This is a genomic window from Dysgonomonas termitidis (assembly GCF_042654545.1).
Lineage (GTDB): Bacteria > Bacteroidota > Bacteroidia > Bacteroidales > Dysgonomonadaceae > Dysgonomonas > Dysgonomonas termitidis.
Genome location: NZ_JBHSGN010000012.1, coordinates 1 through 42,392 on the forward strand (window position 1 = coordinate 1; position 42,392 = coordinate 42,392).

Below are 42,392 nucleotides of genomic sequence, written 5' to 3' on the forward strand. Positions count from 1 at the left end.
CTTTCATTTGGGGATATACTTTTGATAAAATTTACAATCTATAAATAGCAACTTAAATTATATTAGTATAGTTCCCAATTTTACAGACTCCGCCATATCTGATCCATACCCTTTGACAAGCTAATTTAGTATGGTCACCAACAATTAAACTGCCATCATTAATAATATATTGGGGCCTTACTGAATTTCTATTTAATTCAAAAAAACTGTATTTATTAATTTCAACAATTGCCCCATTTGTAAGAAATAGTTCGACGCCTTCAAGCCTAACCTTTTCTTTAAGAATTAATTTTGAAGACGAGTCTACGAAAATATCAGAGTTTTTAACTATGGCAGTGTTGTCTATTTCAGCTACCCCTCCCCGAATTATGCGTACGTTTGATTTGTATCTTTTATACTTCCATCGAGTTTCACTGCATTTTTTTATTATTCGAGAAATAAATGATGACATATTGTATCCTTTTTTTGATGAATATCTGCAATGTTTATTACAATCTTTTCAAAAATCCAAGTATCAATGACTTACATATCCGAATCCCATCGTTTTTTACCAAGAAATTCAATGTAATATATAGAATGGCAAATAAACTACCATTTATTAAGAGATTTAATATATATATATTCGTGTCAAAACATAGATATTTCCAAAATATCAATATACTGGCAAACGGAAAAACATAACTAAGTATAGATTTTAATTGATCTTTAATGGGTAATCCGATAGTGGATCGAGTAGTAAACACCGAAGGAATAATCTTAATAATCCCTGCAATGGATATTGCCCATATATATCCTTTAAAGCCGAAATATAAACCAATCGGAATTGCACAAAGAACCAAGATATTCCGGAAAACACTTAGCCCAAGATACATTGTCATCCTATTTACTACTGTAAGTATGGTATCAAATACAATTGGTAGACATAATGAGATAGAAAATAATCCTAATATTTTAAATATTTCAATTGAGCCTTCCCATTGTTTACCGTAAAGGAAGAGAATTAAATCTTCAGCGCATACATACATCAAACCTGCAAATAGAAAAGTCAAAAAAGATATTACATGCAGTAGTTTCAAAACACTATATTTAAGGGCATTGAGATCATTTTGCAATTTACTTAAAGAAGGAAGTAGTACATTTCTTATTGAAGAGAATGAATATTCTATTACAAGATTATTTAATGATTGGGCTCTATTGAATAATCCTAATGTTGAAGCTGAATAAAGTTTTCCTATAATAAGGGTATCCAGTTGGCGTATAATTCTATTTAGCAATGTAGATAATGTCATTTTCCATCCAAAAGAGAACATATCAGACACTGATTTCGGGTTGAAAATAAATTTAGGACGCCATGAAGACATAAACCATATAGATGTGGTATAAATAATCCATCCAGCAAGATTTGAATAAACTAATGCCCAAACATTAAAATCAAATATCGCCAACACAATACCCAATATTCCTGAAGATACTCCAGAAATCAGTTTTGCAATAAACGGTTTACGGAAATTTAAGGAACGTTGGAATAATGCAGTCTGTAATGTTCCAAACGAACTGATAAGAAAGCACATTGATGTGACGGCAACGATACTACGTAACTGCGGTACATCATAAAACCATGCAAAAACAGGTGCACAAATGAAAACAAGCAGTGTACAACAGCCACCTATCAATATATTAATCCAAAATACAGTAGATGTTTCGGTATCAGTAACTTTATTTTTTCGTATTATAGCATTGCTAAATCCAAAATCAGCTAAAGTATCTAATATAGCATTTAATACCATTGCCATACTTACAAGACCAAAGTCCACCGGAGTAAGCAATCTCGCTAAGATCAATGTTACAATGAAGTTCCTCAATTGATTAATCATCATGCTAAGGAAGTTCCAGACACTGCCCTTAAGACCTTTGGTTTTCAGTTCTGATACATCAGGCATTTAAATGCTTTAATTATTTATAGTTGTACAACAAATTCCCACAATCTGTATGGCTGTAAATCTTTATTTTATCAATTTATAAACGTCCATCAACAATATCGCGAGGCAATAAACCCTTGACATCATAAATAACGCCATCCTTCTTAACGAGACTCTTGACATTGAGTTCAAGGAACTGTTTGTGAGCTACTCCAAGGATAATTGCATCGAACTTTCCAGTCGGTAATTCACTCACAATATCGATGTTGTACTCATGCTTGACTGCCGCAGTATTTGCCCAAGGGTCATAAATAGTTATATTATTGGTATATTCAGCAAGAGTACTATAAATGTCCACGATTTTAGTATTGCGAATATCCGGACAATTTTCCTTGAATGTTATGCCAAGTATGAGGATTTTTGCGGCCTTTACAATTACACCCTTCATATTCATATATTTGATCGTCTGATTTGCGACGTATGCTCCCATACCGTCGTTCAAACGACGGGCAGAAAACATGATGCGTGGCAGGACTCCATACACTTGCGCTTTCTGAATCAGATAGTATGGGTCCACACTGATACAATGTCCTCCTACCAAACCGGGATTCAGTTTGATGAAGTTCCATTTACTCGCAGCCGCATCGATGATATCTCGAGTATCAATGCCCATTGCATTGAAAATTTTTGCCAACTCATTCATAAATGCGATGTTTACGTCACGTTGTGAGTTTTCTATAATTTTGGAAGCTTCCGCTACTTTTATTGATGGGGCTTTATGGGTTCCATTGACGAGTACAGAGTTGTAAACACGATCTATTATGTCCGCAATCTCAGGAGTAGAGCCAGAGGTTACTTTCTTGATTTTCTCTACAGTATGTTCCTTGTCGCCAGGATTGATACGCTCAGGAGAATAACCGGCAAAGAAGTCTTCATTAAATTTCAAGCCACTCACTTTCTCTACTACCGGCAAACACTCCTCTTCGGTTACTCCGGGATAAACTGTAGATTCATAAACAACGATGTCTCCTTTGGCTATAACTTTGCCAACGGTTTCACTTGCCCTCCAAAGCGGCTTCAGATCCGGACGATTGCTTTCATCTACGGGCGTTGGGACAGCCACAGTATAGAAGTTACAATTTCGTATTTCTTCTATATCAGTGGTACACTTAAAACCATTAGTTATCGCTTCTTGCAACAATTTGTCTTCGACTTCGAGTGTAGCGTCATGTCCGTTCATCAAGGTATCCACACGAGTCTGGTTCATGTCGAATCCTATGGTTTCATACTTGGTTGAAAATAAACGAGCCAAAGGAAGTCCAACATAACCTAAGCCTATTACGGCAATCTTTATTTTGTCCATTGTTTTTATGAATTATTAGTAATTATGCAGCGAAGTCATCTTGACTTTTCGTTTTTGTTAATTTTGTTCAATAATATACTCATAAATGCCAGATAGTTGAAGGCTTTCCATGTTGATGCCTTGGGTTCAAATCTGTTAAGCAATGTTCTGCATGAATCCATCTAGGCATTTGCTTTTTCAATAGCATATCTTTGTTCATAAAGAAATTCATCAAATAATACATCTTCTTTCTTATCTTCATTTCTTTGGTTTAGAGCCGTGTTAGCTATTACATCATGTTCAAAGCGCTTATTTCTAAACCCTGCTGAATCGAATCCAGCATCAGCATTAATAAATAAACCATCAACAGCAATTCTGGCCTTGCTTAAAGTGCTAAAGAGTTCATCTAAACGATCTTCAATATCATTGAGGTCATGGTGGTTACCTGCTACAGGAAAGATAATGTCATAAGTGGGATGCCAATCTGTATCCATAACCATTCCATTTTTATATAAAGTCTGATTTTTGAATATCTCATATTACCAATTTTTTCAATATTTATTTTTATTAGAGAGTTATCCTACTCGGCTATACAGTTATAAATATCTTTCGTATGCAAAATTCCATCTATAGGAGATTTTTAACAGAAGAGCCTTTTTCTCAAGATGGACAGCATGCTGTCAGTGATTATTATAATTACCTCCATAGCCATAGTTATACCCATACCGCCCTTGCCTATATTGTGTTCCGTTCAGGAGCAGGGTCATATTATTGAATTGTTTCCTTTCATACATTATTCCTATCTCCGGAAGCATTCTCCGGTCCATAAGTCCTGACCGAACTACAAAAATTGTCAAATCAGTAATTTTACCGACAATAGAAGCGTCTGCGACTATCTCAGCAGGGGTGCAATCCAAAAACACATAATCATATTTCTCTTTCAAACTGTCCAATAGTTCTGAGAATTTATTGCTTAGCAGAAGCTCTGCCGGATTTGGAGGTATCGTCCCCACCGGCACTATATCCAGATTCGGATGAACAGATTCCTTTTTAATTATATATTCCACATTATCTATCATATTGCCCAGATAGTTGGATACCCCTATCGGAGGAGAACCTATATATGTGCTTAATGAAGCTTTTCGCATATCAAGATCTACAACGACAACCTTTTTCCCTTTTATAGCCATGCTTATGGCCAGATTCATTATTGTGAATGTTTTTCCGGAACCGATATTGAAAGATGTAAACATGATGACCTTTTGATGCTTCTCCCCGTTTGTGCTCAATATAAAGTCAAGATTAGTACGTATAACCCTGAACGCTTCATTCATGTAATCTTGTTTTCCTTCGCGAACAATAATGTCATCCCTATTCTTCGGCGGCTTGTTTTTCAACAACAACCGGTTCTTCCGGTTCATTATCAGAGGAATTTCCCCAATAAACGGAATGGACAGGAATGTCAAGTCTTTTCGTCCCCTAACTGTTGTATTCAGATTCTCCTTGATAAATATGATAATAACGGGTAGCAGAAATCCTATGATAACCGTGGCCAATAAGATCGGCATTTTTCGGGGAACTGTCGGGAACATGCTCCCCGCTGGGGGAACTATCAGTTTGGTATTGTAAGCAGTAAAAGCCTGGGATAATTCATTTTCTTCCCGCTTCTGTAATAAGAATAAGTAAAGGGCTTCTTTTACTTTCTGCTGCCTTTCTATAGAAAGAAGGTGTTTAGCTTGCTTTGGACTTGATGCGATACGACTGGTCGTTTCTTTGTCTGATTTTTGGATATCTTTTATTTGGGTATTAAGCGATACTGACAAATTTTCGACAGAATTTATTACTCCATTACGCAAGGTTTTTAAAGATTGGGCTAAGTCCTGCGCCAGAGGATTTTTGTCGCTGCTATTTGCCAATATAGTATTATACCGTAATAATATTGTATTATATTCATCGATCTGCTTTTCTATACCGGCGCTTTCAATTCCCATATTTGCAGGCAATAACTTATCCTTTGTATTAGAATCTTTGAGATAGGATAAAATATAGCCGGCAATAGTATATTGAGTACTCAATGCTAGCATCTTAGTACTATTCTCATTTGATTGGGCCATATACAAGTTAGAAGCAGCCTGAATATCCGGCATTAAATTCTCGCTTTTAAATTCCGATATATTGTCGTCAACATTGCCTAATTCATTTTCAATAACATTCAATCTCTCATTAATAAAAAGAGAAGTATTCACCGCTACCTGATTCTTGTCCTTAACCCAATTCTCGTTGTACACGGTAATTAATGTATTCAATATATCTTCTGCCCGCTGAATGGAAACATCATTTATCACAATGTCAACAATCGAAGCTTTTTCATCGGCTAAAAAAACATTCAGGGCCTTGGTATAGTAATTTACGACATTAGACAGCTTACCTTTTGAATATAATATTTGCTTACCTGAAAAATCTCCGGAACAATCCGAAGTTGCTGAAATAATAATTTTCCCCCATGGAGTATTAACCGGTTCGGACAAGGCGCCGTCTATTATTTCAGATACTTTGGAATCATCGCTGTTGAAAATCAACCTGGAAATTTTTATTTTATTTTGAGGCAGCAATTCTATTGAACAAGAAAAAGGCATTGCCTCTGATAATGAATCAACAGAAACACGAACCGGCGCATTTTTGTATAGTACTTTTTCTCTAAAGAAACCATCAATACTATAATTTTCATACAACTTCAGACGTTGTACAACTTCTTGCATCAACAATGGAGATTTTAATGTTTGTATTTCATTGTGGATGTTAGTATTAGATTTAAATAAGCCCATATCAGAAAATGTACTTATTTCATCCGACGACATCCCTCCTTTAGAATTGTCTTTAATTAACACTGACGCGGAACGGGTATATATCGGAGCTGTAATTGATACATATATAAATGCAACAAACAGGCTAATGGCAAGTGATATAGCAAACCAATGCCATTTTGCGACCGACATGTACCATAAATCTTGTATCCGGATGAATTCTTCTTCTGGACTCTTTTTCATTTTTAGTAATATTTTTTTAACAAGGATTCCTCTTTACTTGAATATCAACACACTTAATGTAGCTGCAAGGGATACAACCGACATCCATAATGATACAGACTTTGCATTGTTATCATTTACAGTAGACTGTCCAGCCCGCACATTATTGGGTTCTACATATACGATATCGTTTTGTTGAAGGTAATAGGCCGGGGAAGAAAATATCTCTGAAGAACGCAGATCCATCTTATATGTAATACGGCCTCCATCCTTCTCCCGCATGACAAAAATCCTGTCACGTTTGCCATAAATAGTGAGGTCGCCGGCCATACTTATGGCTTCCAGGATATTTATCTGATCGCGGTCTATACTATATTTTCCGGGAGATTTCACTTCTCCGAGCATAGATATTTTCAAATTCATGAAATCGACTGTTACAACCGGATCATTTATCAGATTCTCATTCAACAACCGTTCTTTTATCATAGATGACAATTGCTTCCTGTTTAACCCCGCCACATGAATACTCCCCAATACCGGGAAATCGATATTACCGTCTGAATCGACGGTATAACCCAAAATCTGATTGTTCGTATTTTCACTTGGGATCGTACTTCCCGCCTGGTAGGAAATTTTTGGCAAATTGAAAAGAGCGGCAAGCTCGGGATTCTTACTCGACACGACTATCGAAATCAAATCTCTCGGCATAACTTCTATATCAGAAGATTTAACAGTTGTAATATTTTGTCCGACAGGGATATCCTGAAAATATACAATATTTTTAGATGAATTACAGGATGAAAGGAATAAAATACAAATGGGCAAAAATCCAAATAAAGATCTCATAAAATTCTATACTTAATAAATGTTTGATTATTCTTATTAATAAATATCACTGGTATTGAAGTAGGTTATTCTGTATCAGCCAAGATTTATTCCAAAGAGCCTTAAGAAAAATTTTCACTGAAATTTGGACAGGCTCCTAATATCCCACGCTATATAATTTATACTAAAAATCCCTCGTTTCAGTTATTTCAGCTAATTGTCTCTTACGAATTTTCATTGTTATCAAGACATGCATGGCAGTCCACAACACAATATCGAGAATCAGCAAAATATTAATGTTCACATACGGCACTAACAAAACATTGCTTGCTCCAAAAAATACTGCGATTGACAATATTACTATCATTGTGGATTTATGGGACAGACCCAAATTCAGAAATTTGTGATGGATATGGTTCCTATCCGGTTTGAAAGGACTACGTCCGCAACGCACCCGGTGTATAACCACCCTTATTACATCAAACATAGGCACGATAAGCAAGGAAAATGCTATTACAATAGAATGAGGAATCTGTACCATTTCCGGCTCGAAGTAGCATAATTTTATCGTAAACACGGAAAGTAACATCGCTATAGTAAGAGAACCTCCGTCTCCCATAAAAATCTTATGTCCTTTTTTTACATTTCCAAAAACATTGTAATAATAGAACGGAACCAGCATCCCAAACGCAATAAAAGCCTGTATGCAATAAAACCATAAATGGAGATACATAAAAATACAACCATAAAAAAGAAAAGCGATCATGCTCAATCCGGAAGCCAGACCGTCAATGCCATCAATGAGATTTATGGCATTAAGGATAAAAATTATAATAAATATAGTAAGAGGTATCCCGCAATATAATGAAATATCATAAATACCGAAAATACCATATAAATTGTTTATCCATAAACCGGAAGCTACAAAAACAGAAGCTACAAAAGCCTGTATAAGAAGCTTATGCCGGTATCGCAGGCCTACCAGATCGTCTCCGATTCCGGTCAGATACAATATCATGGTGCAACATAATGTTAATATCCATTCTTTTATGGATTCAACACCAACAGAAATATCCAGTGTGTTCCTGAAAATAATATAAACATATAAGAATGATGACGATACAAGCATGAATGTCGGAAAAAAAGCGACACCGCCCAGTCGGGGGACAATACCTATGTGTACTTTCCTTTCATCTATAATATCAAATAGTTTTTTCTTAAACGCTATAAACCGGATTTGAGGTATAAGAAACCACGATGAAAGCAGACTAATGATAAATGGCAAAAAACAACAAATACATAATTCCATATTTTTCTACACTTTTTGATGATATCCAACTAAAAAACAAGTTATTATCCAGTTAAAGATTATCTATCTTTTCTAAAAGTGACGGATGAATGTGCGCGCTTACTACAGCAATCACCCCATCGATATTAACCATGATCCGCCTGTCTCGCTTTATTCTAATGATGGTGCCTTCTACCCCTTTAAAAATGCCGTTGGTAACTCTTACCCGCGTTCCATTTTTCAATACCGGAGCAATATGTGTTAAATAGAGTGTTTGTTCGTTCTGGGTACTGGATATAGCAATAAAATGTTTCATTTGCTCATCAGGAACAATGATTGGCATTTTCCTTGCTTTATCAATCATATACCGGATGGGGAGACTTCTCTCCAGCTCCTTTTTTAAAATATCCAGGGTCGAACGGTTGGTATGAATGAAAATCAGATTATGGATAGCAGGTAATAATTCTTTTTTGGTTTTTCCATTCTTAATGGTTTCGGTCAGTTTTAAAGGTATGAAACTCTCTGTTTTTATGGTATCCAAATATGCTTTTAGCTTAATTTCCCTACCATAAGTAACTCTAATGGCAAACCATTTGTATGAATCATTTTTTTTGACTGGCATACTTCACAAAATAATATACCTTGGGGACACCCCGATAACAACATTATCGGATTAATTTGATTATGAGTAAATTAAAAATTGAGTATATACCAAATTTGCACTATCCAGTAACAAATTCCCTCTATGAGTATTATTAAAAAGATTATTCCTTTGCTAATTCTTATTCCTTCACAAAATCAAGACTGTTTAGCAATTAAAAAATAATTATCTAGCTCATGACTTCATACTCTTATATAGATAAGAGACATTTTACTATACAAACAATTTTTTGTCAGGTAGAAAAGGTTCTTTTATTGAAAAGTATCAATAAATACCGCATTTAGTTTACAAAAATAATAGATAATTCTTTATTTATATACATATTTCATTTAAAAAATTTATTAAAAAGAATATGTCCGGACAACAGACTTTTTCTATTTGAATTCAGAATATAATTCATGCTAAAACATAGGTCAACTTTATAGATTTTTTGAAGTTTACTATAATTAATATGAAAGTGCTTCATCTCAGTTTCATTTGGGTATTTTATAGTAAACCTTAAACCTCCCGTTTTTTATAAAGCCGGCAAAAGGGCATGTTTTTATATACATTGGTCAAAGCACGTGGAAGTTCAGGAGCAGTTAATCGATAGTATTGAATTTCTGTAAGCCTGGGTATTATTTCCATAAGTATAATTTTATGCAGACAAAGTTAGATTCAATGTTCTACATATACAATTATCAAAGTATAATATACTATCAATCTGATTTTTAATCTCACAAAATGTAATTTAAAAAAAAATCGATAAACAATCATGTTTTCTTGATAGAATATGTTAATTTTGGACATTATCTATAACGAAAAAATTTATGAATGAAGTGGTTGAGAAAAAAAACTCCATACATCAGGGTAGGAATATCCGGTTTGCCAGAGAATTTAAAGGCCTATCCCAACAGGACCTGGGCGATAAAATAAATAAACAACAAAGTGAAATATCCAAAATAGAAAATCAAGAAGTAATTGAAAATGAAATATTAGACCGGATTGCGCTTGCTTTGGATGTAAGTGCAGATTTTTTGAGAAATTTTGATTTCCAGAGTGCAACGAAGAATTATTACAATGACACTACCATACATTCTGCTGAAAAATCACAAGATGTAGTGAATCAAGGTGACCAATCTCAAGTTTTTAATTACTATCCACTGGAACAAGTAATGGAAATGACAACCAAACTGCTTAATATGCAAAAAGAGCATTACGAGAAAGAAATGCGGTTGTTAGAAGAAAAGCATGAAATAGACAAGGAAAAAGCGTTGTTAAAACAGGAATTAGAATTCTTGAAGAATAGTAAATAAATAATCAGGATAGACATACTACCCGCTGATTTTTTTCAGCGGGTATTTTTATTTATAGTAAATCCCCATCATGAGTGGATATTACCATGAAATGATTGTTTGTTTTTTAGAAAATACTTTATCTATATATTAAGCCAATAGCCTTTAGCTGATAGCTCTTTGAAAGAATGAACGAGCCCCCTCAATCCCCCACCTTAGCTTTGAGGAGAGAAACCTTGGCTTTGAGGAGAGAAAATAATTGATAAAAGTGTAACTTTTGTGACTTTTTTGATATAGTTACGAGTTTGCCTCGCCTTCGCTTCGGCGAATGTTATTTCTGCGCCCTTTGGGCAGTTACAAGTTACAAGTTACAAGTTACGAGTAGACAAGATACAAGATACGGGTTGTTAACTGCTGACCGTTTACTGTTTACTGATATATCTGTTACCTTTGTTACCTTTTTTGAGTTGACAGTTACGGGTTTTGTCACTTCGCACCGCTAACGGCTAAAAGCTATCCGCTAATAGCTAATTCTGTTAACTGATGACTGCTAACTGTTCACTGATTTTGTGTTACTTTTGTTACCTTTTAACTATTAACTGTAAATATAGGTTAATTTAATAATGGCCACAGAAAGTATATTGTTAAAATAGGGATGATATCCGATAAGAGATTATATTAATTAATCAATAAATATTTCAAATGAAGCATGATCTTTTAAACAAAGCCAATTCGATCTTTTAAACAAAGTCAATACTACTAATACTATCTACTTTTGCTCTAACAAAACATATAAGAAATGAAACGGAATAATAATCAGGGAGCGTTACAAAAACCTATTGGTTCAGGATTTAACGCAAAATCGAATACAAGCGATGTAATTAAAGGCATTGACCTCACAGGAAAAATCGCCGTAGTAACGGGAGGAAACACCGGGATTGGTTTGGAAACAGCCAGAACACTTGCAACCGCAGGAGCCAGGGTTATTGTTCCTGTACGGGATATTGAAAAAGCTAAGAATAACTTACAAAGTGTTGCCAATATAGAAATAAGGCCTATGGATCTGATGAATCCCGTGTCTATTGACACCTTTGCTGAAACATTTCTTGCTTCAGGCAAACCTCTTCACATTCTCATCAATAATGCGGGGATCATGTGGGTACCGCTTCGCAGGGATAGCCGAGGCTTTGAATCTCAATTGGCCACCAATTATCTAGCCCAGTTTCACCTTACGGCAAGGTTATGGCCGGCCTTACAAAAAGCGGGCGGAGCGAGAATAGTCAATATCAGCTCATACGGGCACCAGTTCGCTCCTTTCAATTTTGAAGATCCTAATTTCCTAAACAGGGAATATGATACATTGCAAGGTTACGGACAATCAAAGACGGCTGTAAATCTGTTTTCCCTTGAACTGGACAACCGGGCCAAGCTATCAAAGGTTAGGGCTTATGCGGTACATCCCGGCTCAATCGGAGGGACAGAGCTGGGAAGAGAAGCACCGCGTGAGTTGTTTCAAAAAATGGGTTTCTGTGATGCGGAAGGGAACTTACTGCCGGAAATAACTTCATCATTGAAAACAATACCTCAAGGTGCCGCCACAACTGTTTGGTGTGCCACCAGTTCGAGACTGAATAATGTGGGTGGTGTATATTGCGAAGATGGTGACATAGCGGAACTGGCTTCCGATCCTTCGGTGCCAGGAGGAGTAAAACCCTATTCTCTGGACGAAGACAATGCCAAAAAGCTGTGGAAGTTAAGCGAAGATATGACAGGTATCGTATTTAATATCAGTTGATCCGGTCAATAAGAAAAGAATGATCTTTTAAACAAAGTAAATTGCATAATACTTTTTATCTTTGTAATCACACTTTACTTTGTTGATGAATTCTATAGGGTATGGAATATAAAGCCAGATATATAACGGAGGATATAAAATTATCCTGTTATGAAGACAATTTTTTTAAGTCAGACATCATGTTCGACCAACATATGCTGGTATGGTTCCTTTCAGGGGAAACAAAAATCGTGCAATCAGACACCACCTATCACTTCAGTAAGGGTGATATTTTCCTGATCCCCAGAAATCAATTAGCTACGATCATCAATTATCCCAAAGACGGGCAACCTCATAAAACAGTAGTGATGCATTTATCCGTGGAAAGGCTCAGAGATTACTACCTAAACCTGAATGTCAGGCCCAAGGTCTTTAAGTCTCAAAAGATCTACTGCTTTAAGGACCATCCGTTGCTCGAAAGCTGTCTTGCGTCCTTGTTACCTTACTTTGAGATGAAAGAAATTCCACCGGATATCGCTTCCCTCAAGATTACCGAAGCTATCAGTATTCTCAGAGTCATGGACGAGAGTATCGACAATGTGTTGGCAAATTTTGAAGAGCCCGGTAAAATCAACCTGGCAGACTATATGGAAAAGAATTTCATGTTTAATTTACCAATGGAAAAATTCAGTTACCTTACAGGCCGGAGTCTGGCAACTTTTAAGAGGGATTTCAAAAAAGTATTCAATACCACTCCACAGCGGTGGCTTACAAGGAAACGGCTGGAACTGGCTCACTACCAGCTTGCCGAGAAAAAGAAGAAACCTATCGATGTTTGCTATGAAGTAGGTTTTGAAAACCTGTCGCATTTCTCTTTTGCCTTCAAAAAACAATTCGGCTACCCTCCTACCGGGTTGCTCAAATAAAGAGTACGCTGTTTCACATTGCATGGCCGGGCGCGGCATTCAGCGATATATTATACAATGGCAGGATATGGAATAACATACAGCATTCTCAATACATCAGAAGATGGATAGAAAGGAGGTAACGAATTACCGGAAATTTATAGTGTTTAACCCCGATTTGCATCAGCTTAATTGATTTTTAACCATCTTGTCGTCATATGATAATATAAAATACCATCCTTTGTCTCAGACATTAGCAGAATTTGTCTCACGAATAAAAACAGATACAAATGGACAAGATAAAGGTTGTGTTTTTCGCAGATATCTTAATTGGGGATTTTGACGGGGCTTCGAGAACTATGTTCCAGTTAATAGACAGAATCCCTTCCGACCAGTTCGATTTTTTATTCATATGCGGACTTGGACCGGATAAGATAGGGAATTTCAAGTGTATCCATGTCCCTACAATGGGTGTCCCCGGTAATAAAAGTTACAGGTTTGCCACACCCTTATTGCAAAAAACGGGATTAGATAAAGAACTACAAGATTTTTCTCCGGATGTTATTCATATCTCCACTCCTTCCCTATTGGGTAATTATGCTTTGAAGACCGCCAGGAGATTAGATATACCGGTAGTTACGATCTATCATACTCATTTTATAAGTTATGTTGATTATTATATAAAGAAATTCCCCTTATTGGTAGATTTTACCAAGCAACGGGTCAGAGATATGCTTCGAACCTTCTATAACCAGTGTGAAACGGTTTATGTCCCATCAACTTCAATCATAGAGGAGCTTGCTCATGAGGGAATAAATCCTAACCTAATGAAACTATGGGAAAGAGGCATCGACCGAAACATATTCTCCCCGGGCAAGAGAAATCCTGAACTAATGAGAGAACTTACAGGGAATGACTATCCTTGTATCTTGTTCGTAAGCAGGCTCGTTTGGGAGAAGAATTTACAAACAATGATCGAACTCTATCAATCAATAGAACAGCAAGGCCTCAAATATAACTTCATCATTATAGGTGAAGGTGTTGCAAGAGATGAAATTGAAGAACAGATGCCTAAAGCTGTATTTCTCGGCCATATGGGGCATGACAGGCTATCGGAGGTTTATGCCTCCGCTGATGTGTTTTTCTTCCCTTCGGTAACGGAAACCTTCGGTAATGTTGTACTTGAAGCGATGGCTTCAGGGCTTCCCTGCGTTATCGCAAATAAAGGTGGCAGCAAGGACTTTATCAAGGATGGATACAATGGGTTTAAATGCGCCCCATATGATGCAGATTCTTACCTGGAGTATATTGTGAAGATATTGGAAAATAGCAGATTAGCAAAACAATTGTCAGAAAATGCAGTGGAGACAAGTAAAAAATACGTCTGGGAAAATCTGGTCTCGGCATATTTTAATGATTTAAAATCATTAGCCTTCGATCTATATATAGCATAAGGATGAGAAGATTATTACAAACCTTACTTATTATCAGTATATGCATTTGCTTTGTCTTTTTTCTAAAAGGAACCAATATAAAGGAGTCTATTCTCCTGATAAGGCAGTTAGGCATCTATTCGGCTTTTATAATTATCTCTACTTTTCTGGCATATATTTCGGGTACATTAGGTTGGAAGTATTGCATCGATTGTCCTGATAGGTTCCCGCTCGTTAAATTATTTATGGTAAGACACATCGGCAATACGATCACATTGTTTAATCCAACAAGCGCAATAGCCGGGGAAATGTTTAATGCCAAAGCCCTGATCAAGGAAGGAATGAAAGAAGAAGAAGCTTACAAGTCAGTCTTGCTAAGCCGTATTCTTATGATATTGAGCCAGCTTACATTGCTAATCATATTAGTCTCCTGGTTTCTCTTTTTTCTTTCCGGCAGGTTCCCTTCCGATATTATATACCCGGTTTATATCTGTTTTTTTATACTGTTAGCGATGTTTCCGGTATTAATATGTTTCTTGTTAAAAGAAGAGCGCCATGCCAGGACTTCTCTTCCTGACAGAAAATGGAAGACGGTAATACTCCGTATTATCAAAATGCGGTCTCTGTTAGCCAGCTATATCCGTATGCGGCCCCAAAAAACAATATTGGCATTTCTATTATTCTCTGCCCACTGGATACTGGGATCTCTGGAATTATTTTTCATACTGTATTTCTTACAGTACAATGTAGATATTTTGGACGGCCTGTTCTTGGATACTATAATTATTGTTTTGAAATCAACCGTATCATTTATTCCCGGGCAATTAGGCATAGAGGAACTGATAAATAAGTTTGTCTTACATCTGATAGGAATATCTTCTCCCCACTTATGGTTATCGGTTTCCATTCTTAGACGAGCCCGGCAATTGTTCTGGAGTGGAATAGCTCTCATATTCTATCTGTATATAAGAAACAGGAAAAAGATATCCGAAAATCATGGAAATATTATTCGTGAGTCATAAATTTCCGCCATCAACTGGGGGAATGGAAAAACAATGTTACGAACTGGTAACGGGCATGGAGAAAAAGAGTAAAACCCATCGCCTTGTTTTTGACAGGAAAGGATCAAAATTCACATTCTTTTTAACATTAGGACGAAAGATAAAAAGAGTATGTAAAGAGAATCCCGGTATAAATATCATTTACTTTAATGATGCTCTCATAGCCTGCTTTTGCTCATTTCTGAATCTTCCAAAAAATATTGCATATGTAGTTACATTGCATGGGCTTGATGTAGTTTTCCCAAGTCGCTTATATCATAAATACATCCTTACCCGGCTCAACTATTACCATTGCCTGATTGCCGTAAGCAATGCGACTGCCCGGAAAGCAATTGATTCTGGGCTAGATCGGGACAAGATAACTGTCATCCCTAATGGCGTGGATATTTCGATGTTTCAGGAAATTCCGGAAGAAATATTTACAACCTGGCTATCTGAAAAAGGTATCTGTCTATCAAACAGAAAAATTTTGATGCTGCTGGGCAGACCTGTCAAACGAAAAGGTTTTTCATGGTTTGCCGGACATGTATTTCCGTTATTGAGGCAAGACCAATTCTATCTGATAATCGCAGGACCGTTTCATAACAAAATAAGATTACAGGAGAGGCTTATTTACATGCTTCCTGCAATATTCAGAAATAAACTAATGTTATTTTCGGGTTATTTTTCTGACGAAAAGTTATTGAGGAAAATCATATATAAATCCGAAAACATTAAACATTTGGGAAGATTATCCTATTCCGAGATCCAAATGCTTTTCAGTAGAGCTGAAGCCTTTTTGATGCCCAATATTGCAACAGATGGAGACATGGAAGGTTTTGGATTGGTATGTCTTGAAGCATCTGTCAACAAAGCACTGGTGCTGGCATCTGATATAGATGGTATTCCGGATGCTATTATCGATGGTAAGAACGGCTTTCTTTTACCATCAAATGATGCCGGAGCCTGGGCTGAAAAATTAAATTATATGATTGGGGAAAGGGAACATGAATCTTTCAATCAGTACAGGTCAGAATTCAGCTCATTTACAAGAGCAAACTTTAATTGGGAAAGAATGGTAAATGATTATTATAAAGTTTTTACAGGTTTAAAATCTAATATGAAGTAAACATATCCTAATTTATGCAAGGACCGGAACCATACAAAATCAACATAAAAAATCTGCTTTCTGAAAGGCTGGAAAAAAAACTTCCTGAAATAGTTATCAAACTTTTAAAAAAGATAGCACGGATAGATGATATAAATATACTTTTTGTAAATGCCAGGGGGAAGAAAAATCTTGATTTTATAGACTCGTGCATGGAGCAGCTCCGCTTCTCCTGCAATGTCATTGGAAAAGAATGCCTTCCGCCATCTGTCAGTAATGAGAAGTTAATCTTTGTCAGCAATCATCCTCAAGGTGGAGCCGAGGCTATTTGTATTGCCCATATATTAGGCCATCAATATAACGGTAATATCAAATTTTATGCAAATGAGTTTCTTACTGTTCTGGACCCTCTGAAAGAAATGTTTTTACCGATATACAGACATCAGAGACAGAATAGGGACAGTATTCATATGATAAAAGAATTTTACCGGTCGGACAGTCACTTGATAGTTTTCCCCGCAGGGGTAACGGCTTCCCGGTCAAAGAGGAAGATTGTAGATCATGAATGGCGCAAGAATTTCATAAAAGCGGCCATTGAGCATCATAGAAATGTTGTACCTCTATATTTTGAAGCCAGAAATTCAAACTTATTTTATAATATAGAGAACTTCCGTAAATGGATTCGGTCAAAAGTCAACTTTGAGGTATTGCTTTTTGCTAATGAGTTTTTTAAACAAAAGGGCAATTCATTTACACTATACATAGGAAAGCCTGTCTGCTGGCAAACATTTGATAAAAAGAAAGCCCACCAGGAGTGGGCTGACTGGATCAAATACCAAGTTTTTGATCTGCCTAACCAATATAGCAGGCAGCTATAACCAAACAAACTCTTCTCTTCTGTTTACCTGATTTCCGGATTCAGCTATTTTAGCCAGCAGGTCCGGATAATCCGTTATAATTCCGTTTCCTCCCGCGTTTTGATCTTTATCAGGGTCCGGGGTTGTCTACTTATCATAGTTATGGCCATCTTATCCGGCTGCCTGTCCCTGTTGTCGCTGTGGATACAAGCCTCAAACGGGACTTTAACCTCTTTACGGGCTTCCAGACTATCTATGCCGGCCATCGGTATCGAGACTGTGAAACCATCAATCTTATTTTCCGCATTGCGATTAAATACAATACTCCCACCATATTGAGGCAAGGCAAAAGTTTCTCCCTCAACATATTTCAGGTCGCATTCTCCTACTGAGGCTGTAATATTGAGAACCGTATCATTTACGATTGAAATAACAGCGTCCTCAGCAAGGCTGCCTTCCGGAAAGACATAGCGCCCTGTATAATCCTGCAAATCCGTTTTAACCTGAGCGTTCATTACCGGAAATGAAACCGATAATATAATAAATAAAAAGATCTTTTTCATTGCTGTATTATAATTTTAGAATCCTACTTTAATCTGTACCCCGTATTGACCGGGATTACCTCCCACAAATGTCGGCATGCCTATGGTATTGCCACTGTTTCCGGCATCAATAATGTATTTCTTATCAAAAGCATTCTTACCATAAGTGCTGAACTCACAATACAACTTATTCATTTTAAATCCAATTCCGGCTGTATAATTAAATAGTCCGTAACCCTTTTGGCTCAACAACTCTGTATTGTCATCCTCAAAATAGACCTTCGATTTATAAGAATATGCGGGACGTAAAAATATAGTTTGTCCGCCTTTCAATGGTATATTCGCATCGACCCCTAACGAAAAAGTATGTTTGGGGGTAAGCCGGAATCTATTCCCTGCATATTCCTGGGGATTCCCGTCTTCATCTTCGTTATTAAATTTGCCATCAATGTATGCGTAATTTGCAAACGCACTTAACTGAGGCATAAAATGATATCTCAAGCCCGTTTCAATGCCGAAACTATGAGCTTTACCTGCATCATTAGCCTGATATTGAGGTGTGAGGCTGCCTTCGATCGTCTTTAACGAAGTGGTCTGGAAATGATTCCAGTCATAATAAAACATGGTGAAATCATAGTTAAGCCTACCTCTGAACACATTCCCTTTTATTCCGGTTTCATAACTCCAGATAATTTCAGGTTGAAGATAAGTCGTTTCAGAAGGTAACACGCTAACGACGCCCGGACGCCTGCCCCGTGATACGCTTGCATAAATATTGTTCCGGTTAAACATATAGTTTAATGCCAAACGTCCGACATAAGAGAAATAGTCTTTTGATGCTGAGATTTTCCCGTCCGAAACAGGATTCAACAAATTAGGAGATTGATTCATCAGTTGTCCAAATATACTTGGCTGTGCTGAACCGGCCGATTCGTATGATCCTTTCTGATGTTCGTAACTTAATCTGATACCGCCGGTAAGTCCCAGCCTGGAAGTAATTTTATATGTGCCGTCGGCAAAAAACTCTGCCGCGTTATTTATACCTGTATTTTTAGACGTCTCCTCATGGTAAGCATTTATAGGATGATTGGAGAGCAAATCAATGGTTCCGATCAGTTGTTGCCGTGTCTCTAAAGGCAATTGCGCGAATATTTGCTCCAGTTTCAGAGGCATACCCATCTGAGCACTGAATACCTGTTCTAATGTAGTTCTGATATCGGGAATATTACTTACATAATTCGGCTTGCCATCTGTTAATGCAGGAATAGGAGGAAATAGCATATCGGCAATCCCCGCAACCTGCTCTTCAGACAAAAATCCTGTTGCCGCGAACTGGTCGGTCAGCATTTTTTTCAATACAGGAGAAATATAGGCCGGATATAAGCTTTGCTCATTAATACGCATCGGTACTTCCTGAGAATTGTTTTCGTAAAAATAACTCGCTCCGACAAAGCCTGAAAAATTATCCTTATTGTCATAATTAAAGCGGAATTCCTGACTTAGCTGTGTCCCTTTCGCTTTTTCCGACACCCAAAGAATAGGGGCTGCGGTACCATCCGCATCGAACGATTCGTCTGAGTTGAACGCACGAAATCCGGATATAGAAGAGAATTTCCAGTTTGGATCAAGTGTATGATCAATTAAGAGGCCGGCTCCTCCGACATTTCTTTTTATATAAAGATTTTTACCTTGTTCCAGGTCTGCCATCGTATTCGGGTCTGTATTTCCTCCGGCAGGGGCATACTGTCCGTTTTTGAAAGAAGTTCCGGGATAATTGTCCCGTTGATAGTCTAAAATAAGATCGGCAATTGTGTTTTCTCCACCAAACAACCGCGTAGAGTTCCTGACTGCCCAGGTACTTTTACCATTCAGATCACCACCCGAAAGATTCCTGATAAAACCGTCCCGGTCTTCATAATTGAATGAAAAGCGGTTTAACAATTTATCTTTTATTATGGGAGTATTTATAAATCCGGAAGCTAACTTCTGATTATGAGACCCGTATCCAAGAGTAACCTCTGCACCCAAAGTATTTACAGGTTTATGGCGCACGATGTGTAATGCCCCTATTTCCGCACCACGCCCAAAGAGTGTTCCCTGAGGACCTTTAACTACTTCTATCCGTTCCAGGTCGAACAACTCTACAGCTGACCCTCTGGATCGGGATATAGATATACCGTCCTGAAAAACAGAGACTCTGGGTTGCGACCGGGAATCTCCGTCGTCTGACGTTACCCCGCGGATCACATAACCTGGATTGTTGGGACTTTGCAATTGCATCTGCATACCCGGAATGTATTCCGACAATTCATCCAATTGCCTAACATTCAAGGCTGTCAGATTTTCGCCGGATAATGCGCTTACCGCAGCCGGGACTTCAATATTGCTCTGGCTCCTTTTTTGAGTAGTTACAACCACTTCATTCAGTAGTTGTGTATCTTCCTGTAAAGTCACCGCCATATTCTCGTTGGCTTGTATCTCTTTTGTAATATAGCCTAATAACGAAAAAACAAGGATATCCTGTTTTTTTACATTCGAAAGAGTGAACAGCCCTTCCTGATCGCTATTAACTCCGGTTCTGGTACCTTTAACTATAATACTGACTCCGGCTAAGACCTCTCCTTTATCATCTGTCATTTTTCCGGATATCCTGTTTTGTTGCGCACTAAGCGTTACATTAAAACAGATAATAAGTAGTAAACTGAATAATAAACTGGTAAGCTTCATAGCAAGTTTTTAATTTGTTTATATGCTTTTCTATATACAGTTCAAAGCAACATAAATACAGTTACCGGCAGGTGACCGGACTATTACAATTTTGCTAATATTTTACAAATGCAGTATTATACGATACTTAAAAACCAGGTTGCTATATAAAAAAATAAGCGACTAATCTCTAGCCGCTTATTCCGAGTTAAGTAGTGTTTTTTATTTAGGAAGTTCCTTTATCTGATAACTGCTGTTTTGAGTAAATACCCGTCCAAACATATCAGTTGCCCGAACTTCTATACGGTGTTCCCCTACCGGGAGATTACTTGGTATACTGGCACGCCACAAATGGCGGCATATCTGCGCGTTCGAAGGTCTTCTTACAGGTTTCACTTCGTCCGAATAATCCCAGTCCTGCATATAACGGTAATAGGCAGGATCATAATCATCTATTTTTGTCATTTTTGTCCATGGCCCTTCATCGACACGGTATTCTACACTGTCGTTATTTGATCCCATAAAGAAATTGGCATATATCCCCGATGTGATCCATCTTCCTTTATAAGGTACCACTTTGGGATTATATATAGATATCTGGTAATCGTCCGGCTGCCCGGCTACTTTATAGTCCAATGTATATTTGTCGCCTTTTATATTTACAATTGCATACCCCTGAGGCGTTCCGTCGCGCATTGTAGACGTTGGCAGGCCTTTAGCATTAAGTGCTCCTGAATACCAGTCTCCGCAGGAAGTTCCCACATTATATTCATGAATCGGTTTCTCTCTGTTCAACCCATCTTCTTTTCCGATAAAATTATGGGACTGAATGTGTGTATGGGCAGATAATACCAATACATTCGGATAGCTATTCAACAACGAGTACAATTGTTGCCTGTCTGTTTCCCTGAAGGCATCTTTGTCCCGCCTGTCTAATAGTGGTATATGCATACTGATAATTATAAGTTGATCCGGCCGTACAAATTTAAGATCGTTTTCTATAAATTTCAATTGATCTTCTCTCAATCCCCCCATATACTCCTTGCCTGTAACAGGGTTAGGATAAAGTATATCGTCCAGTACAATGTAATGCACTTTTCCATAATTGAAAGAATAGTTCGCCGGGCCAAAATTAGATTCAAATGTTTCGTCAGAGAATATATCTTCCTTGGCATCGTAATTCATATCATGATTACCAATGACGTTATACCAGGGTAATCCCATTTGTTTAATGGCCTTTTTGTATGATAAATGCAGATTCAGATTATCCCCTACAAGGTCTCCTAACGTAATGCCGAAGCTAAGTCCGCTTCTCTCTTTTGCCTCATTTACAATACCTTTTGTAAAATATTCCACTTCCTGTTCAGAATAGGTCTGAGAGTCACCAAAGATAAATGAAGAATAAACTTCCGGTTCATTGTATCTGATAAGGCCGAAGTCTATCGATTCCGGCAATTCGCCTGTCGGCTCTACTCCTTTATAAAAAGATGATGGCGACCCTTTAGGTTTATGTATATAGTAAGATTTCGGGAAGTTATATTCATTCGCAGGAATTTTATATCCGGCTGGTTTTATTACAAAGATGATATTATCATCACCTACAGGTAAATTATATTTACCTTCGGAATCTGTCAATACAACATCCGTTCCGTTCGATACGGCAACATTGGCGATCCCTTTTTCTTTTTTTTCTTTTTGTCCGTCGTTGTTTATGTCTTCAAATACATATCCTTTTGCTATTTGCTGTGCCGACAAATTAAATAAACTTGTCAATAAGAATGTAGTAAGTAATATTTTTTTCATAAAAACTGTTTGTTTTGTTATTTTAATAAAGATAATAATATTAATAAGGAAGTAAAAGATTCTAACTTACCCAGGTTCTCAGCATCATCCGACTGTAATAATTCGAGTTTTTCGCGGATAAGGGCAATCGTCTTTTTCGACTTATAGCTCACCGTTTTTTCATTCATATTCAATCTTTTTGCCGTTTCCTTGATAGACAATTCTTCTTTATATAAAAGAGTGAATATTTCTTGCAGAGTTTCAGGTAAGCCGGCAATAATAGAATTGATGATGCTATTGAACTCCGTTAGTTCAAAATCCTCATATACATGAGTATAAGAGGATATTTCCGATATCTCTGCAATCGAACGTTGTCCTTTAAGGGACAACAATCGTGTTGATGCCGCCCTTAGGTAATCGATCATCCTGAGATTGAACAGATGGAGCAGGAATCTCTTTGCCGAAGCATTTTCGTCTAATTTTACAATCTCGGGTTCTTCCCATAACAAAATCCAAAAATTTTGAGATATATCGTCTGCTATGTCCTCATCCCCGATTCTTCCTAAAGCCCAGTCATATAACCAATCTGAATATTTATTATAAAATTGATTATAAGCTTTTACATCCTTTTTTGCAATCGCTTCTAATAATTTTTTATCGAACATGAAACTTGAATGTTTAGATAATTGTATACAAATCTAAGAGCCCGGTATTACATTACAGTTACGAAAAAAATAATTATGAAAAATAAGTCGCAAATATTTGACAACATATACTAAAATACTATCAATATGAATATTACAAACTACTTTCACAAAGTAACAATAATGTAACCCGATTTCTGCCCGATTCGCTTCTTCTTATTTCGATTAATATATAGATGGCAGAAAATATAAAACAGAAATATAAAACAGAAATATAAAACGAATGAAAAAAAACGATCCGCTACTCTGGGTATCAATATTACTTCACCGATATTTCAAGGGAGAAGCCAATAACGAGGAAAAGAACATTGTAGAGAACTGGAATCCCGAAGATACTAAAAAGAGATTTCCTACAAACTCGTCTCAGGTGGAAGAAGGCAGCAAAAGGGTTAAGGAAAATATCTTCTTCACTCTAGGCCTGAATGTGGATAAACACGCAGACGAAAAGACTGCAAAAAGAGCAGGATATACAATAATTTACAGATATGCTGCGGTAGCTGTATTCTTTATTCTGGTTTTAGGGACAGGCCTATATATAACTTCTATTGGTAAGGGAAATAAGAGTTATCGGGAATATTTCCATGTTGATATACAACCTGTATATTATGAAACGGATTACTCAGAAATTAAACAAGTAACATTAAGTGACGGGTCTATTATCCATCTCAACGGAGGGACAAAACTCGGCATCAAAGAATCTGAATTCGGCAAACAAAAAAGAGAAGTCTGGTTAGTAGATGGAGAAGCATTCTTTGATGTGGCCAAAGATCCTGACAGGCCATTCATTATATACAGTAAAGATCTGCAGGTAAAAGTAAAAGGAACATCTTTCAATGTAAAGGCATACAATGGGCTAAAGGAACAAACCGTCTCGGTTCGTAGCGGAAAGGTAGAAGTAAGTAATGAACAGCAACTATTGGGCATGCTTACGACCAATGAACAAATAAATTACGACAGCTCCGTTGGTCGTTTTTCCAAGAATGTTTGCGATTACCAGAATGCGATGGCATGGATAGATGGCCGCGTAGTTCTGGAGAATGCCAATGCACAGGAGTTGGCAATCAGGCTCAGGCAAAAATTCAATGTAAGTTTGACAGGTTATGCTGATCTTCTTCAAGAAAGACGCGTAAATGCTATTTTTAATAGTGAAGCGACCCTTGAAGATATAATGAGCAACGTGTGTGCGCTATATAATGTGAAATATAAGATTAAGGATAAAGAGGTTCTTATCTACCGGTAAACTTCACCTTTTTTCATAATAACTATTTATGCCTTCTTTCAGAGGGCACAGGCGAAGCCTTGCTATATAACAAAGTAGAAATATTTACTAATTTATTGATCAATATGAAAAAATTGTTATTTATTTTATTTATTTATCTTCTCCAGTTCAGTCTTCCGGTTGATGCACTGGGACAGACTATCGGGGTTTCTTATCCCAAAGAGCTCTTGTCTGAACGTATCAATCGAATAAGTAAAGACAGCGGTTATACTATCAGTTTCGATTCTCAAAGTCTTGGGGGAATCAGCGTCCCGTCATTAACCATGAAAGGAGATGTAGAATCTGTTCTGAGCAGGAGTCTGGAACTGACGGCTTTCAGGCATAAAAAAGTAGCTGATAAGTCGTATATAATTATACAGAGTAATCCGGCTACGGCTACATCGCAAGGTAAACATTCTCTATCCGGCCTGGTATCTGACAAAGAGGGTGAACCGTTAATCGGCGTCAGCGTAGGAGTAAAAGGAAGTGGAAAAGGAACCCAAACAGATGAAAAAGGGCTTTATTCTTTATCCGGCATATCTGAATCCGACATTTTGATTTTCAGATACGTTGGCTTTGAGACAAAAGAAATTGGTGTCGCGGCTAAACAAACAATCAATGTTATACTAGAGGAATCGCAGAAATCGTTGAATGAAGTAATTGTTATCGGTTACGGTGTTGCCCGTAAAAAGGACTTGACAGGTTCTATTTCATCTCTGGATGGTGCAGATATAACAAGCCGTCAGAATCCTCAGGCTTCTATGGCTCTGCAAGGAGTTATTCCCGGAGTTACGGTTACCCGTTCCAGTTCGGCCCCGGGGGCAGGAGCGGATATACGGGTGCGCGGGATTACATCTATGCGTAATAACGGCCCGCTTATCATAGTCGATGGAGTTGCCGCGAACAGTATCAACGATGTAAATCCTTACGATATTGAAGACCTGACTGTTTTGAAAGACGCTGCATCGGCCTCTATATACGGCGCGCGGGCAGCTTCCGGAGTTATTCTCATAACTACCAAGAGAGGTTCGAGACAGGATATCAATATCGATTACAATTATAGCTATTCTATGGACTTTGCCAGTGACATGCCTGATTATGCGGACGCGGTAACGTATATGAAGATTGCCAACGAGCGGGAATGGAATGGTTCCGGGGCCGCATCCGGAGTCGGAGAATATAGTATCTACGCTAAAGACCTGATAGATAATTACTGGACGTTGAACAAACAGGACCCGAATAAATATCCTAATACCAACTGGACAGACCTTATCCTGAAAAAGTATGCCCCCCGCCAAAGCCATCAGGTAGGCATAACAGCCGGAAACACCCGATACCAGACCAAGGTAGGGATAGGATACGACAAAGTGGACGGGCTTTTCGAAAATAATCTTTCCTGGGATAGGGTTACTTTGCGTGTCAATAATGATATTACGATAAATAATTGGCTGAGTACAAGCATTGATGCCAACCTGAAGAAAACATCGTCAATCAATCCGGCATACAGCCCGTCCACGCAAATGAGATACGCCGCTTCGGTGTATGCCGGAGTATACACTGACGGCCGGCTGGCAGGAGGAAAAGACGGAACTAACCCTTACGGGAAGATGAGGGATGGCGGAGATTCGAAGTCCGATGCTTATCTGGCCAGTATCAAGGCTAGCATTACTCTGAAGCCAATGGAAGGGATGTCTATTACCGGTATTTTTGCTCCTACATACAATTTCTCAAAAGATAAGACATTCACAAAGCAGGTGAAATATTATACCAGTTTTGAAGAAGAGCTTCCGACAGGCATTATGGATGGCACCAAGACAATGTCTCTTACCGAAAACCGGAACGACAGTCACTCTATCAACTCGCAAATATTTGTGAACTATCTGAAAGGAATAGACAAACATAACATCAATACAATGCTTGGCTATGAAGACTACTATTATTTCAATGAGTCTTTATTGGCCGCCCGCGATCAGTATCAACTGGCATACTATCCTTATTTAAATGCTGGTCCCGAAACATTGCAGACTAACAAGGGTGATGCCTACGAAAATGCCTATCGTTCCTTTTTCGGGCGATTAATGTACAATTGGGATCAGAAATATTATTTCCAATTCAATCTACGCCATGACGGCTCATCACGTTTTCACAAAGACCACCGTTGGGGAACATTCCCTTCCCTGTCAGCTGCATGGATTGCGAGTGAGGAGGCTTTTATAAAAAGGATTCCGGTAATATCAATGCTCAAATTCAGAGGTTCGTGGGGACAATTAGGGGATGAACGTATCGGTAACTATACCTATCAGTCTTATATGAAATTCAACAATCCAACTCTTTATGCAGGAGATATTCCAAGTTCTGTTCAGGGAGCCTCTGCAGATCAATATGCAATAAAAGAAAATACTTGGGAAACCACGACTACTGCCGATATCGGGCTTGACTTATACTTATTGAATAACCGCTTGCAATTCACCGGGGACTATTATTGGAAAAATACTAAGGACATGCTCATCGCAGTAGATATACCAAACTTTATGGGTTTTTCAGACCCCTATCAGAATATTGGCAAAATGAGAACCAAAGGATGGGAAATAGAACTGGGCTGGAATGATAAGATCGACCAATTCAGTTATGGGATAAGTTTTAACTTATACGACTATAAGTCTGTAATGGGCTACCTGAAGAATACCCGTGACTACGACAGTGATAACTGGACTATAATAACAGAGGGTTCTGAATATCTTTCTTATTACGGATACCTGAGCGATGGAATTTACCATAAGGGTGATGACCTGGGTGCCGTTACTTCTTCTGTAGTTGGCCCGGGCGATATCCGTTACAAAGACATTAGCGGACCGGAAGGGGTGCCTGATGGGAAAATTTCGGCAGATTATGATCGTGTTGTTATCGGTTCGTCCCTTCCCAGATTCAATTACGGAGGAAATCTGAGCCTCGCTTATAAAGGTCTCGACTTTCTGCTGACTTTTCAGGGCGTTGGTAAAAAGGATGCTATATTGACCGATCAGATGGCACAGCCCGTACGCGCCGACTGGTATAATGTGCCTGAAATTATATTAGGTAAATACTGGAGTAATTACAATACCGACGAGCAAAATCTCAGGGCTCAATATCCACGTATAATGCGGGATACAAATGCTAATAATTATGCGGCATCTGACTTCTGGTTATTCGATGGCTCATACTTCCGCATTAAAAATATAACATTAGGCTATACTTTGCCTAAACAACTAATCAGTAAAATTTCAGCAAACAGGCTGCGGGTATATGCAAATATACAGGACTTCCTCACCATCAGCCATTATCCCAAAGGCTGGGACCCGGAAGTAAGTACGACAGGTTATCCAATAACCAAATCAATAACATTCGGAGCATCAATACAATTCTAAATTAATATTCTATAAAACGAAAACTGATAGATTATGAAATTAAAAAAATTATATATCCCAATTCTTGGAATATCCTCTTTACTTTTTTCCGCATGCCACGATTTGGATTTGCAACCACTATCTCAGGCATCGAGTGAAACATGGTTTACAGACGGGCCACAGGTAGAGATGGCTTTAAATACTCTTTATCTGCATCAGTTCTGGCCTATGTTTAAATGCGACTGGGGTGAAACAGCCATCATGTCTTTAGACGAAGCATCGGATGACTGGATGAATCGTACAACTTTGGTTCCGCTTACTAATGGGACATTAAACGGGGACAATTCCACTTTCTTAAAAAACACGTGGAGTTATTCGTATAAAGCAGTCAGTAGGGCAAATACTATTCTTGAGAATATTGAGAGGTCAAAAGCAAATGTATCGGCGGAACACTATGAAAGGTATATTGCAGATGCCCGTTTTGTACGGGCGTGTATGTACTCCCGCCTGATAAGCCGTTTTGGGAATGTTGTGTATTATTCACAAAATATGGAACTGGAAGATGCTTATCATGCAGGAAAAACAGATAAAGACGAAATACTGAAATACATTTACCAAGACTTTGACTATGCCGCAGAAAGGCTTCCGGTTGAATATGCTTCTTCCGAAGTCAAAAGAGCTACTAAAGGGGCTGCATATGCGATGAAAGCGCGCGTTGCGTTGTTCTTTCAAGATTATGAAACTGCAAAAACTGCGACAAAGAAGTGTATAGACCTAAACTATTACAGCCTTTATTCCGATTTCGGCGAATTGTTCAAAAGTAAAACGAAAAATTCAAAGGAAACAGTCTTTGGCATACCCCGCGATATTGCCTACAATTCGGCTATTCCGGCAAATGGAGTGAAACCGTACCTCAGCCGCAATGTAACATCACCTTCGGCCACGGCACAACCTTCCTGGGACTTATTCTGCTCTTTTTTATGCACCGATGGCAAAACGATTGACGAATCTCCATTATATAATCCAAACGAGCCTTTCAAAAACAGGGATCCCCGATGCAGCTATACAATCGTAGAGTTCGATTCTAACTATTTCGGTTATAATTATACCGTACATCCGGATTCGGCTCAATGCTGGAATTATAATCTAGCACAGTTTGTACCCAACAAAGATTCCAAAGCGGGAGACCAGTATGCCTCTTACAATGGACTGATGCTGCGCAAAGGTATAGATGAAGACTGGGGCGACGACTTCTTTGCCAATAATGATAAACTGATAATGAGATATGCCGATGTATTATTGATGTATGCCGAAGCCAAAATAGAGCTGGGTGATATAGACCAATCCGTTCTGGACGCTATGAATATGGTTCGAGCCCGGGCATACAAAGTGGCTTACACTTCGAATAATTATCCGAAAATAACAGAAACGGATAAAAGCAAGCTGCGCCGGATTTTAAGGATAGAAAGACGGATGGAATTTGCATTCGAAGCCCTTCGTTACGATGACATTATCCGCTGGAAGATTGCAGAAACTGTAATGAACAGGCCCAATTACGGGCTTCCTACGTCTGTTACCGACTGTAAGAAACTCGTTACTTCGCAACTCTGGTTTTTTGGAGGAATTCCGGAGATAGATGAAAATGGTTGTCCGGATTTCTCCAAGATGAATAACATATCGAAATACAGGGTGTTGAGTAAGCGTGTTTTCGATGCACAAAAGAACTATTTATGGCCTATTCCGGCATCGGAAATACTAATTAATCCCGCTTTGGGGAATAATCCGAACTATTAATGTAAACAAGTATGCAAATGGAGACATATAATAAATTCAGGTTCTTAATAATTCTTATCGCATTGTTTATTACATCGTGTGATAAGTCAGAAGCTCAGATAGATTCTCAGGACGGTAAGGGAAATAATCCGGGTATTACAAACGAAGGTTATGTACGTAGCGCTCAAACGGGTGTTGCCAATGTTGTGGTAACAGATGGAACTAATTTTGCAGTGACAGATAAAGACGGTAAATATATATTGCCATATAACACTTCGGCATCGCTTATATACCTGTCCTCGCCGGCAGGATATACAGTCCCTGTAGAAAACAGTGTCCCTAAGTTTTGGATAAATATAAGGAATGTAGCGGATAGGAAAGCGATCAACTTTGAGCTTATAAAGTCCCCGGCATCAGACCAGAATCATTATTTTATCGCAGTCGGAGATCCTCAGGTAAGAAATACCAAAGAGCTTAATCTGTTGAAACCCATTTTATCCGAAATGGCAAATAATATAGATAAGAATAAACTAAACCCTGTCCATTTGATGGTAGTAGGAGATATTGTGTTCGACACGCCCAATATGCATGATGAAAGTAAGATGTATTTTTCAGTCCTAAAGCAGCCCGTATATTACGCGATCGGCAATCATGACCATCTGAAAACGACTACGACTTCTATTCTGAACGACCGTACTTCAGATTCAACTTATATCCGGCACTATGGCCCTACTTACTATTCTTTTAACAAAGGACAAGTCCACTATATTGCACTGGACAATATTCTTTTTGAAGGAGGCCCCGATACGAAATACAGCGTTGGCTTTACACAAGAACAACTCGATTGGGTGAAAAAAGACCTTTCTTACGTATCAAAAGATAAAGCTTTGGTAGTCATGTTCCATGCGCCCTCAATGTCCAGATTTCAGGAATCTTACGGCAATAGTGCCGATTTGCATAAGCTACTGGCCGGATATGCCAATGTCCATTTGCTGAGCGGACATACACATTATAATTCGGTAATGGATAATGGCGCCGGAATTATAGAACATATGGTAGGTGCTGCATGCGGTGGCTTCTGGGAAGGTCCGGTATGTCTGGACGGAACGAATCTTGGATACAAAGTTTTTAAAGTGAACGGAACTGAGATACAATGGGAATACAGGGATTACTTAAATCCGGATGATCAATTTTCAGTTTTCAAACCGGGTGAAGCAAGGCCTGATCTGGCTCCGGCATCGAATGAATTGCTTGTCAATGTATGGGACTGGGATACAAACTGGAAAGTCAGCTACTCCGAAGACAATGGAAAGACATACAAAGTGATGCCCCGCTACAATGAACAAAACCGCGTCTATGATCCATTATCTCTCACATACTTTGGCATAAAAGGGGATAATACTGTTCCCGGCAGGACCTGGATCGGGGCAAGCAAAACAGACCACATTTTTACAATGATTCCATCTGAAGGTGTATCAAAGGTAATTATCAAGGCAGAAAGCCGGTTCAAGACTTATATCAAAGAGGTTGTGTTGTAAAAAACAACCTATATCAGAATATTTCTGATTTAATGTGATTATAAAATAAGGATAGTAAATTTGTATACTATCCTTATTTTACTTATTTGGTTCTTTTTTATTTTTTACTGTATTTCTCCATACTTTTTACCTTGGTCTATTGCATATTAATAACTGTTTTCTTCATCCTCTGACATGATTTACCCTGAATTAGTTATTCGTTTTAACAAAATATCCATATATTTGCAAAACAATTTTAATATTAACGAAAATATAAAGCCCAATACTTAACTTCATTTTTGTTGTTTTTATATCTTTTTTCATATCATATAATTGCCCGATCTAAAGTGATTGAGTTCTTTATCAAAAAATGTACTTCAATATTATTGAATACAAAAGTACATCAGTTAATAATTTAGAATATAGATATGTTTAATACAGATACAAATCAAATCAAATACGGAGTTCTATTGTCTTATACCAATATATTCATCTCTGTTATATTGGGACTAGTACTAACCCCTTTCATTATCAGACACCTGGGTGATTCTGAATACGGGTTATATACTCTAACAGGTTCTTTTGTCTCATACCTATGCCTGATGGATTTTGGACTTAATAATACTATCATCAGATATGTGGCAAAATACAGGTCGATAAATGATAAAAAAGGAGAGGAGCATTTTTTGTCAACGATAATATCCACTTATCTTATCATTGCAGTCGGCATTGTTCTGGCAGGATTCCTACTCTATTTCAATATGGACGGAATGTTTTCAAAATCACTTACACCAACTGAATTACATAAAAGCAAGATTATGGTTGCACTTTTGATACTTAATCTCGCCATAACAATTCCCGGAGGCTCTTTCATCGCCATATGCAATGGTTATGAACGTTTTGTTTTTACACGGGGAGTAAATATCATCAAAGGCATTTTCCGAAGTGTCTTGATTGTCGGGATACTGTATCTGGGAGGAGATTGCATATCACTGGTTATTATCGATACTATTGTAAATCTCATCTTTATAGCAGTGGCTTACATGTATGTAAGCAGATCCATAGCTATAAAATTTGCATTTACTAAATTTAATAAAGTTTTATTGAAGGATATCTTAAATTACTCTTTCTGGATATTCATCCTTGCCATAACGCAGCAGTTTCAATGGCAATCGGGACAGATAATACTGGGAATGAATGCCAATACAATAGCTGTAGGTGTATATGGGGTTGGTATTATGTTGGGAACATACTATGGAACATTTGCCAATGCAATTAACAATCTGCTGTTGCCTAAAGCCACAGCAATGGTGGTACATAAGACCAATCGTGATATTTTTCAGACAATGGTCCAGATTGCCAGTATCAATAGCTATATCCTATTTTTTATCTTAAGTATATTTTTCCTCTTTGGCCGGGAATTTATTTATCTCTGGGTAGGGAACATTTATAGTCAGGCCTGGTATATAGCCCTGATAATTATGCTTGTAAACACGATCCCTCTATTGCAAGGTTTCGGCAATTCGGTACTCGAAGCCAAAGGTAAAATCAGGGCAAAAGCCATATGGGCTTTATCGATTATACTGTTGGTAATTGTCTGCGGCTATTTTTTATCATTCAGATATGGAATTATGGGTATGACCCTGTCAGTTGCTTCAGGATTATTTATCAATATGCTTTTTACCAATTGGTATTACTCCAAAGTATTTTCATTCAAGCCATTCAGCTTTATAAGGAAAGCTCTGCTGAAACCGGTTGTTTATATATCGGTATTAGTCTTTTTAGTAACAGTAATAAATACAGTCTACGCTAAAGAAGTTTCATGGCCTGTATTCCTTCTCAAGATCTCATTATACCTTTTCGCATATTTCATCATCGTTTATCTGTTCCTGATGGATAAACAAGAAAGAACATATTTAAAGAAGATACGAAATGAACAGCATATTATTTAACTTACGCCTTCTATTATGGAAAATATTAGGTGTAGATTACCAAACCTTATTAAAGAAGACAGACTATACTTTGTTGGAAGATGATAAATATACAACGATAGGTCACCGCACTATAAATAATAGCGCAAAGATATGGCGCTGGACGACTGCCGGAGTTTGGGTCGGGAAATATTCGAGTCTTGCCAATGATGTAAAACTAATAGTCGACGAAGGCTATCATACCATAATGCAAGTTACCAGTTTTCCTCTGATACCCAGCTTGTACAGGCATGGGTTGATAACAGAGCAGGAAAGAGGCCGCCTATTAGAAAACAGGAAACAAAGGACAGGTATAAAAATAGGTAACGATGTTTGGATTGGCATGGGGGTATATATATTGCCCGGGGTGACCATTGGAAACGGGGTGACTATAGCGGCAAATGCCGTAGTAACAAGGAACATTCCCGATTATGCAGTGGCGGGAGGGGTACCAGCCCGGGTCATTTCCATGAAACATAACAAAGCCATGATTGACAGGCTAAATCAAATAAAATGGTGGGACTGGGAGGATACCACTATAAAAGAACGGGTAGAAGACTTTTTTGATATAGAGCTTTTTATAAATAAATACGGCTAAGATTCCAAAGAAAATAATATATCGGAGGAAAAGACCTGAGGACTTTTTAAACACCTGCGAATGAGAATAAAAACAATAACCTGCCACGAAGTTTATAACTACGGCGCGACCTTGCAAGAATACGCATTATTGCACTATTTGCAAACTCTTGGATATGAATCACAAGCGATTCATTATAAACCTGATTATTTGAGTAATCATTTTGATTTAAAGATGATATCGAATCCCAGATTCCAAAAGTTTCCCTTAAAGTATTTTTATTTATTGGCAAAGTTTCCCGAAAGGATAACTTCTCTAAGAAAAAAGAAGTCATTTGATAAATTCACTGCCCGCTATTTAAATGTAGATACCGTTATTTACAAATCAAATAATGAGTTGAGAATGAGCCCTCCACAAGCTGATGTTTACATCTGTGGCAGCGACCAGATATGGAATCCACTTTTCCCAAATGGAAAAGATGCTGCTTTTTACCTTGATTTTGCTCCGGAGGATAAGACCAGGCTATCGTACGCTGCGAGTTTTGCAGTTGATAAAATAGCAGATGAGATAAAGTCTTTTGTGTACGAAAAAGTTAAGAAGCTGGATGCAGTATCTGTAAGAGAGAGGTCAGGCGTATCTATACTAAAAGAGTTAGGAATAAGTGCCACGCAGGTATTAGACCCCGTATTCCTGCTTCCGGGAACATTCTGGATCAAAACATTTGTTACTTATATTCCAGATAAATATGTTCTCGTGTATGATTTCGACTCTAATGAAATGATTGAAAAGTTAGTGAAGAAAATTGCGCGGACAAACAATTATAAGATATTCACAGTAAACCGGAATATCTCCTATGCCGATAAGAATTTATGGTATTGCGCCCCGGACATGTTTCTTTCACTGGTCTGTCATGCCCAGTATATCCTGACAAACTCTTTCCATGCGCTCGCTTTTTCTTTGATATTCGGGAAACAGGTCTGTGTAGTTAACCGGAACGAAGAAATAAATACGCGGATGAGAGATTTATTGGATTTAGTCGGGTTAAAACATTGCTTAGTAAAAAATGAAACCGACTTCGATCTCAGTACCACTATAGATTATAAAATTGTAAATTCTATTATTGAAAAACATATAGAAAAATCCAAATCGTTTTTAAAAGACAATTTACCATCTGATGAAAAAGCAAATATTGTTTGTCATTGAATCTTTACATTGCGGGGGAGCGGAAAAGAGCCTTGTAACGCTTTTAAACAATCTGGATTATACCCATTTAGATATATCTGTATTATTGTTTTGTAGAGGTGGACTATTTGAGAAGCTTATTCCTGAAGAAGTCAAGGTACTTACCAGGGAATTTCCTGTAGCTGGCAATAAAATAAAATATATTGGGGGAAGAATTAAATTCTGGATTTTAAAGAAAATGAGTTACAGAAAGAATATGCACGCTTCTCAATTGTTTTGGAAAAGCTTCGGTAAATATATTCCCGTTTTGGAAAAAGAGTTTCATATAGCTATTGCTTATAATCAGGGATTCTCCACTTATTTTGTTTCAGAATTAGTGGTATCGGATAAGAAATATGCCTGGATTAATACAGATTATATAAAGGCAGGTTATAATCCGTCATTTGATTATAAATTTTACAAATCATTCGATAAGGTTATTGCGGTATCCCCTGAGAGCTGTAATTCTTTCACCGTTTCAATGGCTCGTATCGGTGTCGGAATAAATACAAAGGTTATAAAGGATATCGTAGACAAAGACCTCATATTATCTATGAGCCAGGAACCGCTTGCGCAGCCTTTCAGCGATACCTGTATAAATCTGGTAACAGTAGCTCGCCTGACAAAACCCAAAGGCTTGGATCTGGCCCTTCAGAGTTGCCGCAAACTGATAGATAAAGGTTACAAAGTGCATTGGTATATTATAGGCGAAGGTATGGAACGTAAAAATATTGAATATGGGATTGAAAAGCTAGGGATTGCCGATGCCGTGACTTTAACAGGATTTACAGACAATCCATATCCTTATATTAAGGCCGCAGATATTTATATACAAACTTCGCTTTTCGAAGGACTCGGTTTGTCTTTAATAGAAGCTTCACTCTTAAATAAACCGATAGTAACAACAAATTTCGATACCGCCTGTTCAATCATCGAACATGGTAACACAGGACTGATTTGTAAAATAGATACAGATGATATAGTAAAGCATATAGAATTATATATTAACGATAAAAAGCTAAGGCGAACTGTAGCCTCCAATCTGAGAGATCAAGATACAAAGGATAAAGAGATATCATTAGATGCTTTTTATTCCCTTCTATAAGTATATCAACAAAGCAACTACCAAAACACATATGGACTATTCTTTACAATCATTTACAGAAAATCTGCTTCACATGATGCGCGGGGCATTTATGATGATGTGTATTATGATGTGTATGAATTTATACCCGAAAAGAACGAAAAGTTCAATACTGAATTCTCTCTTCTGGTTATTTGCTATAATACCTGTACCGATAGCATTAACGTTCGGATTTATGATTGAAGAACTACAAGAAAATGAAACATTCATCGTATTCAAAAAATTGGTTGACTTGTGCCTTGTCCCGCTAGCCGGGTCCTTTCTTCTGAAAATCATTAGGCCAAGCTACATGGATACTAAAAAAAGTTTTTTACTACAGGCTCCCACTATTCTTTTTGTAATAATATTTGTCATCACCCAGCATAAGATAATACTTATACTTTCCTTTACCTATACAACGATAATTGCTGCTATCATTTTCTTTCTTATTGTTTTTATTTCCGACCGTTACAACCGTAATCTGAGAAATAACCTGTCGAATATTGACACCAATACTATAGAATGGATACGGGTAGTCGTATATATATATTTGCAGTATGGTATCTGATGTGGGCTCTCCTGCTGAAAGAAAATGATAGCTGGCTATATCCGGTCTATTATCTGTTTCTCATCATTATTTGGACTTTTATATACAAATTTTCAATAAAACACGTTTCGGTATTCCATGAAGAGGAATTATTCATACCCGTTCAGGAAGAGAAAACAAAGGCATTACCGTTCAATGACAAGTTTATACATAATTTGGAAGTATATATGGAACAGGAACGCCCATGGCTAAATACTTCTCTATCTTTACAAGACCTGTCCTTAGCATTGAACACCAATCGTACCTATCTGTCAGAGTATTTTCATAAAACATTAGGCATTACTTTTTATGATTATATAAATAGCTTTCGCCTGAAACATGCTTGCAAAATACTATTATCAGATCCCGATCTATCAATTTTACAGGTAGGTGAGAAATCCGGATTTAATTCGATTTCTACTTTTCAGCGAGCCTTTGGGAAGCATATCGGATGCACACCGGCTATTTACCGCCGGCAAAATCTATCAATAAAAACTCGCAAAGCTGAAAAAAATGAAAAACATCCATAACCTGTAAATTTGACTTGTTATCTGTAAATTTGACTTGTTATTTGTAAAATCGACCCGTTATTTGTAAAATTGACTCATCCCCTATTAGTTTTATTTAATATTTTTGGCTTCATAAATGCTATATAATTAAATGAAAAAGAAAAACAATTTCTTAACTGAAAGCCGCAGATTCGGTTAAAATCAAATTCGTTTTTTGACAAACTATTTATACAGTTGTTGCTTAATATTTTTTGAAAAAATAGAAAACGTTAAAACAAAAGTTATCAATAAAATGGATATTAATATATATATGTTAATTATCTCGTTTTATTTTTTTCAAAAAGATGAATGGTATCAATACGACTAAATGTCCCATTGTATTTATTGGTACTAATTCATGGATTTCATACAATTTAAATTAATCTCCTGAGAGGATATTTATGTATCCTTCAATAGCGAAGCTTTTGCCCATTTCCAGAAACAATTAATGTATATTACCCTGTTCGTCTTTAATTAAACATTAGGAACAGAGCCGCACAATGATTTAAACAAAGCTATAAAAAGAGATTCCGGTAGCATCTTTCCGAATGTTAATAACGAACCTCTTATCTTATATTTAATAATTCCTTAAATGTCATATTACAAATCTAACGTCTGGTTTGCCGCCCGGGTAAGGCGCAATCAGGAAAGGACAGTAAAAGAAAAGTTGGAACACCTTGGTATAGAGAATTATGTTCCGTTTCAAAAGGAAATTCGTATACGAAAAGATCGAAAAGCTGAGGTCTGGACGCCTGTCATACCCAATATAGTCTTTATACATACAGATTTCAATACAGGCATGTCAATCGCTAATGAATATGGAATTAAAATCTCATTCATAAAAGCAATAGACGGTAAAGGCTTGCTTATAGTTCCACAAAAGCAAATAGACGATTTCAAATTAATATGTGAAAGTGGTGTAAAATATACTTTAGTAGAGACTTTCGAAAAAGGGGACCATGTGTTAATCAATAATGGATGCCTGAAAGGGCTTTCCGGAGAATTGTTAAGTATGAATGAAAACAATAGCAAAATGCTTGTAAGGATTGACGGAATTGCCACATTTAAACTAATAATTCCAGCAAAAATGTTAAATAGGCTAAATTAAATCACTTCACCAGTCTCATTTGAAGATGCTATCACTAAAAAAAATATTCTTTTCTATCAACATAAATTATAAAAATAAATTACGCAGTATACAATATCTCAACCGGAGTATTGTTTTTGTCATCGATTTATTTTTATCATCTTTCGGTACACTATGTGCTTTACAGCTTGTCTGGTTTATACTGGGGAAAAACGGGATAATGACCTATTGGGAGTTTATGATGGCTTTGACTGCCATCATTTCCATTATATTATTCTTTTTATTCAGAGTCTATAAAACAAGTATAAGATTTTCGAGGCTTAGGGAACTGAACCGTATATTCTTTTTATTGATTGTCAAATGCTCGCTGCTTTCATTAATTGTCATAAAACAAGAATTCTTAAGTGTAAAATATAGTCTTATCTGCTGTATATTAGATTTATTTATCTCCTCATTCTTTATGATCTCTTTCCGGGTATTTATAGTCAGTATATATTACTCTATAGTAAATTGGGATGACAAACAAGTCAATAATGTCCTCATATATGGAGATAACAAAAATGTTCCTCTTCTGGCTTCTCTGATAAATAACAATGATGAGGTTCCGTATAAGGTAGTCGGGATACTAAGCCGGATACACCGGAGAAAAGGATTTCAGGTCGCAGGATTCCAAGTCTATACATGGGACGGAGATTTAGATAAACTATTACTTTCCGTTAAACGGAAAATAACCCATATTGTGTTTACCAATAATGCAGACTTCAATCATGAATCCGATAAACTCGTATACAGTTGCATGGAACACAATATACAAATGCTGATGAGTGGCAAAATACAATTAATGAATAAGCAAAACCTGCTCCAGCAAATAAAAAACATAGAGATAGAAGATCTTTTACAACGGGATGAAATAACTATAGATGTAAAAGCCGTTTCCAGTGAAGTAAGTGAAAAAGTTGTATTGGTAACGGGCGCGGCAGGCTCTATCGGATGCGAGATTTCGATACAACTGGCAGGTTTCGGCGTGAAGGAATTAATTCTTTTGGATATAGCCGAAACGCCTTTACATAATTTAGAACTTGAAATGCTGAAGAAATTTCCAAAACAGAGTATAACATTTATACTCTGTGATGTCCGTTCAGATACAAGAATCAAAGATATATTCAAGCAACATAAACCCAACCTTGTATTTCACGCAGCAGCATATAAGCATGTTCCTGTAATAGAAGAGCATCCTTGCGAAGGGGTTCTCACCAATATCGGGGGAACCATAAACATTGCACGCCATTCGCAATTCAATAATGTGGAGAAATTTATAATGATATCCACTGACAAGGCGGTGAATCCCACTAGTATAATGGGGGCTACTAAACGCATAGCAGAGTTGTGCATACAAGGGATGAACAATATGTTCTATACCCAGTTTATCACTGTCCGTTTTGGTAATGTACTGGGGAGTAATGGTTCGGTCATTCCCCTGTTCAGGCAGCAAATAGCATATGGAGGACCCGTGACGGTCACTCATCCCGATATGATACGTTATTTTATGACAATCCCCGAAGCTTGCCGGTTGGTATTGCAGGCAGCAACGATGGGCCGGGGCGGAGAAATTTTCGTTTTCGATATGGGGGAGCAAGTCAAAATTGACAACCTTGCCCGCAAAATGATATTACTTTCGGGACTTATCCCGGACGAAGATATAAAAATAGAATATACAGGCCTGCGTCCGGGGGAGAAACTGTATGAAGAATTATTGACCGATGACGAATCAACCCAAATTACTAAAAATCAAAAGATACGGATAGCTAAGGCTGATAGAATAGACGAAAAGGAGCTAAAAATAAAAATAATAAAACTGATGAAGTACGCAAAAAGAACGGAGAAAGTTGATACTGTGCGTATGATGAAACTCATCGTCCCGGAATTTAAGAGTAGTAATTCGAAATTTGAGGCTTTTGACAAAGAAGAACTTGTCATGTACGAATAAATAGCGTTATAATCAAGAAAACTTAAAATTCGCGGGCAATGGAAGATAAGCCAATCAGGGTATTAATGCTTTTCACTATTCTCAACAGAGGGGGAGCCGAAACTATGGTGATCAATTACCTTCGAAGAATAGACCGTTCTAAGGTAATATTCGATTTTATTGTGCATCGTTCCGAAAAAGGAGCATATGACGATGAAGTAGAAAAAATGGGATGCAGGATATACAGATTTCCTCCTCTGAAATTATTACGTATACCATCATATAAAAGGTATATATCGGATTTCTTCGATTTGCACCGCGAATATAAAATAATACACGGACATTGTTCCGAATTAGGATATTATATATATAAAGAAGCTCATAGACGAGGCCTTCCTTTTATTGCAGCACACGCACATAACGAACCTCACGGCTTAGATATAAAGACTCCTGTAAGGAATATACTAAAATGGAGAATGCGCCCTTACCTCACTCATTATTTTACATGCAGCCAGGGTTCTGCTAAATGGCTGTTTGGAAAACCGTTAATGGAGAAGGCCATATTATTTCCTAATGCGATAGATACCTGCCGCTTCGTATTTAATCCTGTAAAAAGAAAAGAGATACGGGTCAGCTATGGATGGGAAGGCAAATTAGTCATAGGTAATATATCGAGATTCTCTTATCAAAAAAATCACCTCTTTCTGTTGGATATATTTTCCATAGTGGCCCGCTGCGAGTCTTCAGCATTACTCGTGCTTGTCGGAAGTGGAGGCGAATTACAAAAGAGGGTAAAAGAAAAAGTATTACAACTCGGATTAAAGAATAAAGTAAAGATAATGGGAAGCCGGGCCGATATTCCCGATCTGTTACAAGGAATGGATCTATTCTTATTCCCTTCCCTTTTTGAAGGGTTAAGCGTCGCTCAATTAGAAGCACAGGCTTCGGGGTTGAAGATAATAAACTCAACATCCGTATCAGAAGAAGGTACAATAATACCTGAACTCGTAGAATCTTTATCGCTAAAGCTTACCGCCGGCCAATGGGCAGAAAGAGTATTGCAAAGCATAACAGGCTATGAACGCAAAAACCGAATGCAAGAAATTACAGATGCAGGATTCGATATAAATAGAAATGCAGAATGGCTTCAAGACCTATATATAAGAGAAAGCCGATATTAACGGTATTTACCCCTACCTATAACCGTGCCCATACTCTGGAATTATGTTATAGGAGTTTATTGCGTCAGACATCTTCAGACTTTAAATGGCTAATAATCGACGATGGTTCTACCGATTCAACAGCCGTTTTAGTCAGAAGCTGGATGGCGGAAGATAAAATTACCATTGAATATCATTATCAGGAAAACCAAGGAATGCATGGAGCTCATAATACAGCTTACCGGCTGATAAATACCGAATTAAACACATGTATAGACTCGGATGACTACCTGGCTGATAACACGGTAGAACTGATCATTGATAAATGGCTAAAAGACGGCTCCGACAAATACGCAGGAATAATAGGACTGAATGCAAAATATAACGGGGACATAATCGGCACTGGGTTTTCGGTTCAGAGAACCACACTTACCGGTTTTTATATGCGGGGAGGCCGTGGAGATAAAAAACTCGTATATCGCACATCTGTAATAAAAAGTATACCGGAATATCCGGTCTTTAAAGACGAAAAATATGTAGGATTAGCCTATAAATACGAACTTATCGATTTGAAATATGAATTATTGACAATGAATAAGACCCTGTGCTATGTTGATTATCAGACAGATGGATCTTCCATGAATATGTATCGTCAATATTTCCGTAATCCGCGTGGATTCGCTTTTATCCGGAAAGAATCGATGATACACCACCCTTCACGTATACGAAGATTCATCGAGGTTATACATTATGTAAGTTCGAGCATTATTTGTAAAAACACGCAATTTATAAAAGAATCGCCCAAAAAGATAACAACGGTTTTGGCTCTTCCTTTCGGATTTGTATTGTATATCTATCTTTTATATCAATATAAACACTGCCGGCTGATAACTCCAAAATAAGTACGATACTTTTTACGTGCAATATATATGTTAGATTCTATCCCAATACAATTATATACTGATCTTTTCAACTACTTAATTTAAGTTGCTATTTATAGATTGTAAATTTTATCAAAAGTATATCCCCAAATGAAA

33 protein-coding genes are annotated in these 42,392 nt (G+C 37.4%); 21 read left to right on the plus strand and 12 right to left on the minus strand.

Annotated features, from left to right (window positions below; translation table 11 throughout):
• Positions 1-52 precede the first annotated feature (52 nt).
• The 8 genes from ACFO6W_RS02285 to ACFO6W_RS02320 form a co-directional block, all read right to left on the minus strand.
• Positions 53-451, minus strand: coding sequence for a hypothetical protein (locus tag ACFO6W_RS02285; protein WP_379993688.1), 399 nt, complete (start codon positions 449-451; stop codon positions 53-55).
• 37 nt (positions 452-488) lie between these two features.
• The gene (locus ACFO6W_RS02290) at positions 489-1,940 is read right to left on the minus strand and encodes a lipopolysaccharide biosynthesis protein (protein ID WP_379993689.1); all 1,452 of its coding nucleotides are present in this window, start codon (positions 1,938-1,940) and stop codon (positions 489-491) included.
• A 76-nt stretch (positions 1,941-2,016) separates the two neighbouring features.
• Positions 2,017-3,282, minus strand: coding sequence for a nucleotide sugar dehydrogenase (locus tag ACFO6W_RS02295; RefSeq protein WP_379993690.1), 1,266 nt, complete (start codon positions 3,280-3,282; stop codon positions 2,017-2,019).
• A 161-nt stretch (positions 3,283-3,443) separates the two neighbouring features.
• Positions 3,444-3,755, minus strand: a complete 312-nt coding sequence (locus ACFO6W_RS02300) for a hypothetical protein (protein ID WP_379993691.1) — start codon at positions 3,753-3,755, stop codon at positions 3,444-3,446.
• 186 nt (positions 3,756-3,941) lie between these two features.
• Complete coding sequence (locus ACFO6W_RS02305) at positions 3,942-6,308, minus strand: GumC family protein (protein WP_379993692.1); 2,367 nt, start codon at positions 6,306-6,308, stop codon at positions 3,942-3,944.
• A gap of 33 nt (positions 6,309-6,341) precedes the next feature.
• The gene (locus ACFO6W_RS02310) at positions 6,342-7,133 is read right to left on the minus strand and encodes a polysaccharide biosynthesis/export family protein (protein ID WP_379993693.1); all 792 of its coding nucleotides are present in this window, start codon (positions 7,131-7,133) and stop codon (positions 6,342-6,344) included.
• Between the two features lie 163 nt (positions 7,134-7,296).
• The gene (locus tag ACFO6W_RS02315) at positions 7,297-8,421 is read right to left on the minus strand and encodes an MraY family glycosyltransferase (protein WP_379993694.1); all 1,125 of its coding nucleotides are present in this window, start codon (positions 8,419-8,421) and stop codon (positions 7,297-7,299) included.
• A 52-nt stretch (positions 8,422-8,473) separates the two neighbouring features.
• The gene (locus ACFO6W_RS02320) at positions 8,474-9,022 is read right to left on the minus strand and encodes a UpxY family transcription antiterminator (RefSeq protein ID WP_379993696.1); all 549 of its coding nucleotides are present in this window, start codon (positions 9,020-9,022) and stop codon (positions 8,474-8,476) included.
• A gap of 848 nt (positions 9,023-9,870) precedes the next feature.
• Here ACFO6W_RS02320 and ACFO6W_RS02325 point away from each other — a divergent pair.
• The 7 genes from ACFO6W_RS02325 (at position 9,871) to ACFO6W_RS02355 (ending at position 17,473) form a co-directional block, all read left to right on the plus strand.
• Entirely contained in the window at positions 9,871-10,356 is a 486-nt protein-coding gene (locus ACFO6W_RS02325; RefSeq protein WP_379993697.1) for a helix-turn-helix domain-containing protein, read from the plus strand.
• Positions 10,357-11,134: 778 nt separating this feature from the next.
• On the plus strand, positions 11,135-12,130 hold the full coding sequence (locus ACFO6W_RS02330; protein ID WP_379993698.1) for an SDR family NAD(P)-dependent oxidoreductase: 996 nt from the start codon (positions 11,135-11,137) through the stop codon (positions 12,128-12,130).
• A 101-nt stretch (positions 12,131-12,231) separates the two neighbouring features.
• Positions 12,232-13,035 (plus strand): helix-turn-helix domain-containing protein, encoded by an 804-nt coding sequence (locus ACFO6W_RS02335; RefSeq protein ID WP_379993699.1) that lies wholly within the window; start codon positions 12,232-12,234, stop codon positions 13,033-13,035.
• A 269-nt stretch (positions 13,036-13,304) separates the two neighbouring features.
• Positions 13,305-14,468, plus strand: coding sequence for a glycosyltransferase family 4 protein (locus tag ACFO6W_RS02340; RefSeq protein WP_379993701.1), 1,164 nt, complete (start codon positions 13,305-13,307; stop codon positions 14,466-14,468).
• A gap of 2 nt (positions 14,469-14,470) precedes the next feature.
• Positions 14,471-15,469, plus strand: coding sequence for a lysylphosphatidylglycerol synthase transmembrane domain-containing protein (locus ACFO6W_RS02345; RefSeq protein WP_379993703.1), 999 nt, complete (start codon positions 14,471-14,473; stop codon positions 15,467-15,469).
• A complete protein-coding gene (locus ACFO6W_RS02350; protein WP_379993704.1) occupies positions 15,444-16,616 on the plus strand; it encodes a glycosyltransferase family 4 protein in 1,173 nt (390 codons plus the stop codon). Before ACFO6W_RS02345 ends, ACFO6W_RS02350 begins: the two co-directional genes overlap by 26 nt.
• A 14-nt stretch (positions 16,617-16,630) precedes the next feature.
• Positions 16,631-17,473 carry a 1-acyl-sn-glycerol-3-phosphate acyltransferase gene (locus ACFO6W_RS02355; RefSeq protein ID WP_379993706.1) on the plus strand — a complete coding sequence of 281 codons (843 nt, stop codon included), beginning with the start codon at positions 16,631-16,633 and terminating at the stop codon, positions 17,471-17,473.
• A gap of 74 nt (positions 17,474-17,547) precedes the next feature.
• Here ACFO6W_RS02355 and ACFO6W_RS02360 read toward each other — a convergent pair whose 3' ends face one another.
• From ACFO6W_RS02360 to ACFO6W_RS02375, 4 genes are all read right to left on the minus strand, one after another.
• Positions 17,548-18,015, minus strand: a complete 468-nt coding sequence (locus tag ACFO6W_RS02360) for a hypothetical protein (protein WP_379993707.1) — start codon at positions 18,013-18,015, stop codon at positions 17,548-17,550.
• Between the two features lie 15 nt (positions 18,016-18,030).
• Positions 18,031-20,721, minus strand: a complete 2,691-nt coding sequence (locus tag ACFO6W_RS02365; RefSeq protein WP_379993708.1) for a TonB-dependent receptor — start codon at positions 20,719-20,721, stop codon at positions 18,031-18,033.
• Between the two features lie 201 nt (positions 20,722-20,922).
• Positions 20,923-22,503, minus strand: coding sequence for a calcineurin-like phosphoesterase C-terminal domain-containing protein (locus ACFO6W_RS02370; protein WP_379993709.1), 1,581 nt, complete (start codon positions 22,501-22,503; stop codon positions 20,923-20,925).
• A gap of 17 nt (positions 22,504-22,520) precedes the next feature.
• Positions 22,521-23,147, minus strand: coding sequence for an RNA polymerase sigma factor (locus ACFO6W_RS02375; RefSeq protein ID WP_379993710.1), 627 nt, complete (start codon positions 23,145-23,147; stop codon positions 22,521-22,523).
• 262 nt (positions 23,148-23,409) lie between these two features.
• On the opposite strand from ACFO6W_RS02375, the gene ACFO6W_RS02380 reads away from it, so the two are divergent.
• From ACFO6W_RS02380 to ACFO6W_RS02445, 14 genes are all read left to right on the plus strand, one after another.
• Positions 23,410-24,426 (plus strand): FecR family protein, encoded by a 1,017-nt coding sequence (locus ACFO6W_RS02380; RefSeq protein WP_379993711.1) that lies wholly within the window; start codon positions 23,410-23,412, stop codon positions 24,424-24,426.
• A 104-nt stretch (positions 24,427-24,530) separates the two neighbouring features.
• Positions 24,531-27,848: a SusC/RagA family TonB-linked outer membrane protein gene (locus ACFO6W_RS02385; protein WP_379993712.1), complete on the plus strand. Its 3,318-nt coding sequence runs from the start codon at positions 24,531-24,533 to the stop codon at positions 27,846-27,848.
• Positions 27,849-27,881: 33 nt separating this feature from the next.
• Positions 27,882-29,621, plus strand: coding sequence for a RagB/SusD family nutrient uptake outer membrane protein (locus ACFO6W_RS02390; protein ID WP_379993713.1), 1,740 nt, complete (start codon positions 27,882-27,884; stop codon positions 29,619-29,621).
• 17 nt (positions 29,622-29,638) lie between these two features.
• Entirely contained in the window at positions 29,639-31,138 is a 1,500-nt protein-coding gene (locus ACFO6W_RS02395) for a calcineurin-like phosphoesterase C-terminal domain-containing protein (protein WP_379993714.1), read from the plus strand.
• Positions 31,139-31,545: 407 nt separating this feature from the next.
• Positions 31,546-33,069 carry a lipopolysaccharide biosynthesis protein gene (locus tag ACFO6W_RS02400; protein WP_379993715.1) on the plus strand — a complete coding sequence of 508 codons (1,524 nt, stop codon included), beginning with the start codon at positions 31,546-31,548 and terminating at the stop codon, positions 33,067-33,069.
• Entirely contained in the window at positions 33,050-33,685 is a 636-nt protein-coding gene (locus ACFO6W_RS02405; protein WP_379993716.1) for a CatB-related O-acetyltransferase, read from the plus strand. Before ACFO6W_RS02400 ends, ACFO6W_RS02405 begins: the two co-directional genes overlap by 20 nt.
• A gap of 60 nt (positions 33,686-33,745) precedes the next feature.
• Positions 33,746-34,867, plus strand: coding sequence for a polysaccharide pyruvyl transferase family protein (locus ACFO6W_RS02410; protein WP_379993718.1), 1,122 nt, complete (start codon positions 33,746-33,748; stop codon positions 34,865-34,867).
• Complete coding sequence (locus ACFO6W_RS02415) at positions 34,839-35,990, plus strand: glycosyltransferase (protein WP_379993719.1); 1,152 nt, start codon at positions 34,839-34,841, stop codon at positions 35,988-35,990. The genes ACFO6W_RS02410 and ACFO6W_RS02415 overlap by 29 nt, the downstream gene beginning before the upstream one ends.
• A gap of 214 nt (positions 35,991-36,204) precedes the next feature.
• Positions 36,205-36,576 (plus strand): hypothetical protein, encoded by a 372-nt coding sequence (locus ACFO6W_RS02420; protein ID WP_379993721.1) that lies wholly within the window; start codon positions 36,205-36,207, stop codon positions 36,574-36,576.
• Complete coding sequence (locus ACFO6W_RS02425) at positions 36,531-37,124, plus strand: AraC family transcriptional regulator (RefSeq protein WP_379993722.1); 594 nt, start codon at positions 36,531-36,533, stop codon at positions 37,122-37,124. The genes ACFO6W_RS02420 and ACFO6W_RS02425 overlap by 46 nt, the downstream gene beginning before the upstream one ends.
• Positions 37,125-37,734: 610 nt before the next feature.
• Entirely contained in the window at positions 37,735-38,250 is a 516-nt protein-coding gene (locus ACFO6W_RS02430) for a UpxY family transcription antiterminator (protein ID WP_379993723.1), read from the plus strand.
• A gap of 25 nt (positions 38,251-38,275) precedes the next feature.
• Complete coding sequence (locus ACFO6W_RS02435; RefSeq protein WP_379993724.1) at positions 38,276-40,216, plus strand: SDR family NAD(P)-dependent oxidoreductase; 1,941 nt, start codon at positions 38,276-38,278, stop codon at positions 40,214-40,216.
• Between the two features lie 38 nt (positions 40,217-40,254).
• Positions 40,255-41,376, plus strand: coding sequence for a glycosyltransferase (locus ACFO6W_RS02440; RefSeq protein ID WP_379993725.1), 1,122 nt, complete (start codon positions 40,255-40,257; stop codon positions 41,374-41,376).
• Complete coding sequence (locus ACFO6W_RS02445) at positions 41,337-42,257, plus strand: glycosyltransferase family 2 protein (RefSeq protein WP_379993726.1); 921 nt, start codon at positions 41,337-41,339, stop codon at positions 42,255-42,257. The genes ACFO6W_RS02440 and ACFO6W_RS02445 overlap by 40 nt, the downstream gene beginning before the upstream one ends.
• Positions 42,258-42,392: the final 135 nt, after the last annotated feature.

What these genes read in the sequence shown, in the direction of transcription:
- ACFO6W_RS02285 (WP_379993688.1), bottom strand. Translation starts at nt 451, where the DNA reads ATGTCATCATTTATTTCTCGAATAATAAAAAAATGCAGTGAAACTCGA.
- ACFO6W_RS02290 (WP_379993689.1), bottom strand. Translation starts at nt 1,940, where the DNA reads ATGCCTGATGTATCAGAACTGAAAACCAAAGGTCTTAAGGGCAGTGTC.
- ACFO6W_RS02295 (WP_379993690.1), bottom strand. Translation starts at nt 3,282, where the DNA reads ATGGACAAAATAAAGATTGCCGTAATAGGCTTAGGTTATGTTGGACTT.
- ACFO6W_RS02300 (WP_379993691.1), bottom strand. Translation starts at nt 3,755, where the DNA reads ATGGATACAGATTGGCATCCCACTTATGACATTATCTTTCCTGTAGCA.
- ACFO6W_RS02305 (WP_379993692.1), bottom strand. Translation starts at nt 6,308, where the DNA reads ATGAAAAAGAGTCCAGAAGAAGAATTCATCCGGATACAAGATTTATGG.
- ACFO6W_RS02310 (WP_379993693.1), bottom strand. Translation starts at nt 7,133, where the DNA reads ATGAGATCTTTATTTGGATTTTTGCCCATTTGTATTTTATTCCTTTCA.
- ACFO6W_RS02315 (WP_379993694.1), bottom strand. Translation starts at nt 8,421, where the DNA reads ATGGAATTATGTATTTGTTGTTTTTTGCCATTTATCATTAGTCTGCTT.
- ACFO6W_RS02320 (WP_379993696.1), bottom strand. Translation starts at nt 9,022, where the DNA reads ATGCCAGTCAAAAAAAATGATTCATACAAATGGTTTGCCATTAGAGTT.
- ACFO6W_RS02325 (WP_379993697.1), top strand. Translation starts at nt 9,871, where the DNA reads ATGAATGAAGTGGTTGAGAAAAAAAACTCCATACATCAGGGTAGGAAT.
- ACFO6W_RS02330 (WP_379993698.1), top strand. Translation starts at nt 11,135, where the DNA reads ATGAAACGGAATAATAATCAGGGAGCGTTACAAAAACCTATTGGTTCA.
- ACFO6W_RS02335 (WP_379993699.1), top strand. Translation starts at nt 12,232, where the DNA reads ATGGAATATAAAGCCAGATATATAACGGAGGATATAAAATTATCCTGT.
- ACFO6W_RS02340 (WP_379993701.1), top strand. Translation starts at nt 13,305, where the DNA reads ATGGACAAGATAAAGGTTGTGTTTTTCGCAGATATCTTAATTGGGGAT.
- ACFO6W_RS02345 (WP_379993703.1), top strand. Translation starts at nt 14,471, where the DNA reads ATGAGAAGATTATTACAAACCTTACTTATTATCAGTATATGCATTTGC.
- ACFO6W_RS02350 (WP_379993704.1), top strand. Translation starts at nt 15,444, where the DNA reads ATGGAAATATTATTCGTGAGTCATAAATTTCCGCCATCAACTGGGGGA.
- ACFO6W_RS02355 (WP_379993706.1), top strand. Translation starts at nt 16,631, where the DNA reads ATGCAAGGACCGGAACCATACAAAATCAACATAAAAAATCTGCTTTCT.
- ACFO6W_RS02360 (WP_379993707.1), bottom strand. Translation starts at nt 18,015, where the DNA reads ATGAAAAAGATCTTTTTATTTATTATATTATCGGTTTCATTTCCGGTA.
- ACFO6W_RS02365 (WP_379993708.1), bottom strand. Translation starts at nt 20,721, where the DNA reads ATGAAGCTTACCAGTTTATTATTCAGTTTACTACTTATTATCTGTTTT.
- ACFO6W_RS02370 (WP_379993709.1), bottom strand. Translation starts at nt 22,503, where the DNA reads ATGAAAAAAATATTACTTACTACATTCTTATTGACAAGTTTATTTAAT.
- ACFO6W_RS02375 (WP_379993710.1), bottom strand. Translation starts at nt 23,147, where the DNA reads ATGTTCGATAAAAAATTATTAGAAGCGATTGCAAAAAAGGATGTAAAA.
- ACFO6W_RS02380 (WP_379993711.1), top strand. Translation starts at nt 23,410, where the DNA reads ATGAAAAAAAACGATCCGCTACTCTGGGTATCAATATTACTTCACCGA.
- ACFO6W_RS02385 (WP_379993712.1), top strand. Translation starts at nt 24,531, where the DNA reads ATGAAAAAATTGTTATTTATTTTATTTATTTATCTTCTCCAGTTCAGT.
- ACFO6W_RS02390 (WP_379993713.1), top strand. Translation starts at nt 27,882, where the DNA reads ATGAAATTAAAAAAATTATATATCCCAATTCTTGGAATATCCTCTTTA.
- ACFO6W_RS02395 (WP_379993714.1), top strand. Translation starts at nt 29,639, where the DNA reads ATGGAGACATATAATAAATTCAGGTTCTTAATAATTCTTATCGCATTG.
- ACFO6W_RS02400 (WP_379993715.1), top strand. Translation starts at nt 31,546, where the DNA reads ATGTTTAATACAGATACAAATCAAATCAAATACGGAGTTCTATTGTCT.
- ACFO6W_RS02405 (WP_379993716.1), top strand. Translation starts at nt 33,050, where the DNA reads ATGAACAGCATATTATTTAACTTACGCCTTCTATTATGGAAAATATTA.
- ACFO6W_RS02410 (WP_379993718.1), top strand. Translation starts at nt 33,746, where the DNA reads ATGAGAATAAAAACAATAACCTGCCACGAAGTTTATAACTACGGCGCG.
- ACFO6W_RS02415 (WP_379993719.1), top strand. Translation starts at nt 34,839, where the DNA reads ATGAAAAAGCAAATATTGTTTGTCATTGAATCTTTACATTGCGGGGGA.
- ACFO6W_RS02420 (WP_379993721.1), top strand. Translation starts at nt 36,205, where the DNA reads ATGATTGAAGAACTACAAGAAAATGAAACATTCATCGTATTCAAAAAA.
- ACFO6W_RS02425 (WP_379993722.1), top strand. Translation starts at nt 36,531, where the DNA reads ATGGATACGGGTAGTCGTATATATATATTTGCAGTATGGTATCTGATG.
- ACFO6W_RS02430 (WP_379993723.1), top strand. Translation starts at nt 37,735, where the DNA reads ATGTCATATTACAAATCTAACGTCTGGTTTGCCGCCCGGGTAAGGCGC.
- ACFO6W_RS02435 (WP_379993724.1), top strand. Translation starts at nt 38,276, where the DNA reads ATGCTATCACTAAAAAAAATATTCTTTTCTATCAACATAAATTATAAA.
- ACFO6W_RS02440 (WP_379993725.1), top strand. Translation starts at nt 40,255, where the DNA reads ATGGAAGATAAGCCAATCAGGGTATTAATGCTTTTCACTATTCTCAAC.
- ACFO6W_RS02445 (WP_379993726.1), top strand. Translation starts at nt 41,337, where the DNA reads ATGGCTTCAAGACCTATATATAAGAGAAAGCCGATATTAACGGTATTT.